Below are 56,711 nucleotides of genomic sequence, written 5' to 3'. Positions count from 1 at the left end.
GACGGGGCGGCTGCCCAGTTCCAGCGCGTCCTCCAGCCGCTCCTGCTCGACCGGCTCCAGGAGCCCTGCCTGCCGGGAGTCCTTGAGGAGCCGGCCCAGCTGGGCGGAGGTGTAGACGGCCTCGACCTCGTCCTTGGGCTCCACCTTGAAGAGCTTCAGGACGAGCTTGGCGCAGGCGCCGAGCGCGGTGGTGACCGGCCCGCACAGGCGGGCGAAGGCGACCAGGCCGGGGCTGAACCACAGGGCGGTCTTCTCCGGGGCGGCCATGGCCAGGTTCTTCGGCACCATCTCGCCGATCACCAGGTGCAGGAAGACCACGGCGGTGAGCGCGAACGCGTAGCCGAGGGGGTGGATCAGGCCCTGCGGTACGTGGACGGCGTGGAAGACGGGCTCCAGCAGCCGGGCCACGGTGGGCTCGGCGACCGCGCCGAGGGTGAGCGAGCAGATGGTGATGCCGAACTGCGCCGCGGCCATCATGCGGGGCAGGTTCTCCAGGCCGTGGAGCACCTGGCGGGCCCGCTTGGAGTCGGCCGCGAGGGGCTCGATCTGGCTGCGCCGTACGGAGACGAGCGCGAACTCGGCGCCGACGAAGAAGCCGTTGGCGAGGACCAGCAGCAGGGCGAAGAGGAGCTGGAGCGCGTTCATCGGGCGGCGCCTTCCAGCTCGGCCCGCTTCGGTTCGAGCACGGCCGCGCCGTCGGCCGCGGACGCGGACCGGTACGCGCCGGCCGCGGGCACCGCCGCCAGCCGGACCAGCCGGACCCGCTCGGCGCGGTTGCGGCCCACCCGGCGGACGGACAGCTTCCAGCCGGGGAGTTCCGCGCGGTCCCCGGGGGCGGGGATCCGGCCGAGCAGGTCGGCGACGAGACCGGCGACGGTCTCGTACGGGCCTTCGGGCACTTCCAGGCCTATGCGGCGCAGGGTCTGCACCCGGCAGCTGCCGTCGGCCTCCCAGGAGGGGCGGCCGTCCTCGGCCGGTACGGCGGCCAGTTCGGGGGTCTCGTCCTCGGCGAAGTCGTGCTCGTCGCGGACCTCGCCGACGAGTTCCTCCACGATGTCCTCCAAGGTGACGACGCCGGCGGTGCCGCCGTACTCGTCGACGACCACGGCCATCGGCTGCTCGCTGCGCAGCCGCTCCAGCAGCGGCTGCACCGGCAGGGAGCCGGGCACCAGCAGCGGGGCGACGCAGATCCGGCTCACGCTCGTGCGGTCGCGTTCCGACTCGGGCACGGCGAGGGCGTCCTTGAGGTGGACGACGCCGGTGATCTCGTCGATGCGGTCGCGGTAGACCGGGAAGCGGGACAGTCCCGTGGCGCGGGTCAGGTTGAGCACGTCGGCCGCGGTGGCCGTGTGCATCAGGGCGCTGACCTTCACCCGGGGGGTCATGACGTGCTGGGCCGTCAGCTCGCCCAGCGAGAGGGTGCGGACGAAGAGGTCGGCGGTGTCCTGTTCGAGGGCGCCGGCCTGGGCCGAATGGCGGACCAGGGAGAGCAGCTCGCCAGGGGTCCGGGCGGAGTCCATCTCCTCGGTCGGTTCCACGCCGAGCGCCCGCACGAGGCGGTTGGCCACGGCGTTGAGACCGGCGATGACCGGGCGGAAGGCACGGGAGAAGGCGTGCTGGGGGCCGGCGACGAAACGGGCCACCTGGAGCGGCCGGGAGACCGCCCAGTTCTTCGGGACGAGCTCGCCGACGACCATCTGGACGGCGGAGGCGAGCAGCATGCCGATGACGACGGCGACGCCGGGGACGGCTCCCTTCGGCAGGCCGGTCGCCGTGAGCGGCCCGGCCAGCAGTGCGGCGAGGGCGGGCTCGGCGAGCATGCCGACCACGAGGGAGGTGATGGTGATGCCGAGCTGGGTGCCGGAGAGCTGGAAGGACAGCTCCCGCAGGGCCTTGACCACCGTGCGGGCACGGCGGTCTCCGTCGGCCGCGGCGCGTTCGGCCTCGGCTCGCTCCACGGTGACGAGGCCGAACTCGGCGGCCACGAAGAAACCGTTGGCGAGGATGAGGGCGAAGGCCGCCGCGAGCAGAAGTAGCGGGATGGTCATGCCGCCGCCTCCGAGGGGAGGGCGGCGCGGATACTACCGGACGATCCGTCCATTGCTGGAGGGAGTCACTCCTCAAGTCGCAGGTGCCCACGGGCCACGAGGTCCCGGGGCCGATGGGAGGGCGCACAGCTGCGCCCCGCCACCAGGGTAGTCATTGAGATCCCGGCCGCAACGGTACGCAGCCGGGGGATCGGCCGACTCAGTGGTCGCCGGTGCCCGTTCCGTGGGTTTCGGCCAGGGCGCGCAGGGCGCGGGCGTCGCCGATCGCCTGCTGCTTGGCGATGCCCGGCTGGATGCCGAGGGCGGGCAGGCTGGTGCCGTCGCTGAGGTCGAGGAACACCCAGGGGTCGCCCGGGCGGAGGTTGACCCGCAGGATCTGGGCCCACTCCAGGCGGCGGGTGTTGGTCAGGTTGACGACCGTGACGCCGGACTCGTCCGCGACCACCTTGGGGCGGCTGAGCAGGACGAGTACGGAGCTCAGCAGGACGGCGGTGACGACGAAGCTGATCCGCTCGCCCGGGCTGAGGTTCTCCAGCAGCAGGGCGATCGCCGTGATGGTGGCGAACATGGCGAGGCCGACGCCCAGCAGGACGACCCGGGTGCGGGTCGGCCGGAAGGTGACCGGCAGGGTGGGTGGGGCGGGCTGGGCGGCGGACTCGGCCATGGTGGTGCCTTCTGGAGTGGCGTGCGGGGCGGGTGGTCGGCATGCCGGGGTGCGGCACGCCGGACCCCCTAGAGGCGGCAGGCGTGGATCGAGGTGGTGAGGATCGCGCGCGCGCCGAGCTCGTACAGGTCGTCCATGATCCGCTGCGCTTCCTTGGCGGGGACCATCGCGCGGACGGCGACCCAGCCCTCGTTGTGCAGCGGGGAGACGGTCGGCGACTCCAGGCCGGGGGTGAGGGCGACCGCGCGCTCCAGGTGCTCGGCGCGGCAGTCGTAGTCCATCATCACGTAGCTGCGGGCCACCAGGACGCCCTGCAGGCGGCGCAGGAACTGCTGGACCTGCGGGTCGCCGGCGTCGGCGCCGTTGCCGCGGATGACGACGGCCTCGGAGGTGAGGATCGGCTCGCCGATGACCTCCAGGCCGGCGTTGCGCAGGCTGGTGCCGGTCTCGACGACGTCCGCGATGATCTGGGCGACGCCGAGCTGGATGGCGGTCTCGACCGCGCCGTCGAGGTGCACGACGGAGGCGTCGATGCCCTTCTCGGCGAGGTGCTTGGCGACGATTCCCTCGTACGAGGTCGCGATCGTCATCCCGCTGAAGTCCTCGGGGCCCTTCGCCGTGCCGGGGGTGGTGGCGTAGCGGAAGGTGGAGCGGCCGAAGTTCAGCGGCAGGATCTCCTCGGCGCTGGCGCCGGAGTCGAGCAGCAGGTCGCGGCCGGTGATGCCGATGTCGAGCTTGCCCGAGGAGACGTAGATCGCGATGTCCTTGGGACGGAGGTAGAAGAACTCCACCTCGTTCTCGGGGTCGACGACCACGAGCTCCTTGGACTCCTTGCGCATCCGGTAGCCGGCCTCATGGAGCATCGCCGACGCCGGTCCGGAGAGTGAACCCTTGTTGGGGACGGCGATGCGCAGCATGGGGCTTCCTTTGGTGCGTGGATTACGGGATTACGGACGGGTGTGCGTGCCGGACTCAGAGGTGGGCGTAGACGTCGTCGAGGGAGATCCCGCGCGCCACCATCATCACCTGGACGTGGTAGAGCAGCTGGGAGATCTCCTCGGCGGCGGCTTCGTTGCCCTCGTACTCGGCGGCCATCCAGACCTCTGCGGCCTCCTCGACGACCTTCTTGCCGATGGCATGGACGCCCTTGTGGACGAGCTCGGCGGTGCGGGAGGTGCTGGGGTCGCCTTCGGCGGCCTTGCGCTGGAGCTCGGTGAAGAGCTCCTCGAAGGTCTTGGGGGTCTTGTCAGCCATGATGGTCCTCAGAATACGGGGTTCCCCGTCGCCACTCAGCGCCAGGGTTCGCTGACGGTCCGCAGGGTCATGGCGGTGGAGACGGCGGCGGTGACCGCTTCGTGCCCCTTGTCCTCGTTCGACCCCTCGAGCCCGGCGCGGTCCAGCGCCTGCTCGTCGTTGTCGCAGGTCAGTACTCCGAAGCCGACGGGGACTCCGGTGTCGATCGACACCTGTACCAGGCCCTGGGTGACGCCCTGGCAGACGTAGTCGAAGTGCGGGGTGCCGCCGCGGATGACCACTCCGAGGGCGACGATGGCATCGTAACCGCGACCGGCCAGTACCTTCGCCACGACCGGGAGCTCGAAGCTGCCGGGGACCCGGAGCAGGGTGGGCTCGTCGATGCCCAGCTCGTGCAGGGCCCGCAGGGCTCCGTCGACCAGTCCGTCCATGACCTTCTCGTGCCACTGGGCCGCGATCACGGCGACTCGGAGGTCTCCGCAGTTCTTCACGCTCAGTTCGGGTGCGCCCTTGCCGCTCACAGCTCTGCTCCTCGGTGGTTCGTGATGGGGTGGGGTGGGTGGTGGATGTGTGTACGGGTGGTGGTGCGCGCCTACTGGTTGCCGCAGGCGGAGGTGGTCACGGGCCCGTCCAGCCAGGGCAGGTCGTGACCCATCCGGTCCCGCTTGGTGCGCAGGTACCGCAGATTGTGCTCGCCGGCCTCCATCGGCATCGGCTCCCGGCTGGTCACCGTGATGCCGTGCCGGACGAGGGCGTCGGACTTCTCGGGGTTGTTGGTCATCAGCCGGACGTCGTGCACGCCGAGGTCGGCGAGGATCTGGGCGCCGGCGCCGTAGTCGCGGGCGTCGGCGGGCAGGCCGAGCTCCAGGTTGGCGTCGAGGGTGTCGCGGCCGCGCTCCTGGAGCTCGTACGCGCGCAGCTTGGACAGGAGTCCGATGCCGCGGCCCTCGTGGCCGCGCAGGTAGACGACGACGCCGCGGCCCTCGGTCTTGATGCGTTCCATGGAGGCATGCAGCTGGGGGCCGCAGTCGCAGCGCTGGGAGGCGAAGATGTCGCCGGTCAGGCACTCGGAGTGCATGCGGACCAGCATGTCGGTGCCGTCGCCGATCTCGCCGTGGACGAGGGCGACGTGCTCGACTCCGTCGACGGTGGAGCGGTAGCCGTAGGCGGTGAACTCGCCGAAGGCGGTCGGCAGGCTGACCTCGGCCTCGCGGCGCACGGTGGGCTCGGCGGAGCGGCGGTAGGCGATCAGGTCCTCGATGGAAATGATCGTCAGGCCGTGCTTGCGGGCGAAGGGGATCAGCTCGGGCAGGCGCAGCATGACGCCGTCCTCGCCGGCGATCTCCACGATGGCTCCGGCCGGGCGCAGGCCCGCGAGGCGGGCGAGGTCCACGGCGGCCTCGGTGTGGCCGTTGCGGACCAGGACGCCGCCGGGCTTGGCGCGCAGCGGGAAGATGTGGCCGGGGCGGACGAAGTCACCGGGCTCGGAGACCCCGTCGGCGAGCAGGCGCAGGGTGGTGGCCCGGTCGGCGGCCGAGATGCCGGTGGAGACGCCGTGGGCGGCGCTCGCGTCGACGGAGACGGTGAAGGCGGTCTTCATCGACTCGGTGTTGTTCTGGACCATCTGCGGGAGTTCGAGCCGGTCCAGCTCGGGGCCCTCCATGGGGGCGCAGATCAGGCCGCGGCACTCGCTCATCATGAAGGCGACGATCTCGGGGGTGGCCTTCTCGGCGGCGATGACGAGGTCGCCCTCGTTCTCGCGGTCCTCGTCGTCGACGACGACGACGGGGCGGCCCGCCGCGATGTCACGGATGGCCTGCTCGACGGGGTCGAGGCGGAAGGTCTCTTCGGGGATGTCGGGCACGGGCTTGAGGGTGGTCATGCCGTTGCTCCTTCCAGGGCCTGGGCGGGGTTGGTGCGAGAACGCTGGTACCAGTCGTAGGCGCCCCACAGCACGAGAGCGAAGTACACGACGTAGACGAGGCCGGAGAAGGCCAGTCCGTTGTTGAAGGCGAGGGGGACGCCGACCAGGTCGACGAGGAGCCAGGCGAACCAGAACTCGACGAGGCCGCGGGCCTGGGCGACCATCGCGACGATGGTGCCGACGAAGATGTACGCGTCGGCCCACGGGCTCCACGAGAGGTTCGGGAAGAGCGTGAAGAGGCCGCCGACGGCGAGGGTGCCGAGCGCCCCGCCGGCCAGGAGCAGTCCGCGCTCCTTCCAGGTGGCGGTGCGCACGGCGATGGAGCCGTCCTGGGCCTTCTGGCGCCCGAGCTGCCAGGCGCGCCAGCCCCACACGGCCACGCCGATGACGAGGAGCTGCTTGCCGACGCCGCCGGCGAGGTGGGCGGAGGCGTAGGCGGCGATGAGGATCAGGCCGGAGAGGAGCTGGGCGGGCCAGGTCCATATGGAGCGGCGCCAGCCGAGCGCGAGCGCGGCCAGGCCCATCAGGTTGCCGATCATGTCGGACCAGATGACCTTCTGGCCGAAGACGGTGAAGGCTTCTGCGTTGAGCCAGGTCAGGGCGCTCACCGGTCGTCTCCCGTCGCGTGGAGCGGGTTCACGCCGGCGGCCAGCAGGCGCTCGACGTACTTCGCGAGGACGTCGACCTCCAGGTTGACCGGGTCGCCGCTCTGCTTGATGCCGAGGGTGGTCAGCGCGAGCGTGGTGGGGATGAGGCTGATGGTGAACCAGTCGGCGGCGGCCTCGACCACGGTGAGGCTGACGCCGTCGACCGTGATGGAGCCCTTCTCGACGACGTAGCGGGAGAGGTTGGCGGGCAGGGCGACCTTGACGATCTCCCAGTGCTCGGAGGGGGTCCGGGAGATGATCTCGCCGGTGCCGTCCACGTGCCCCTGGACCAGGTGGCCGCCGAGCCGTCCGCCGAGGGCCATCGGGCGCTCCAGGTTGACCCGGGAGCCCTTGGTCAGGGCGCCGAGGCTGGAGCGGTTCAGGGTCTCCTGCATGACGTCGGCGGTGAACTCGCCGTCCGCGGTCTCCACGACGGTGAGGCAGACGCCGTTGACCGCGATGGAGTCACCGTGCTTGGCGCCTTCGGTGACGAGGGGGCCGCTCAGCCGGAAGCGGGAGGCTTCCTCAAGCTGCTCGACAGCGGCGACCTCGCCCAGTTCTTCGACGATTCCGGTGAACACTCAGTGCTCCTTGGTGGCGGTGGTGGCGGTGACGGGGACGGGAACTGCGGTGATGCGGAGATCGGGGCCGATGCGGACGGCCTCGGTGATGTCGAGGCGCTGCGCAGCGGAGATGTTCGTGATCCCGGCGTCGGCGAGGGCCGCGGGGCCGGCGCCGAGCAGGGCCGGGGCGATGTAGCCGATGACGCGGTCGACGGCGCCGTCCTCGAGGAAGGCGCCGGCCAGCGTGGGCCCGCCTTCCAGCAGGACGGAGCGCACGCCGCGCCGGAACAGGCGGGTGAGGAGGTCGTGGACGCCGATGCGGCCGTCGTGCAGGGGCAGCCGGAGCAGTTCGACGCCGGGCAGGTGCCGGGTGTCGGCGTCCTCGCCGACGACGAGCAGGGTGGGCGCGGCGTCGTCGAGGATGCGGGCGGTCGGCCGGAGCGCGGCGCGGGTGTCGAGGGCGATCCGCAGGGGCTGCGTGGCGCCCTCGACGCCGCGGACGGCGAGGTGCGGGTCGTCGGCGCGCAGGGTGCCGCCGCCGACGAGGACGGCGTCGCTCTCGGCGCGCAGCCGGTGGACGTCGGCCCGGGACTCGGCGGAGCTGATCCAGCGGCTGCTGCCGTCCGCGGCGGCGCTGCGGCCGTCGAGGGTGGCGGCGTACTTCCAGGTGACGTGCGGGCGGCCCAGGCGTACGGAGGTCAGCCAGGCGGCGTTGCCCGCCTCGGCCTCGTCCGCGAGGAGCCCGGCCGTGGTGTCGATCCCGGCCGCGCGCAGGGTGGCGGCACCGCCGCTGGCCTGCGGGTTCGGGTCGGAGACGGCGTAGACCACGCGGGTGATCCCGGCGCCTGCGAGGGCCTGGGCGCAGGGCCCCGTACGGCCGGTGTGGTTGCAGGGTTCGAGGGTGACGTAGGCGGTGCCGCCGCGGGCGGCCTCGCCTGCCGCGCGCAGGGCGTGGACCTCGGCGTGCGGGCCGCCGGCCCGTTCGTGCCAGCCCTCGCCGGCGATCTCGCCCGAGGCGTCGGTGATGACGCATCCGACGACCGGGTTGGGGCTGGTGGAACCGAGTCCGCGGGCCGCGAGCTCGACGGCTCGGCGCATGGCACGGGTGTCCGCGTCGGGTGCTGCGTGCGCGGCGTGTGTCGCCACCGGGTCCTCCTGCCTCATCGGGCACGGACTCCGGGGCCTGTCGGGATACGACAGATGAAGCGGTACAGCGCACAGGGGACGCCGAGGTCGGAAAAACGGTTCGACCAGGCACATCCGCAGGGATATGCCGACGAACCGCCGACGGCGGCGTACCGGTGACTGGCCCGCCGCGCACTGCCTCCCATCCGGACTTTAACCGTCGGTCCAGGAATCTCACCTGGTCAACCGGCCGCTGGCTGCGGACGGGTCGCGGACTATAACCGCCGGTTCGGAATTACACCGACCCCGGAGTGCGCTGCTACTGGTACTCCCGCCAGTCTGCCACGGGTGATCGGGTGCCATGCGGGTGATGTGGTGTGGCCTGGCTCACAGGGGGGTCACCGCCGATGCGGACTTTGTCAAGTCGGGCCGGTTGGTCCAGACCTATTGACGGGGTGGTCTAGTCCTCTTAACGTTCCCTTCATCTTCCCGGGAACGGCCCGTCAGATGTGCGCACGTCACGGGCCAACACGCTTCCGCACCACACCTGTTGCTTCATCCTGTGTCCAGTTGTGTCCTGCATCCTCCCCTCCCCAGGAGGCACAATGCCGTCCCCCACACGTACGAGAGCGATGGTCCTGGCATCCGGCGCAGCGATCGCCGGACTCCTGGTGGGCGGGCTCTCGGCGGGCGTCTCGCACGCGGCCGACAACGAGGGCTGTCGCCCCGACGGGCTGTACAAGACCGCCGGCGTCGACGTCCCCTACTGCTCGGTCTACGACACCGAAGGCCGGGAGAAGATGGGCGCCGACCACCAGCGCCGCGTCATCGGATATTTCACCGGCTGGCGCACCGGCAAGGACGGCGCCCCCGCCTACCTCGCCAACAGCATCCCGTGGTCCAAGGTCACCCACCTGAACTACGCCTTCGCCCACGTGGGCGCAGACAACAAGATCTCCGTCGGCTCGGACGGCGCGAACAACGCCGCCACCGGGATGACCTGGCCCGGCGTCGCCGGCGCCGAGATGGACCCGGCCCTCCCCTACAAGGGCCACTTCAACCAGCTGACGAAGTTCAAGAAGCAGTACCCGAACGTCAAGACGCTGATCTCGGTCGGCGGCTGGGCGGAGACCGGCGGCTACTTCGGTGACGACGGCAACCGGGTCGCCTCCGGCGGCTTCTACTCGATGGCCACGAACGCCGACGGCTCGGTCAACCAGGCCGGCATCGACACCTTCGCCGACTCCTCGGTCGAGTTCATCCGCACGTACGGGTTCAACGGCGTCGACATCGACTACGAGTACCCGACCACCATGAAGGACGCCGGCAACCCGCTGGACTGGCAGCTGGCCAACGCCCGCCGGGCCGGCCTCGTCCAGGGCTACGCGGCCCTGATGAAGTCCCTGCGTGAGAAGCTCGACCGCGCGGGCGCCGCCGACGGCAAGCACTACCTGCTCTCCGTCGCCGCCCCCTCCTCCGGCTACCTGCTGCGGGGCATGGAGACGTTCCAGGTCCAGAAGTACCTGGACTACGTCAACATCATGTCCTACGACCTGCACGGCGCCTGGAACGAGTACGTCGGCCCCAACGCCTCGCTCTTCGACGACGGCAAGGACGGCGAACTCGCCGCCGCCGGCGTCTACTCCACCTCCCAGTACGGCGGCATCGGCTACCTCAACACCGACTGGGCGTACCACTACTTCCGCGGCTCCATGCCGGGCGGCCGGATCAACATCGGCCTGCCCTACTACACCCGCGGCTTCAAGAACGTGCAGGGCGGCACCGACGGCCTGTGGGGCAAGGCCCCCGCGACCACCTGCCCGGCCGGAGCGGGCCTGGCCAAGTGCGGCGACGGCGCGGTCGGCATCGACAACCTGTGGCACGACAAGGACACCAACGGGGCCGAGTCCCCGGCGGGCTCCAACCCGATGTGGCACGCCAAGAACCTGGAGAAGGGCGTCGTAGGCGACTACGTCACCAAGTACGGCTTCCCGGCGAACACCACGCTGACCGGCGCCTACGTCCGCAAGTACGACTCCACCCTGGTGGCGCCGTGGCTGTGGAACGCGCAGAAGAAGGTCTTCCTCTCCACGGAGGACGAGCAGTCGGTGGCCGCCAAGGCCGACTACGTGATCGACAAGGGCATCGGCGGCACGATGGTCTGGGAGCTCGCGGGCGACTACGCGTACAACGCGGCCAAGGGCCAGTACGAGATGGGCGACACGCTCACCGACACGATGTACCAGAAGTTCAGGTCGGCCTCCCCCTACGGCGCGAAGAAGGCGGGCACCACCGCCCCGCCCACCCAGGCCGTGGACATCAGGACGGAGTTCACCGAGTTCAAGCTGGGCGACTCCAACTACCCGCTCACCCCGAAGCTGAAGATCACCAACAACACGAACACCACGCTGCCCGGCGGCACCGAGTTCCAGTTCGACTACGGCACCTCGGCCCCGAACAACGCCTCCGACCAGTCGGGCTTCGGCACGACCGTGATCAGCAGCGGCCACACCGGCACCAACATCGGCGGCCTGAAGGGCGACTTCCAGCGGGTCTCCCTGAAGCTCCCGGCCTGGCAGACCCTGGCCCCCGGCGCCTCCGTCGACCTGGCGTTCAACTACTACCTGCCGGTGTCCACGCCCTCCAACTGGACGGTGAAGATCTCCGGCACCACCTACGCCCTCACCGGCGACCTGGCCCGCGGTACGACGACGGTCCAGCCCGGCGGCGGCACCCAGCCCCCCACCACTCCCCCGACCACCCCGCCGACCACGCCCCCCACGACCCCGCCGACCACGCCGCCGGGCGGGACCTGCAGCAACCCGGCGTACGTGGCGGGCACGATCTACAACAGCGGCAACGTCGTCTCCCACAAGGGCCGCAACTGGAAGGCCCAGTGGTGGACGCAGAACGAAGAGCCCGGCACCACCGGTGAATGGGGTGTCTGGAAGGACCAGGGCGCCTGCTGACCCCTGCACCCTGACCCATGGGTGAACGTGAGGACCCGGTGGCCCGGCGGCCACCGGGTCCTCGCTCGTTCCGCGCGCACCCGGCCTCGTACGCTGCACCGGTGATCACACACATCACCGCGTCCGACGCGGACTTCGAGGAAAACCGTCCCCGGATGTTCGGCATCGCCTACCGCATGCTCGGGTCCGCCGCGGAGGCCGAGGACACCGTGCAGGAGGCGTACCTGCGCTGGGCGTCCGCGGACCGCGAGGAGATCGAGCACCCTGGCGCCTGGCTCGCCAAGGTCGTCACGAACCTGTGCCTCAACACCCTCACCTCGGCGCGGGTCCGGCGCGAGGCGTACGTCGGCCCCTGGCTCCCGGAGCCCGTCCTCACCGGGGACGGGACCCTGGGCCCGCTGGAGTCCGCGGAACAGCGGGACAGTGTGTCCATGGCCCTGCTGGTGCTGCTGGAACAGCTCACGCCGGTGGAACGGGCGGTCTACGTCCTGCGTGAGGCCTTCGCCTACAGCCACCGGGAGATCGCCGGACTCCTGGACCTCACCGAGGCCAACTGCCGGCAGCTCTACCGGCGGGCGGCCGCCCGGGTGGCCACGGACCGGCCGGCCGCGCCGGAGCCGCGCTTCGCACCGGACCCCGAACGGTGGCAGAGCCTCGTGGAAACCTTCATGACGGCGGCGCGCGGCGGGGACCTGGCCCGGCTGGAGGGGCTGCTGACGGCCGACGTCCGGTTCGTCTCCGACGGCGGCGGCGTGGTCAACGCGGCGCTGCGGCCGATCCTGGGGCGGGAGAAGGTGGCCCGGTTCGCGATCGGGGTGCTCAAGAAGTTCGCCGGGGACCTGCCGGTCAGCGTCGCAGAGGTCAACGGGGTACCGGCGCTGCTCTTCGGCGGGACGGCCGTTCTTCTGGTGGAATTCGAGAACGGGCTGGTCAGCGGGCTGAGCACGGTACTCAACCCGGAGAAGCTGGAATTCCTCCAGCGGCAGCTGTCACATTCCTGAGGGCCGTCCGGTCTCCGCTGCTGAAGGCTGAAGGAAGCACATCGGCGAAAGGCGGACCCCATGAGCACCATCCTCGTCACCGGCGGCACCGGCACCCTCGGCGCGCTGGTCGTGGACCGGCTCCGGCGCGCGGGCCACGAGGTCCGCGCGCTGAGCCGGCACGCCCCGGAGTACCCGGTCGACCTGCTGGACGGCAGCGGGCTGGACGCGGCGACGGCGGGCGCGGAGGTGATCGTGCACTGCGCGAGCAACACGCGCGCCGGAGGCAAGGACGACGACACCGCCACCCGTCACCTCATCGACGCGGCCCGGCGGGCGGGGACCGTCACCAACATCGTCTACATCTCGATCGTCGGGGTGGACGTGGTGCCGCTCGGCTACTACCGGACGAAGCTGAAGGTCGAGCGGCTGCTGGAGGCGTCCGGGCTGGGCCTGACCATCCTGCGCACGACGCAGTTCCACGACCTGGTCGCGCAGCTGGTGGACACGGCGGCGAAGCTGCCGCTCGTGCCGGTGCCCATGCCCGGCGGGGTACGGGTCCAGCCGATCGCAGTCGGGGAGGTCGCGGACCGCCTGGCGGACCTGGCCGCCCCGACTCCGTCGGGCCGGGTCCCGGACATGGGCGGCCCGGAGATCCACACCCTGCCGGACCTGGCCCGCACCTACCTGACCGCGACGGGCCGCCACCGCCGGGTGATCCCCGTCCCCCTGGCGGGCAAGGCCTACGCGGGCTTCAAGCGCGGCGGCCACCTGACCCCGTCCCACGCGGTGGGCCACCTCACGTTCGCGCAGTTCGCGGCGGGGCGGGGTCGGTAGGGGGCGGGGTCGGTAGGGGGCGGGGTCGGTAGGGGCGGGGCGGGGGTTCCGGGGGCGGGGGCGGTGGCCGGGCGGAATCGGAGAAGCGCGGCGGGGGTGTGGGTGGGCGGGAGCCACTCGGGCGGTATCAGGGATGTGTATGGGGGTTTCCCGTCAGTCCCATCGTCTCTCCGGTTCGGGCCGGTCCCTCAAGGGCGCTCGTTCCTCGCGTCGCTTCGCGATGTCGCTGCGCTCCACCCTTGACCGACCGTCCCGCCCCGGACATACGAAGACTGCCGGGAAACCCCCAAAGAACGGGCCGGGTGTTCAAGGACGAGGACGGGGCGGTCAGAGATGCCCAGGGAGATCCGGGTGGGCACGGCCGAGAGGCGGGGCCCATCACAGACCAGGGCCCGGGTCGGGGGAGCGCGTCCAATCGCTACGCGCTCCTGACGTCTCAGCGTCCGACGACCGTCCTGGGCTGGACATAGGCCGCCTCAGATCGCTACGCGCTTCTGCACGACCGCGACCGACGGCCGTCAGGGGCTGATGAGAGCCGCTGAGAGCGACGGACGGCCGACAGCTCGGCTATTCCGTCGTGGAGCCGGGTCAACGCGAGCATCACCCCACAAGCTCACACCCGAACAGGGGTAATTGGGGCAAACGGTCGGCCTTTCGGGCCACCCACGTGCGCTGACCCGCATCCACGACGAAATAGCCGCAGTTTCACGCCTTCCCACCCCGGTCAGCCGCCGGACGCCTCCCACGAGGAGCGCCTACGGGTCGTGGGCGGCCTATGCCCAGCCCAGGACGGTCGTCGGACGCTGAGAGATGAGAAGCGCGCAACGATCGGACGCGCCTCCCCCGACACGGGCCATGATCTGTGATGGGCCCCGCCTCTCGGTCGTGCTCGCCGGGATCTCCTCGCGCATCTCTGACCGGCCCGTCCTGATCCTTGAGTGCCCGGCCCGTTCCTTTGGGGGCTTCCCGACAGTCTTCGTATGTCCGGGGCGGGACGGTCGGTCAAGGGTGGCCGCAGGCCATCACGCAGTGACGCGACGAAGGAGCGCCCTTGAGGGACCGGCCCGAACCGGAGAGACGATGGGACTGACGGGAAACCCCCATACACATCCCTGATACCGCCCGAGTGGCTCCCGCCTACCCGAAGCCCCCGCCTCACCACCCAGACCCCGCCCGCCCCGCCCGCCCCCGAAGCCCCGCCCGCCCCGACCCCGACCCCGCCCCCTACCCCCCGAACAGCACCGCCTGCGCCGCCTCCCGCGCCGCCAGTTCGGCTCCCGCCAGGACCGCCGGGTCGCCCAGGGTCGTGGCGCGGATCTCCGTCGGCACCGGGGTCAGTTGCGCCACGCGGTCGGCGACCCGGGCGGCCAGGGCGGGGCCGCCTGCGCGGCCCAGTTCGCCCGCCAGGACCACGCAGCCCGGGTCCAGGATCGCCGCGGCCGCCGCCGCGCCCAGCGCGAGCCGTTCGGCCAGGACTTCGAGGAATGCCTCCCCCGCGGCTCCGGCCACGGCCTCCTCCGCCGGGCCCGCGAAGCCGTGGGCGCGCGCCAGCGCGGTCACGGCTTCGCGGCCCACCAGGGCATGGAATCCGCCCGCGCAGTCCTCGGCCGACGGCAGCCCGGCGGTGCCCGGGACCGGGAGGAAGCCGATCTCGCCCGCCCCGCCGGAAGCGCCCCGGCGCAGCCGGCCGTCCAGGACGACGGCCGCGCCCACACCCGCACCGAGCCACAGCAGGACGAAGGAGTCCAGGTCGCGGGCCACGCCCAGGCGCTGTTCGGCGAGTGCGGCCAGGTTGGTCTCGTTCTCGACGACGACCACGGCGGGCAGGCTGCGCTGCAGGGCGGCGACCAGGTCCCGGTGCCAGGCCGGGAGGCCGCTGGTGTCGCGGAGTTCGCCGGTGGCCGGGGCAACGAGGCCCGGGGCGCCTATGACGACGGTGTGCAGCTCGGCGGCGCCGGCTTCGCGTGCGGTGCGCAGCAGGGCGGCCACCGCGTCCTCGGGGGCGCCGACAGGCAGGGCGGCTTCGGCGAGGGGGCGGCCGAGGAGGTCGGTGACGACGGCGGTGACCCGGTCGGTGCGCACGTCGAGGGCGGCCAGGTGGGCGCGGTCGGCGACGATCCCGTACAGCTTGGCGTTGGGGCCGCGGCGCTGTTCGCCGGATTCGCCGGCGACCTCGATGAGTCCGGCTTCGGTGAGCCGGTCGACGAGGTCGGCGACCGAGGGGCGGGAGAGGCCGGTCATGGTTTTGAGCTGGGTGGCCGTCAGCGGCCCGGATTCCTGGAGGAGTTGCAGGGCGAGGCGGTCGTTGATGGCCCGGGCCGTGCTGGGCGAGGCGGGGGACGGTGCCGGGGTGGTGGTGGGGGCAGGAGTCACGGAGCCCATCCTAGGGAGTCGGGCCCATTATCTATCAGGCAGGGTCCCTGATAGTTTAATCGTCATGACCGGGGACACCGACCTCAGCCCGGCGCGCCTGCGCCATGCCCGCTATGCCATCGCCGCCGTCTTCTGCACCCACGGTGCCGTCACCGGCTCCTTCGCCACCCGTATCCCCTGGATCCAGGAGCACGCCCAGCTCAGCCCGGGCACCCTGGGCCTGGCCCTGGCCGCCCCCGCCGTGGGCGCGGCCCTCGCGATGCCGCTGGCGGGCCGGATCAACCACTGGCTCGGCGCACGCGCGGCGCTGCGGGCCCTGCTCTCGCTCTGGACCCTCTCGCTGATCCTGCCGAGCCTCGCCCCGAACCTGCCCGCCCTGTGCTTCGTGCTCTTCGTCTACGGGGCCACCGCCGGCATGTCGGACGTGGCGATGAACGCGCTGGGCGTGGAGACGGAGAACCGGCTGGGCCGCTCGATCATGTCCTCGCTGCACGGCATGTGGAGCGTGGGCGCGCTGCTCGGCTCGGCCGCGGGCACCCTCGCCGCGCACACCGGGGCCGACGCCCGGCTGCACCACCTGGCCGCCGCGCTGGTCCTGACGGCGGGCGGGCTGTTCGCCGTACAGGGGGTGCTGGACCTGAGGGCCGACCAGGAGGCGCAGGCGCCGCCGCACTTCGCGCTGCCGCCGAAGTCGGCGCTGCTGATCGGGGCCGTCGGGTTCTGCGCGGTCTTCGCGGAGGGCGCGAGCCTGGACTGGTCGGCGGTCTACCTGCGGGACGTCCTGCACACGGACGCGGGTCTGGCGGCGGCCTCCACCACCGCCTTCGCGCTCACCATGGCCCTGGCGCGGCTGGTCGGGGACCGGGTGGTGGACCGGTTCGGGGCGGTGCGCACGGTCCGGGCGGGCGGGGTGGTGGCCACCGCGGGCGGTCTGCTCGTGGTCGGGGTCCGGCATCCGGCGGGCGCGCTGGCCGGGTTCGGGCTGATCGGGCTCGGGATCGCGGTGGTGGTCCCGCTGGCCTTCGCGGCTGCGGGGCGCAGCGGCCCGGCCCCGGCGCAGGCCATCGCGGGTGTCGCGACGATCACGTACACCTCGGGGCTGATCGCCCCGTCGGCGATCGGCGCGGTGGCGGACGCGACCTCGCTGGTGGTGTCCTTCGGGCTGGTCACCCTGCTGGCGTTCGCGCTGATCGCCGGTGCCGCGGTGCTGCGCCAGGGGCCGCCGGTGGGGCAGGCTGGGGGCGATCTCGGCGGGGTGACGGCGAAGGCCTGCCCCACCGGACTCGACGAACCTGCCCAAACCCGGCCGTAACATGTCGACTGGCCGCAGCGGCACGTACCCGTGCGCTGCGGCCTCGATGTGTGAGCAACAGCCGGAGAAACGGAGTGGACCATGGGCCTCGGCGTGGGCTGGACCCTGCACGGAGACGGGCGGACCCCCGCCCCCGGGGCGGTGGTCCGGCCGGAGGAGCGGCTGTCGTGGCCGCGGACCGCCGGGCTGGGCGCGCAGCACGTCGTGGCGATGTTCGGCGCGAGTTTCGTCGCTCCGGTCCTGATGGGCCTGGATCCGAACCTGGCCATCATGATGTCCGGTGTCGCCACGGTGATCTTCCTCCTCGCGACGCGCGGCCGGGTCCCGTCGTACCTGGGCTGCTCGCTGTCCTTCGTCGGTGTCGCGGCGGCCATCCGGGCCGCGGGCGGGGACAGTGCGGTGGTCACGGGCGCCGTCTTCGTCGTGGGCGTGGCGCTGTTCCTGGCGGGCCTGGTGGTCCAGCGGTTCGGCGCCCGCGTGATCCACACGGCGATGCCGCCCATCGTGACGGGCGCGGTGGTGATGCTGATCGGCTTCAACCTGGCGCCGGTGACGGCGAGCACGTACTGGCCGCAGGACCAGTGGACGGCGCTGCTGACGATGCTGTTCACGGGGGCGGCCGTGGTGTGTCTGCGCGGTTTCTGGTCGCGCATCGCGATCTTCCTCGGTCTGCTCTTCGGGTACGGGATCTCCTGGCTCTCCGACCTGCTCTTCGGGAAGATCCACTCGACGCTAGGCGGGGAGGCGGCCGTCGACCACTGGCGGCTCGACCTCTCGGCGGTCGCCAAGGCCGACTGGATCGGGCTTCCGTCCTTCCACGCACCCGCCTTCGAGTGGTCGGCGATCCTGATCGCCCTGCCGGTGGTGATCGCGCTGATCGCCGAGAACGCGGGCCACATCAAGGCCGTGGGCGAGATGACCGGCGATCCGCTCGACGACGAGCTGGGCACGGCGATCGCGGCGGACGGTGCCGCGTCGATGCTGTCCACGGCGGTCGGCGGGCCGCCGAACACCACCTACTCCGAGAACATCGGGGTCATGGCGGCGACCCGGGTCTACTCCACGGCGGCCTACTGGGCGGCCGCGGGCTTCGCGCTGCTCTTCGGGCTGTGCCCCAAGTTCGGTGCGATCGTCGCCGCGATCCCGGGCGGTGTGCTCGGCGGCATCACGGTCATCCTCTACGGGATGATCGGTCTGCTCGGCGCGCAGATCTGGATCAACGGCGGGGTGGACCTGCGCAATCCGCTGAACCTGGTGCCGGCCGCGGCGGGCATCATCATCGGCATCGGCGGCGTGAAGCTGCAGATCACCGACACCTTCGAGCTGGGCGGCATCGCGCTGGGCACGATCGTGGTGATCACCGGCTACCACGCACTGCGCTACCTCGCCCCGGCGCACCTCAAGCAGGAGCCCCTGCTCGACGCGGGCACCTCCGCCTACGACGAGGGCTCCGGGGACGGCCAGGACAAGCCCCGTTGACGGGGTTTCGCCCGAACCGGGGAAGCGTACGGCCAAGTTCCCCGGATCCGCGTCGGCGCCTGCGACCCTGCCCCCATGGAAGCGGTGCTGGCGCGGATGCGCGCCCTGGAGGAGCGGCTCCCGCCGCAGGACGGTGTCGCCGTCTTCAACCGGGTCTACCTGACGGTGACGGAGACCCTGCACCGGCGGATCGAGCACGGCGCTTTCCCGGCGCCCCGGCGGGCGCAGACGCTCAGCGTGCGGTTCGCGGAGCGGTACCTGACGGCGGTGGAGGCGGAGCGGGCCCCGGCCTGCTGGCGCCCGCTGCTGCAGTACCGCCGCCACCCCGGAATCCGCCCGCTGCAGCACGCGCTGGCCGGGATCAACGCGCACATCGGCCATGACCTGGCGCTGGCGGTGGTGGCCACGTGCGGTGAGCTGGACTGTGAACCGCGGGCCCTGGAGGCGGACTTCGACCGGGTCGGCGACACGCTGGTCTCCCTGGAGGAGCACATCCGGGAGGACCTGATGCCCGGCCCGGACCTGTTGGAGATCGCCGACCCGCTGACCCATCTGGTCGGCTCGTGGAGCCTGGAGCGCGCCCGCGCCGGGGCCTGGTCGGCGGCCCGGCTGCTGTGGATGCTGCGCCGGGCGCCGGAACTGGCCGAGGAGTTCACGGACTCCCTCGACGCGGGCGTGGGCCTGGTCGGCCGCTGCCTGCTGACCCCGCGGGGCTGAGACGCCCGCCGCCCCCGGGTCGTCGCGGGCCGCCGGATAGGTTCGCCGTATGACGACGCTTCTCCTCGACGGCGGCCCGGTCGCCCCGGACGCCCTGGTCAGCCGGACCGGCGGGGTGCCGACGGCGCCCGCCGGGACCGTGTGGCCGGTGTGCCGCGTGTGTGCGGGACCGCTTCAGTTCCTCGCCCAGATCGTTCTCGGCGACGGGGCCCCGGCGGGGCCCGGCGTGCTGAGCCTGTTCATGTGCGCCCACCGGCCCGGGCGGTGCGAGCAGTGGAGCCCGGCCGCGGGCGGCAACCTGGCCTTGCTGCTGCCCGCCGGGGACCTGGTGCCCGTACCGGCGCCCGAGGGGGACGAGGACGTCCTCGGGCTGGGCGCCGTCCGCGCGGCCGTGCCCGTCCCGGCGGCGCCGGACGGCACCGCACCGGAGGGGCGGGCGGTCCTCGGCTCGCTCGGTGGCGAACCGGACTGGCTCCAGGACGACGAGACGCCCGGCTGCCCCGGCTGCGCGCGGCCGATGGACTTCGTGGCCGGCCTGCGGGAGGGGCCGGAGCCCACCACCGCCATGAACTTCGGCTCGGGACGGGCCTACGTCCACGTGTGCGCCCCCTGCGGGCGGGCGGCGCTGCTCTGGCAGTGCTGACCTGACCCCGGATATGAGAACGGGCCGTCCGCGCGCTGCTCACGCGGGGACGGCCCGTGGCCTGGGGACCCGGAGGATCAGTCCTCGGGGAGTTCGACCGGGGCGATGTCGTCGTAGACGTCGCCCGGGCCCGGGTTGGTGGAGTCCGTGGAGCCGCCCAGGTGGTGCATGACGCCCCAGACGGCGTTGAGGGCGGTCTGGACCGCGCCCTCGGCCCAGCCGGCCGTCCAGGAGATGTCGTCGCCCGCGAGGAAGATGCCGCGCTTGTCCTCGGGGAGGCGGTCCTGCATGAAGTGGGTGAACAGGCGGCGCTGGTAGCGGTAGTGGCCCGGGAGGTTGGCCTTGAACGCGCCCATGAAGTAGGGCTCGTCCTCCCAGGAGACGGTGACCGGGTTGCCGATGATGTGGCGGCGGATGTCGACCTTGGGGTAGATCTCGCCGAGGGACTTCAGCATGACCTCCATCCGCTCGTTCGCGGACAGCGGCAGCCACTTGAGGCTGTCGTCGCACCAGGTGTACGAGAGGCAGATGACGGCGGGCTTGTCCGGGCCGTTGTCCAGCAGGTACGTGCCGCGGGTCATCCGGTCGGTCAGCGTCATCGACATGACGTCGCGGCCGGTCTCCTCGTCCTTGTCCAGCCAGAACGGCCGGTCGACGGGGACGAACAGCTTGGACGACTCCATGTAGTGGGTGCGCTCGATCGCCGTCCAGTGGTCGATCGGGAACAGTGTGTCGTCGCACTCGATCTTCGACAGGAGCATCCAGGACTGGGCCGTGAAGATCGCGGCGCGGTACGTGCGGATGTCGCCGGAGGAGTCGGTGACCGTGATGCGGTTGCCGGCCGTGCGGTGCAGGCGGGTGACCGCCGGGCGCGGGGTGCCGCCGTGCAGGGAGGACAGCGAGGTGCCCTGGGCCCAGTGCACGATCTTCTCCGGCTCGCGCTCCCACAGGCGCAGCGGCAGCTGCTGCGAGCCGCCCACGATGCCGCGGTGGTGGTCGTCGGCCTCGGTGTAGACGACGCGCAGGATCTCCAGGATGGAGTTCGGGAAGTCGGTGTCCCAGCCGCCCGTGCCGAAGCCGACCTGGCCGAAGATCTCGCGCTTGCGGAAGGACTTGAAGGCCTCCGACTTGCAGAGGAAGCCGTAGAAGGTCTCGTCGTCGAGCTTCTCGACGAGCTTGGCCCAGATCTCGCGGATGCGCGGGACGTCCCGCTCGCGCATCGCGGTGTTCATGTCGGAGAAGTCGGCGCCCTCGTCGAGGCAGGCGTTCCACGCGGCGGACACGTCGCGGTAGATCTGCGGGAGGTCCGCGATCGTCTCGGCGTAGTGCGTCTCGCCCTTGAGGTCGACGACCGTGGAGGGGGTGGACTCGGCGAGCGGGTTCGGGAAGGGCTCCGTGACCAGGCCGACGAGGTCGATGTAGTGCTGCAGGGCCGTGGAGGAGGGCGGGAAGCGCATGGCGCCCATCTCCGCGGTGAGGCCCTCGGTCTCGGCGCCCTCGAAGCCGACGGTGCGCAGGCGGCCGCCGATCTGGTCGGCCTCGTAGACGACGGGCTTGAGGCCCATCTTCATCAGCTCGTACGCGGAGATGATGCCGGACAGTCCGCCGCCGATGACGGCGACCTCGGTGCCGAGCTCGGTCGCCGGTATCTGGCCGAGGCCCGCCGGGTGGGCGAGGAAGTCGTCGTACGCGTACGGGAAGTCCGGACCGAACATGGTGATCGGCGGCTGTCCGTCGCTGTGCGGGACGGCGGTGGTGGGCACCGTGGACGTCATGGGGGTACGTCTCCTTGCGGCAGGGCTGGGGGAAGAAGGGGACTCAGACGAGGGAGGCGTAGAGCCCGGGTCGGCGGTCGCGCAGGTACGGGTTGTTCTCGCGCGAGGCCGACAGCAGCTCGGGGTCGGCCACGCCGAACACCAGCTCCTCGCCGCGGCCGGCCCGGGTCCGGGTGACCCCGTCGGGGCTCGCCAGGCAGCTGAGTCCGACGAACTCGAACTCGCCTTCCGGGCCGGTGCGGTTGACGTACGCGATGTACATCTGGTTCTCGAAGGCCCTTACGGGGACGAGCTGTTCGGCGACGAACTGGAACGGGTGCATCTGTGCGGTCGGCACCAGGAGGAGGTCGGTGCCGGCGAGCGCGTGCGCCCGGACGTTCTCCGGGAACTCCACGTCGTAGCAGATCATGATGCCGATGCGGAGGCCGTTCAGGTCCGCCTGGACGACGGGGGTGTCGCCGGGGGTGAAGGCGTCCTGTTCGAAGCAGCCGAAGAGGTGGGTCTTGCGGTAGTTCGCCAGCGCCGTGCCGTCGGGGCCGATGAGCTGGGCGGCGTTGTAGACGACGCCGTCCGCGCCCTCCGGGTAGCCGTACAGGACGGCGATCCCGTGGCGGCGGGCGATCTCGCCGATGGCCTGGGCACAGGCGCCGTCGGCCGCTTCGGCGAGGCCGGGGATGTCCTGGAGGTCCAGCGCGTAGCCGGTCAGGAACATCTCCGAGGTCACGAGCAGCCCGGCCCCGCTCTGTGCGGCGCGCGCCGCTGCCTCGTCGAGCGCCTTGAGGTTCTCGGCGGTGTCGCCGAGAACGCCGGAGCTCTGGAGGAGGGCGGTGCGCAGCGGGGGCATGGGCTACCTCTGTGACAGGCGGGGAGGGGGTCATAAAACGGTACGTTCGCGCGTTCGATCCGGACAAGCCGTGAGCGTTGCGCTCCGCGCATCGATTCGTTGCGTGTTCCCCGACCGGCGCGGCGATTCGTTGCGCGGGGCACCGCCGGGCGCCCTGGTGGACCTCGTACGCCCCCTGCCGCGCGCCCTCCTAGGAGTCGGTGCGGAAGGCGGGGTGGGAGGCCAGGAAGCGCAGGTCGTCGAGGATGTCCGGGGTGTGGCCGGAGACGACGCGGCCGCTCCAGGTGTCGACGAGGGCCGGGACGGTCAGGGCGCCGTCGAAGTGGTGGCCGGTGGCCTCGTAGGCCAGGCGCAGTGCGGTGTACTCGGCCGCCCGGGCGTCCGTGCCGAGGACGGTGGCGGTGATCGAGCGGGTCAGGCCCAGCGCGGCGAGGGCGGCCGTGACCTGCTGCGAAGAAAGACAGCCGGCGCGGAGATAGAGGTGGTAGCGGTGCGGTACGGGGGAGAAACCGGCTCCGATGCGGCCGCGCGGGGCGGACGCCGGGCCGGTGCGGGGCAACGGGGTGCGGGGCAGGACGGTGTGCGACATGACTCTCCTGGGGTGGAGGACAACACTGCTGGGCCCCGGGCGGCGCCGTGCGCGCGCCCGGTCCGGGTCACTCGTCTCTGAGAGGGGTCAGCCGCGCGGGCCGAAAGCGCTGCACACCCGCAGGAGGTCGATGTGCAGGCGCCGGGTGAGCCACCAGCGCCGGAGGGTCCGGGATCGCGTGTCGGCGTGCGTGTCCGCCGTCCGGGCCGTGTCCACCGCCACCACCCCCGTCCTGTCCTCGGCCGCCCCCGTCCGGTGCTGGTTAGGCTTCCGGTGGCGGGCGTTGTCCGTCATGGCCGTCCCCCGCAGTCTCGTGGCGGCGCCGGGGGCCGTCAAGAAGGCGGTCACGACCCGGACGCCGTCACCTACGGAAGGAGTCCCGCACCCATGTCCCCCGAGAGCGGCACGCTGTGCGGCAGTGAAGTACTCGACAATCCGGTCTGGGCCGCGCTGACCGGGCCGCACCAAGGATTCGCCGAGTTCGCGCCGGCGGGTCTGGCGGCCCGCTACACGCCGGACACGTCCCCGTTCTCGGCGCTCGCCGATCCGCAGGACCCGCGGGCGTGGGCGGATCTGGCCGCGCTGGCCGGTCCCGGGGAGGAGCTCTGGGTGACCGGGTTGCTGACCCCGCCGCCGGGGTGGCAGACGCTGGTGACGGTTCCGGGTGTGCAGCTGGACGGGCGGGGGGTACGGGCGGGGGCGGCGCCGGAGGCGGTGCCGCTGGGGCCCGGGGACGTACCGGAGATGCTGGAGCTGGTGGGGCTGACCAAGCCGGGCCCGTTCCTGGACCGGACGGTCGAGCTGGGCACGTACCTCGGGATCCGTCACGAGGGCCGGCTGGTCGCGATGGCCGGGGAGCGGATGCGGCCGGAGGGCTGGTCGGAGATCAGCGCGGTGTGCACCCACCCGGACCACCGGGGCCGGGGGCTGGCGGCCCGGCTGATACGCGCGGTCGCGGCGGAGGTCCGTGAGCGCGGGGAGCGCCCGTTCCTGCACGCGGCGGCGGCGAACACCGGGGCCGTGCGGCTCTACGAGTCGATGGGCTTCACCCTGCGCCGCAGCCCCCTGTTCCTGGGGCTGCGTACGCCGCAGGCCTGACCGCCAGGAGACATCCCTAAGCGGGTGCGCCCGAGGTGAAGCGGCGCAGGAGCGGGGAGAGGACGAGGACCGACTTGGTGCGTTCCACGAAGGGCTCGCCCGCGATGCGTTCCAGGACCCGCTCGAAGTGGCGCATGTCGGAGGCGAAGACCTGGACGAGGGCGTCCGCGTCGCCGGTGACGGTCGACGCGGACACCACCTCGGGGTATCGCTCCAGTCCTCGCCGGATGTCGTCCGGCGAGGTGTTGTGCCGACAGTAGATCTCGATGAAGCCCTCGGTCTCCCAGCCCATGGCGGCCGGGTCCACGCGCACGGTGAAGCCGGTGATGGCACCTTCGGCGCGCAGCCGGTCCACGCGCCGCTTGACGGCGGGCGCGGAGAGCCCGACCTCGGAGCCGATGTCCGCGTAGGAGCGGCGGGCGTCCTCGGCGAGGGCGTGCACGATGCGTTCGTCGAGATCGTTCAGTCGCACGGGGGGTGAATCACTTCTGTTCAGCGGCCTCCTCGGCCGGGGCGGCCGGGGCGGCCACAGTGGCCAGGCTGGAGCGGCGCATGCCGTAGAAGAAGTAGATCACGAGCCCGACGGCCATCCAGCCACCGAAGACCAGCCAGGTGATTCCGGGCAGCTCCGTCATCAGGTAGGCGCAGAGCAGGAAGCCCACGATCGGGGTGACGGGGAAGAGCGCGACCTTGAAGGTGCGGTTCATCTCCGGACGGGTCTTGCGCAGGATGATGACGGCCACGTTGACCAGGGCGAACGCGAAGAGCGTGCCGATGCTGGTGGCGTTCGCCAGCTCACCCAGCGGGATGAAGGCGGCGAGCAGTCCGCAGAAGAGGCAGACGATGATCGTGTTGACGCGGGGGGTGCCGGACTTCGGGTCGACCTTGGCGAAGGCCTTGGGCATCAGGCCGTCGCGGGACATGGCGAAGAGGATGCGGGTCTGGCCGTAGAGGACGGCGAAGACGACGCTGGCGATGGCGACGACGGCGCCCGCGGCGAGGATGACGCTCCAGAAGGAGTGTCCGGTGACGTTCTCCATGATCTGGGCCAGGGCGGCCTCGCTGCCCTCGAACTCCTGCCACGGCATGGCGCCGACGGCGACCAGGGCGACGAGGCAGTAGATCGCGGTGACGATGGCGAGCGAGAGCATGATCGCGCGCGGCAGGTCCTTCTTCGGGTTCTTGGCTTCCTCACCGGCGGTGGAGGCGGCGTCGAAGCCGATGTACGAGAAGAACAGCATGGAGGCGGCGGTGCTGATCGCGGTGACGCCGAGCGGGGCCAGCGGGGTGTAGTTGCCGGCCTTGATGCCCATGAAGCCGATGACGCAGAAGAGCACCAGCGTCACGATCTTGACGCCGACCATGATCGAGTTGATCCGGGCGCTCTCCTTGGCGCCGCGGAGCAGGAAGACCATGCAGAGCAGGACCACGACCAGGGCGGGCATGTTGATGTAGCCGCCCTCGCCCAGCGGGGCGGAGAAGCCCTCGGGGATGGTGAAGCCGAGGGTGCCGTCGAGCAGCTCGTTGAGGTACTGGCCCCAGCCGACGGCGACGGCCGCGACGGAGACGCCGTACTCCAGGACGAGGCACCAGCCGCAGACCCAGGCTATGAGCTCACCCATGGTGGCGTAGGCGTAGGAGTACGAGGAGCCCGAGACGGGGATCGAGCCCGCGAGCTCGGCGTAGGAGAGCGCCGAGAAGAGCGCGGTCAGGCCCGCGACGATGAAGGCGATGAAAACGGCCGGGCCGGCGATCGGGGTGGCCTCGCCGAGGACGACGAAGATGCCGGTGCCCAGGGTCGCGCCGATGCTGATCATGGTCAGCTGCCACATGGTGAGCGACCGCTTGAGCGCGCCGCCCTCACCCTGGCCGCCCTCGGAGACCAACTGCTCCACCGGCTTGCGGCGGAGCAGCGGGTTGACGGGCCTGCGGGCCTCGGAAGCGAGCGGTGGCGCCTGGCCGTGGTCGAGCACGAGGGGACTCCTTGTCACTGCGGATCGGGGAGGTCAGGGGAGGCGTCGACCGCGACGATCCGGAGCAGGGCAGGGCCCGTCGTAAGAAGGGTCTGCTCATGGGGGACCGCCGAGCAGGCGATCCGCGCCACTCCACGTACAGCGAGTGAGCCTACGAGCTGAGTGATACCGCCCGTAATGGACCATCCTTGCACATTGACGCACGATCGTTGCGCGGATCGGTCACTGACAGTCGTTTGTTGCGTAGGGATGATCGATCGCTGCGCAGGCCACCCTGGACCCCTTTTCTTGACACTTCGTCAGATTTGCCGCAGCGTGCCGCCATGAACCCGCCCGGAGCACGTGCGGGGCCGCCGCGGCCGACCTGACGGCATTCGTCCGCTCCGCGGCGGTGGAACCGGGCCCGAGCGGGTACGGGTGAACGCGGTGGCACCCGGGGGTGGCGTGGACCCCGCGGGCCGCCGCCCCGCCGGGCACCAGGGGGCGGCGGCGCACCACGGAGAACGCCCCGCCGGGCCGGGGCAGGCGCTCGTGGTGGGCGGTGGGCCGGCCTGAACTTCCCGTATCCGACGATCGGAGGCGACCAGTGATACCAGCGGGACCAGCAGGGCCAGCGGGCCTGGACGGACCAGCCGGGCCGGCCGGACCAGGGCGGCCGATCGGGCCGGCGGAACCGCCATGGACGTCCGGGCTGCAGCTCCACCCCGACGAGCCCGAGCCCTGGCAGGACGCGCTGCCCTTCCTGCGCGGGGTCGCCTGGCTGGACCGGGGGCGGCCCGTCCGCGCTGATCCGGCCGACACCATGCGGCTGCCCTGGGACACCGGCGAGCGCTCCACCCTGCCCATCGGCGTCCGGCTGGAGTTCACCACCGAGACCGCGCGGGCGGTGGAGGTCCGCTACCGGGCGACCGTCCCCGGCCCCACCGACGCCCTGCGCGACCTCGCGCACGGCTTCGCGCTGTGGGACCGGCACGGGGTGGTCGAGGAGGTGTTCACCGACCCGGCCGCGGAGGCCGTCGTACGGATCGGCCTGAACGGCGGCACCGGCCCCTTCACCATCCACCCGCCCGAGACCCAGTCCCCGCTGATCCTCGGAGTGCGCGGGATCGGAGGCCCGCTCGCCCCGGCGCCGCCCGCCCCGCGCTGGGTGGTGCACGGCGACTCCATCACCGAGGGCTGGTGGTCCACCCGCCCCGCGCACGGCTGGCCCGCCGTCACCGGCCGGGCGCTCGGCTGGGACACCGTCAACCTCGGCTACGCGGGCGCAGCGCGCGGCGAGCTGACCACCGCCGAGCAGCTCGCGGGCCTGCCCGCCGATGTCCTGACGCTCGCCTTCGGCACCAACTGCTGGTCCCGGGTGCCCTTTTCGGCTCCCCTGCTGTACGAGACCACGCGGGCGTTCCTCGAACTGGTCCGCCAGGGGCACCCGCGGACCCCGATCCTGCTGGTCTCCCCCGTCCTGCGGCCCGACGCCGAGCGCACCCCGAACAAGCTCGGCGCCACCCTCGGCGCCCTGCGTGACGCGATGGAGCGCGCCACCCGGGACCGGATCGCCGCGGGGGACGACCGGCTCGCCGTGCTCCCGGGCCGGGACCTGCTCGGTCCCGAACACCTGGCGGACGGGCTGCACCCCAACGACAGCGGACACCAGGTACTCGGCCTCGCTGTGGCCACGGCTCTGCGGCGCAGCGGGTTCGGCACGGGCTGAGTGAAACAGCCCACACAGGACGAGGTGAACAGATCTCCCCCACCGCGGCGTGTCCTGGGCAGAGTTGACGCCATCACGGTGGCGGACACGAAGGACACCACAAGTGGGAGAGATCAAGATGGGCATCAAGCGCGGAACCACCCTGGCCGCGGCCGCGATCGTCGTCGTCCTCGCGGCGACGGCCTGCGGCCCCACGGACGACAAGGCCGCGGACACGACCAAGCCGGTCGGGGCCGCCGCCGCCCAGGACAACGGGAAGGTCCCGGCCGCCGCCGACGGCGCCTACGGCTCCGACGGCGCTGCGGGCGCCTCGGGCGCCAAGCCGGCCGGGCAGCTGGCCGTCGCCCCCAACGACCAGCTCGGCCCGGTCCTCACCGACAGCGCCGGGATGACCCTCTACCGCTTCGACAAGGACACGGCCAAGCCGCCGAAGTCGAACTGCGACGGCGACTGCGAGAAGACCTGGCCGGTGGTCGCCGCGGGCGATGCCACCGCCGCCTCCGGCATGGACCCGGCGCTGCTGGGCGAGGTGGTGCGCACCGACGGCAGCAAGCAGCTGACGGTGGCCGGCTGGCCCGCGTACCGCTACAGCAAGGACGCCAAGGCGGGCGACGTCAACGGCCAGGGCGTCGGCGGGGTGTGGTTCGCGCTCGCGGCGGACGGCAAGAAGGCCGCGAAGGGGGCGGCGACCGAGGGGGCACCGCCGGCCGCGGGCGGCGCCGCCGAGGCCGACGGGAAGCTGTCGGTGGCGAAGGACCCCAAGCTGGGCGACCACATCGTCGACGGCAAGGGCATGACCGTCTACCGGTTCAAGCCGGACACCCAGTGGCCGATGACCTCCAAGTGCGTGGGCGACTGCCTGGCCAAGTGGCCGGTCGTCGCGCCGGTGGAGAAGGCCAAGGACAAGGGGATCGCCGAGAAGAACTACACGGTGCTCAACCGCCCGGACGGCATGAAGCAGCAGAGCGTCGACTGCTGGCCGATCTACACCTTCACCGGTGACAAGAAGCCCGGCGACGTCAACGGCCAGGGCGTGGGCGGCACCTGGTACGCCGTGTCCCCCGACGGCAAGCTCATCACCGTCCAGTAGTCCCTGCCCCTCCCGCCCGTCCCCTCCCTCCCCCCACCCCGTTCGCGCGGCCCTCGCCCTCATCCCCCCTGGGCGGGGGCCGCGCCCTTGCCCGTTCCCCGTTCCGCCGCGGCCGAGTCCTCCCTAGACTCGGCCGCATGCTGCGCGTACTGGCCGTCGACGACGAGAAGCCGCTCCTGGAGGAACTCCTCTACCTGCTGCGCTCCGACCCCCGGGTGCGCAGTGCGGAGGGTGCCTCGGACGCCACCGAGGCCCTGCGCCGGGTCACCCGGGCGCTCGAGTCCGGCCCGGACGGGGCCGACGGCATCGACGTGGTGTTCCTGGACATCCACATGGCCGGACTGACCGGGCTGGACATCGCGCGGCTGCTGGCCGGGTTCGCGCGGCCGCCGCTGATCGTGTTCGTCACGGCCCACGAGGGTTTCGCCGTACAGGCCTTCGACCTGAAGGCCGTGGACTACGTGCTCAAGCCGGTGCGCCCGGAGCGGCTGGCCGAGGCCGTGCGGCGGGCCTGCGAGCAGCTCGGCCGGTCCGAAGAGGGACCGGCGGCCGCGGTGCCGGCCGCCGACGCCCCGTCGGCGGCCGCCCCGGCCGTGCCGGCGCCGCGCCGCCCGGTCCCCGAGGTCACCGTCGCCGAGCGCGCGCCGGACCAGATCGCCGTCGAACTGGGCGGGGTCACCCGCTTCGTGGCGATCGCGGACATCTCCTACGTCGAGGCGCAGGGCGACTACGCCCGCCTGCACACCGACGAGGGCAGCCACCTGGTCCGGATCCCGGTGTCCACGCTGGAGGAACGCTGGGCGGCGCGCGGGTTCGTCCGGATCCACCGCCGTCATCTGGTGGCGCTGGCGCGGATCGACGAGCTCCGGCTGGAGGCCGGGACCACCAGTGTCCGGGTGGGGGCGGCGGAGCTCCAGGTGAGCCGCAGGCACGCGCGGGAGCTGCGGGATCTGCTGATGCGGCACGCGACCGGCTGAAACCGGACGCGCCCAGGCCGCGCCCAGGCCGTTCCCCGGCCCGCTCCCCGGCCCGCTCCCCGCCGGCCGCCGGGCCGTTCGCGCCCGACCGTCCGGCGCTCGGGGGCGCCGTTCGTCGCGCCGCAAGGGGCGTACGGCGATCCGCCGGAGCCGTCGGCCGCACCGCCGACCGATCGGCCCTCGGTGCCGTCGCCCCTCTCGTATCGTGGATCTTCCGGCGCGGGAGGAGCGAGATGTCCGAGATCCAGGCGCTGGTCGAGGCCCTGAGCGGGCTGCCCCGGTCCCGGCCCGCCGGGCCCGCCGAGGCCGAGGTGCTGCTGGCCCGGCTGCGCAGCGCCGCCGCCCGCTGGGCCGACATCCTGTACGAGGCCCGTGAGGGGGTCCGCGAGCAGGTTCCGCCGCGCGCGGAGGCGGCCCTGACGCTGGCGTTCCGGCGCGCGGAGGAGTCGTACGTGGAGCTGGAGATCGCCCTGCGCGACTGCGCGGACCACCGCGACCCGGCCCTGTGACGCGGTCGTCCGGGCGGGCGGATCCGACGGCTCCGGTGGGTCCGAATCGAGCCTGTCGCCCGGTCAGGGGGCGTGCGTAGACTCCGGACACCCCCCCCTCCAGCCGAAGGACCGCCCGGTGAACCAGACGTACGCGCTGACCGCGGTCGCCGTCGTCGTCCTGGTCACGATCCTGGTCGGGGCGCTGGGCCTGCGGATGTCGCGGACCACGTCCGACTTCTACGTCGCCTCGCGCACGGTGGGGCCCCGCCTGAACGCGGCGGCCATCAGCGGCGAGTACCTGTCCGCCGCGTCCTTCCTCGGGGTGGCGGGGCTGGTACTGCTCCAGGGGCCCGAGATGCTCTGGTACCCGGTGGGCTACACCGCCGGGTACGTGGTGCTGCTCGTGCTGGTGGCGGCCCCGCTGCGCCGCTCGGGCGCGTACACGCTGCCGGACTTCGCGGAGGCGCGGCTGGAATCGCTGGTGGTGCGCCGGATCGCGGTGCTGTTCGTGGTCGGCGTCGGCTGGCTGTACCTGCTGCCGCAGTTGCAGGGGGCCGGGCTGACGCTGGAGATCCTGACCGGGGCCCCGCACTGGGTCGGCGGGCTGGTCGTCGCGTTCGTGGTGACGGTGGCGGTGGCGTGCGGCGGGATGCGTTCGGTCACCTTCGTCCAGGCCTTCCAGTACTGGCTGAAGCTCACGGCCCTGCTGGTGCCGGCCTTCTTCCTGATCGCGGCCTGGGCCGGGGACGGCGCGCCGCGGGCGGCCTTCGACGCACCGGCGGTCTTCCGGGAGCACACCTCGGTGACGGTCGCGGAGGACGTGCGGCTGTCGGTGGCGCATCCGCTGACGGTGACGGTGACCGGGCAGGTGGACGGGCGCGGCTACGTGTCGGTGCCGCTGACCCTGGCCGCCGGTGAGCATGCCGTACGGGCCCACGCGCGGCTGGAGTTCGCCGCGGACACGCCGGTCCCGGACACCCGGGCCGAGGCGCGGCCCGGTGTGTCCACCTGGTCGGTGCCGGCCTCCGGCGGGCTGCGCGAGTACCGGCTGTACGCCACGTACGGGCTGATCCTGGCGACCTTCCTCGGCACGATGGGCCTGCCGCACGTCGCGGTGCGGTTCTACACGAGCCCCGACGGGCGGACCGCGCGGCGCACCACGCTGGTCGTGCTCGCGCTGGTCGGCGTCTTCTACCTGCTGCCGCCGGTGTACGGGGCGCTGGGCCGGATCTACACCCCCGAGCTCGCCCTGTCCGGCGACGCGGACGCGGCGGTGCTGGTGCTGCCAGGGCGGATGCTCGGCGGGGTGCTCGGCGAGCTGCTGGGCGCGCTGCTGGCCGGGGGTGCCTTCGCGGCGTTCCTGTCGACGGCCTCGGGGCTGACCATGGCGGTGGCGGGGGTGCTGCACCAGGACGTGCTGCCGGCGCGGGGGGTCCGCAGCTTCCGCTCGGCGGCGGTCGTGGCGATCCTGGTGCCGCTGGCCGGGAGCGTGGCGGCGACGCAGGTGCCGGTGGCGGACGCGGTGGGCCTGGCCTTCGCCGTGTCGGCGTCCTCGTTCTGTCCGCTGCTGGTGCTGGGCATCTGGTGGCGCGGGCTGACCCCGCCGGGTGCGGTGGCGGGGCTGGTCACGGGCGGCGGGGCGGCGCTGGGCGCGGTGCTGGCGACCCGGGCCGATCTGGCGCCGCCGGGCTGGACGCACACGCTGCTGGCGTGGCCGGCGGCGTGGTCGGTGCCGCTCGGGTTCCTGACGATGGTGGCGGTGTCGCTGGCCACCCGGTCGCGGATCCCGGCGGGGACGGCGGCCACGCTGGCCCGGCTGCACCTGCCGGAGGCCGTGGCCGGGGCCGGGGAGCGGGCAGGAGGTCTGCGGTGACCGGGGTGGCACCGGCGGTCCTGGCGTTGCCGGCGGTGGCGGGTGCGGTGCTGCTGCTGGGTGCGGGCTGGGTGGCGGGCCGCTGGCACGCCCGCCACGGGGAGCGGGCGGCCGGGATGGATCTGGGGACCCCGGTCGAGCGGGCCACCTTCCACACTCTGCACACGGCGTCGCTGGCCGCTCCCCCGCTGCGCGCCGGGCTGACCGAGGACGCCGCCCGCAAGGCGGCCCGGCGGCTGCGGTCGCTGCTGGGCACGGAGGCACTGTGCCTCACCGATCGGGAGTCGGTGCTGGCCTGGGACGGTCCGGGGGCCGACCACCATCAGCGCCGGGCGATGGCCCGGGTCGCGGTGATGCTGGCGTCGGGGCGCAGCCAGAGCGTGCGGACCGAGTGCCAGCGGCCCGAGTGCCCGCTGAAGTGGGCGGTGGTGGCTCCGCTCACCGGCGAGGACGGGGTGCTGGGCGCGCTGGTGGCGTACGGCTCGCGCGAGTCGGCGGTGCTGGTGCGGGCCGCGACGGAGGTCGCCCGGTGGGTGTCCGTGCAGCTGGAGCTGTCCGAGCTGGACCGGTCGCGGACCCGGCTGATGGAGGCGGAGATCAAGGCGCTGCGGGCGCAGATCTCCCCGCATTTCATCTTCAACTCCCTGGCCGCGATCGCCTCGTTCGTCCGGACGGATCCGGAGCGGGCCCGGGAGCTGCTGCTGGAGTTCGCGGACTTCACCCGGTACTCCTTCCGGCGGCACGGTGATTTCACCACGCTGGCCGACGAGTTGCGCTCCGTGCAGCAGTATCTGGCGCTGGCCGGTGCCCGGTTCGGCGACCGGCTGAAGGTGACCCTGCAGGTGGCGCCGGAGGTGCTGCCGGTGGCGCTGCCCTTCCTGTGCCTGCAGCCGCTGGTGGAGAACGCCGTGAAGCACGGGCTGGAGGACTCCACCGAGGAGTGCCGGATCACGATCACGGCGCGGGACGCGGGCGCGGAGGCGGTGATCACGGTGGAGGACAACGGGGTCGGGATGGATCCGGCGCTGCTGCGCCGGATCCTGGCCGGGGAGCAGGGCGGTTCCTCCGGCATCGGGCTGCCGAATGTCGACGAGCGGATCCGGCAGGTGTACGGGGACGCGTACGGTCCGGTGATGGAGACGGGGGTCGGGGCCGGCATGAAGGTCACCCTGCGCATTCCCAAGTACCGTGTGGGCGTGCACAGTTCACCGTCAGGACACCAGCCTCCGCGGCTCTGAGGGCCCGTCGGCGTGGCATCCTGTGACCGGCGCGACGTGACCGGAGGGAATCGCCGACGTGCGGGTCGGGCGAGAGCAGCAGCGTGACGAGTTACGGGAATGGGTGCGCGGGGGTGCGGAGGGCCGCGGAGGCCTGCTGATCGTGGAGGGCGAGCCCGGCGCGGGCCGCACCGGCTTCGTGCGCGGCGCCCTGAGCGGGGCGGCGGCGCTCGGCTGCCGGGTGCGCTACGCGGCGGCCGACGCCCTCGGGGCGGAGCTGCCGCTGCGCGCCGCGCTGGACTGCCTGCACCCAGGGGGCCCGGACCGGGCGGCCGCCGTCGCGCTGCTGCGGGAGGCCGAGGAGGCGGCGCGGCCGGGCGGTGCGCTGCTGGCCGCCATGGACCTGCTGACGGCCCGGGTCGAGGAGTGGTGCGTGCGGCGGCCGCTGCTGCTGGTGCTGGACGACGCGCACTGGGCGGACCCGGCCAGCCTGCTGCTGTGGCAGCGCCTGGCGGGCTGGGCGGTGGCGGGCCGGCTGCCGCTGCTGCTGGTGGTGACCCGGTGGGCGCTGCCGGGCCGGCCGGAGCTGGAGCCGCTGTGCGCGACGCCGGGCGGGCGCACGCTCCGGCTGGAGCCGCTGTCCACGGCGGAGACGGACGAGCTGGTCCGGGACCTGCTGGGGGCGCAGCCGGGGCCCCGGCTGCGGGAGGCGGCGCGGCAGTCGGGGGGCAACCCGCGGCTGCTGCGGGAGCTGCTCGCGCAGTGGTCCGGGCTCGTGCGGGTCGAGGGCGGCCGGGCGGAACTGCTGGTCCCGGAGGAGGAGTTGCCGCCGCCGCCCGCCTCCGTGACGCGGGGACTTGCCTGGCTCCCGGAGTCCGCGCGCACCGCCCTGCGGCACGCGGCGCTGCTCGGTCCGGCCTTCACCGTCCGCGAGCTGGCCCTCGTACGGGGCAGGCCCGCCCGGGAGTTGCTCACGGAGCTGGCGGAGCCCCTGTCGGCCGGTCTGTTGGCGGACGCGGGCGGCGGGCGGCTGCGCTTTCGCCACCCGGCCCTGCGGCCGGCGCTGTACGCCGAGACCCCCGAGGCCCTGCGCGCGGCCCTGCACCAGGACGCCGCCCAGGCCTTCGCCGAGGCGGAACTGCCCGCGGCCCGGACGGCCGAACAGCTGCTCGGCGGCGGCCTGCTGACGCCCTGGGCGGTGCGCTGGCTGGCGGACTCGGCCCCGGCGCTGATCGCGGGCGCGCCGGGCGCGGCGGCCGAGCTGCTGGAGCGGGCCATCGCGCAGGTCGGCCCGCGGGAACGGGAGACCCGGGACGCGCTGGAGGAGCGGCTCGCGGACGCCGCGCTGCTGCTGCGCCGCCCCGAGTCGGTGGAGCTGCTGGCCGCCCTGCGGGCCCGGACCACCGACCCCGGCCGGCGGGCCGCGGTCGACTTCAAGCTGGTCTCCGCCCTGATGATCCAGGGGGACATGGCCGGCTCCCTGGCGGTGACGGAGCGGGCGCTGGCGGCGGAGTTCCCGTCCGTCGCCCTGCGGCTGCGGCTGGAGGCCTGCCGGGTACTGGCCCTGGCCGATCTGCACCGGGCGGCCGAGGCCCACGCGCTGGCGGGGCCGGTGGTGGCGGCCGCGCGGCGGCTGCGTGATCCGCTGTGCGGGGCGGAGGCCCACCACGCGGCGTCGTACGCGCTGTTCCACCTGGGGCGCGGCCGGGCCTCGCTGCGGCACGTCGCGGAGGGGATCGGGTGGGCGCGGCGGAGCCCGGAGGCCGACGACATGCGGTTGCTGCTGCTGGCGAACCAGGCGGAGGGGCACATGCGCTTCGACGAGCCGGAGGTCGTGGCCGCCGCGCTGGAGGAGGCGCGCGAGCTGGCTGCGGCGACCCGTTCGACCGGGCGGCTGGTGGTGACGGAGGCCCGGCTCGCCGAGTTCCACTACCGGCTCGGCGACTGGGACGGGGCCCTGGCCGGGGTGGCGCGGGCGGGCCGGCTGCCGGTCTCGGACGGCTGGCTGCCGGTGGTGGTGCACGGGCTGCGGGCGCTGGTGCTGGGTCACCGGGACGAGCGGGAGGCGGCGCGGGCCGAGCTCGCGGACCTGCCCGCGGACGCCTTCGCCACGCCCACGGCCCGCCGCTACGCCTCCCACGTACTGCTGGCGCGGTCGCTGCTGGCGGAGCGGGACGGCCGGCCGGCCGACGCGCTGGGCGCGCTGCTGCCCGCGCTGGCGGAGGGCGTGGAGGAGGAGGTGGTGTACGAGCGACCCTGGGTGCTGTCGGAGATCGTCCGGCTGGCGCTGGAGTGCGGGGAGAGTGCCACGGCCCGGGCGGCGGTGGAGTGCTGCGCGCGTTCGGCGCGGGCGCTGGCCGAGTATCCGGGGCCGGCGCTGGCCCTGCTGCGCTGCCGGGGCCTGTTCGCGCAGGATCCGGAGCTGCTGGAGCAGGCGGTGGTGCGCGGTGAGCGCGGCGGATGGCCGCTGGTGCTGGGCCAGACCCTGGAGGACCTCGCGGTGGCGCGGGCCTGGCACGGGGATCTGGCGGGGGCGCGGTCGGCGCTGACGCGTGCGGTGGCGGTGTACGAGGGTCCGGGCGCCCGGTGGGACATCGCCCGGGCCGATGCCCGGCTGCGGAGCCTGGGGGTGCGCCGGGGCAGCCGGTCGGCGCGGCGCAGACCGGCGAGCGGCTGGGAGGCGCTGACCCCGGCCGAGCTGAAGGTGGCGCTGCTCGTGGCGCAGGGCCGGTCGAATCCGGAGATCGCGAGCGCGCTGTTCCTCTCGCCGAGGACGGTGCAGACGCACGTGTCGCACATCCTGGCCAAGCTGCAGGTCCGTTCGCGGGCGGCGGTGGCGGCTCAGGCGGCGGCGCGGCCACCGGGCACGGCGGGTACGCCGGGTGCGACGGGTCCGTAGCCGGGCATGGCGGCGCGCAGGGCCCGTAAGGCGTAGTGGGTACGGGACTTCACGGTGCCGGCGGGCACCCCGAGCTCCGCGGCGGCTTCGCAGACGGAGGCGCCGCGGTAGTAGATCTGCACGAGCACGGCGCGGTGTTCGGGGCTCAGCAGTCGCAGGGCCCGGCGGACGTCGAGGGTGGCCACGGCCTGCTCGGTGTGGTCGTCTGCGGCCGGGGCCTGGTCGAGGGCGTCGGGCCCGACCTCGGCGGGCCGCACCAGGCGGGCCCGGCTGGCGTCGATGGCGAGGCGCCGGCCGACGGTGTAGAGCCAGGGCCGCATGGAGGCGTGGCCGCTCTCCAGGGCCTCGGGGTGGGTCCAGGCCCGGAAGAGGGTCTCCTGCAGGAGGTCCTCGGCGCGCTGGCGGTCGCCGAAGGTGAGGCCGAGGAGGAATCCGTAGAGGGCCTTGCCGTGCTCGCTGTGCAGCCGGGCGAGGGCGTGCGGGTCGGTTCTGGTCACGGGGTGCCCCTTCCAGGTCGGGTCACCTCAGCGTGACGGCCCGCCGCCCCGGAGTTATCCGCCGCTTGGCGTATCCGGCCGCCGCCTGCGCCGAACGGTCGCCCGGCGCGCCGAACGGTCGTGCGGGCTGCCGCTGCGCGGGGCCTTCCCCACCCCGCCCTTCCACCGTTCCCCGGGGCTCCGCCCCGGACCCCGCTCCTCGAACACCGGAGGGGCTGAAAGACAGCCTCGCCGGCGTTCGAGGCGCGGGGGTCTGGGGGCGGAGCCCCAGCAGCGGTGCCGCACGCGGGAACGCCCGTGGCCCTGGGCCGTCCACCAGGGGACGGCCCAGGGCCACGGGACGGAAGGAACTAGCTCCAGCTGGCGTGCAGCGGCTTGCCCTCGGCGTAACCGGCGGCGGACTGGATGCCGACCACGGCCTTCTCCTCGAACTCCGCGAGGGAGCCGGCACCGGCGTAGGTGCACGAGGAGCGGACGCCCGCGATGATCGAGTCGATCAGGTCCTCGACGCCCGGGCGGGCCGGGTCGAGGAACATGCGCGAGGTGGAGATGCCCTCCTCGAACAGGCCCTTGCGGGCCCGGTCGTAGGCCGACTCCTCGCTCGTGCGGTTCTGCACCGCGCGGGCGGAGGCCATGCCGAAGGACTCCTTGTAGAGGCGCCCGTCGGCGGACTGCTGGAGGTCGCCCGGGGACTCGTACGTACCCGCGAACCAGGAGCCGATCATCACGTTGGACGCGCCGGCGGCCAGCGCCATCGCCACGTCGCGCGGGTGACGGACGCCGCCGTCGGCCCACACGTGCTTGCCGTACTTCTTCGCCTCGGCCGCGCACTCCAGCACCGCGGAGAACTGCGGGCGGCCCACGCCGGTCATCATGCGGGTGGTGCACATGGCGCCGGGGCCCACACCGACCTTGATGATGTCCGCGCCGGCGTCGATGAGGTCCTTGACGCCCTCGGCGGCGACGATGTTGCCCGCCACGATCGGGACCTGCGGGTCCAGGCCGCGGATGGCCTTGATCGCGTTGATCATCGACTCCTGGTGGCCGTGCGCCGTGTCGATGACGAGCGTGTCCACGCCCGCGTCGAGCAGCTGCTTGGCCTTGGCCACGAAGTCACCGTTGATGCCGACGGCGGCGGCGATGCGCAGCTTGCCGTTCGCGTCGGTGGCCGGGGTGTAGAGCGTCGCGCGCAGGGCGCCCTTGCGGGTGAGGATGCCGACGAGCTTGCCGTCCTTGTCGACGGCCGGGGCCATCTTGCGGTGGCCGGCGTCGAGCTGGTTGAAGGCCTCGCGGGCGTCCATGTCGGCGTCGATGAGCAGCAGCTCCTTCGACATGACCTCGGAGAGCTGGGTGAAGCGGTCGACACCGGTCAGGTCGTGGTCGGTGACGACGCCGACCGGGCGGCCCTCGGCGTCGACGACGACTCCGGCGCCGTGGGCGCGCTTGGGCAGCAGGGACAGCGCGTCGGCGACCGTCTGGGTGGGCGCCAGCGTGATCGGGGTGTCGAGCACGAGGTGGCGGGTCTTCACCCAGGAGATGACGTCGGTGACGATCTCGATCGGGATGTCCTGCGGGATGACGACGATTCCGCCGCGGCGGGCGACCGTCTCGGCCATCCGGCGGCCCGCGATGGCGGTCATGTTGGCCACGACGAGGGGAATGGTGGTGCCGGTTCCGTCGGGCGAGGACAGGTCGACACCCTGACGGGAACCGACCGCGGAGCGGCTCGGCACCATGAACACATCGTCGTACGTCAGGTCGTACGGCGGCTTCAGGTCATTGAGGAAACGCACGTGCTGAACATCCCAGTCGATCGAAGGATCCGTCTACGCCCCGGCAGGACAGCCGAGGAAACGCACGTACTTCATTCTCCCACGACCTGGCGTTCACGCCGCCCCGGCTGATCGTCCAGGACGGACCGGGCCGGATGGTCGTTTCCTACGGGACCTTGGTCCCGGCGGGGCTGGTCCGGCGGTGGACCGGGCCGTGCCGCCGGGCCAGCGGGAGCACCGATCCGCCGTGCCGGACGGCCGTGAACTCGGCGGCGATCGCCAGCGCGGTCTCCTCCGGGGTGGCGCCGCCGAGGTCGAGTCCGATGGGTGAGCGCAGGCGGGCCAGGGCGGAGTCCGTGACGCCCTGGGCCCGCAACCGTCTCTCGCGTTCGGTGTGGGTGCGCCGCGATCCCATGGCCCCCACGTAGCCCAGGGGCAGCCGCAGGGCCAGTTCCAGCAGCGGTATGTCGAATTTGGCGTCGTGGGTGAGGACGCAGACCGCCGTACGGGAGTCCAGGCGGCCCGCGTCCCATTCGGCGGCCAGGTGCCGGTGCGGCCAGTCGACGACGACCTCGTCGGCGTCGGGGAAGCGGGCCGGGGTCGTGAAGACGGGCCGGGCGTCACAAACGGTGACCCGGTGGCCGAGGAAGGCGCCGATCCGGGCGAGGGCCGCGGCGAAGTCGATGGCCCCGTAGACGAGCAGCCGGGGCGGCTCGGCGGCCGATTCGACGAGGAGGGTCAGGGGCTGCCCGCAGAGCCCGCCGGCCGTGCCGAGCTCGGCGGTGCCGGTGCGCCCGGCCAGCAGCAGCGCCCGTACCTGCCGGGCGGCGGCCCGGTCCAGGTCGGGGCCGCCGGCGAGCCCGCCCTCGTAGGTGCCGTCGGCGTGCACGGCGAGGGCCCGGCCGAGCTGGGTCGGCGGTCCGGAGACCACCCGGGCGAGCGCGGCCCGGGTGCCCCCGGCGGCGGCGTCGAGCACCGAGCCGAGCACGGGCCGGACCGGGTCGAGCCCGCGCACCGGGGTGACCAGGACGTCGAGGAATCCGCCGCAGGTCAGGCCCACGGCGAAGGCGTCGTCGTCGCTGTAGCCGAAGCGGTGCAGGCCGCCTTCGCCGGAGGCGATGGCGTCCAGGCACAGCTCGTGCACGGCGGATTCCACGCAGCCTCCGGAGATGGAGCCGAGCGCGGTGCCCTTGTCGTCGACGGCGAGGGAGGCGCCGGGGCCGCGGGGAGCGCTCCCACTGACAGCGACGACGGTGGCGAGTGCGAACTCCCGCTGCGCGGCGCACCACGCGCGTAGCTCGTCGGCTATGTCGAGCATCAGCGGATGTACTCGCGGCGCGGGGTCTGTCCGGGCAGGTACGGGCGCGGCGGCAGGACGGCCGGGGTCGCCGGCCGGGCCGTGGCCGCTCTGGGCGGTGCGGCGGTCGCGGCGGCGGACCGGGTGGGTCCGGGGTATCCCTCGGGGATCGGCGGGCGCGCGCCGAGCAGTTTCGCGGCGTGGGCCACGCTGGCGAGGGTGGCGTGGTGGTGCCAGCCCCGGAAGGAGCGGCCCTCGAAGTCCCGGATGCCCACGGGTTCGCAGGTCTCGGCGAAGTCGAGGGAGACGCGGTCGGTGAGCTTGGCGAGCAGGAAGAGCTGGGCGAGCGGCCGGTCTCCGATGTTGGTGATCCAGAACTCGGAGGGCAGCAGGGCGGTTTCGGTCCAGGCTCCGACCAGCAGCAGCGGGGTGGGCGGCGCGGGCACGGGGCGGTCCTCGCAGGGGGTGGCGAAGATCGAGGCCGAGGTCAGCAGGGTCACCGCTCCCTCGGCGCGGCCGTGCCGGGTCCATTCGACGACGCGGCGCTGGGAGCGCAGGGAGTCGATGAGCTCGCGGGCGGGGGCGGTGTGCGGCCCGGGCTTGTACCGGCCGGCGCCGCCGAAGGAGACGGGCAGTGAGCCGTCGACCTTGAAGACGAAGGGGATGTCCTGGAGGGTGAAGGACTCGATGCTCTGGGGGAGATCGCTGTTGGCGACCTCCATCACCACGGGCCGGCGCTGGAGTTGCCAGCTGGCGGCCATCCGCTGGACCGCGTGTACGGCGTCCTGGGCGGGGGTGAGGGAGCGGGCCGTGTCGGGGATGCCGGCCCGGCGGCGGCGCAGGAGTTCGCTGGTCCAGGGCCCGGGGAGGGTGAGGGTCCATTCGACCGGGAAGCTGGCCTCGCTGGAGGCGAGCCAGATCCCGCTCGCCTGCTGACAGTTGGCGGTGCGGCCGAGCTGGGGGACGAACTGCCGGCCGACGCCGACGGAGCGGTCCCCCGCCTTCTCTATGACCATGGGCTGCAGCACCCAGGCCAGGGGGCGCTGTGCGGTGCGTTCGAGGTGCTGGGCGAGGGAGCGGCGGACCGGGGTCCAGTCCCAGGGGGACTTGCTGATGAACTGCTGGAGGCTCTGCTCGACGGAACTGGCCCCTGTTCCGGCGATGTTACGAATTGTTTTCTTCCCGGTCGTCCGCACCAGGCCGTTCAGATAAACGCGGGCCCAGTTTCGCTGGTCCCGCCGGGGTAATGATTCGAAGAGAAGAGAGATCAGGACGTCGATCAATTCGGAGATTTCCGTCGTGGAATCCTCCGGCAGGACTACGCGAGCCATCTGGGCCTCCCCCGCGACCAGCTAGATCCAATACCCTACTTGACCGCACAGAACGGCCGTAGGCCCCGGCGGCTACTTCCTGAGGTCGCTGGCAGATTCGAGCCGCTCTTCCTCTACCACGAGGGGGATGGGGATCTGGTTCGCCGCATAGTAGATCGCGACCAGGAAGTGGGCGACAAGTGTGAGTGGTGCGGAGTAGAAGGCCAGCAGGACGGTGAGGGGGTAGGCGATGGCCCCGAGGCCGAAGCGCACCCGAGTGGCGCGTGCGCCCTCCTTGTCCACCTGCTCGTGGAAGAGGTGGCCGACCCGGGTGACGTACCACCAGAAGGCCAGGAATGCCAGGGCGTAGGCCACGGTGACGCCGCTGTAGAGGACGGCGGCGGCATTGGCGGAGCCGCCTTCCTCCATGAGGTGCTCGGCGAGGACATTGGTGGTGTACGGGACCACCGATACCACCATCAGCACCAGGAGATTCAGGAACAACAGGGGGCGGTCCACCTTCCTGAGATGACTGAAGATGGTGTGGTGGTTCACCCACATCACGCCGATGATGAGGAAACTCACGACGTAGGCGGCGTAATGGGGCCACTGTTCCCGGACTCCGTGCCAGAAGTCCGAGCCGGTTTCTTCCGGAACCTTTAATTCCAGAACGAGGATCGTGATGATGACGGCGAATACACCGTCACTGAATGCCTCGATCCGCCCGGTTTCGCTTTCCATTGCCTCCCCTTTGCCGTCTCCTGCATATATGCGGCCCGCGCGCACGCGCTATGCCACACATACGGGGAGGGCGCTGCGGCGCCCTCCCCGCACACGCTACCCAGATTCCGGCCGTCAGCTGCCGAATCCGGCTGTCTGGCGCCAGATTCGGCCATCGCGGACGACAAGTGTCCCGAACGCGTGCTCCGGTTCACCGTTCAGGTTCATGATCGCCCGGTAGAAGATGGTGTCTTCGGTCTCGATGTACTCCTGGAGTTCCACGAGCGAGGGCTTCACCGTGAGATAGCCGGTGAACGTCTCGCGAACGGCTTCGATCCCCACCGAGGCCCCTTCGAAGCGCAGCAGCACGGCGTCGTCGGTGTAGTTCTTCATCACCGCCTCGATGTCCAGGGCGGCCAGCGCCTCCATCTGGCGGACGAACACCGGGTGCAGCTTGGAGATGTCGTACTTGGCCATGTCGACTCCGTTTCAACTGGGAGAGGTGCCCACGATGGGTGCCGTTTCGGGTGTTGTCGCAGGTGAGGCGCAGGACTGGGCGCTGCCGGCGAAGGGCAGCCGGACGACCATCCGGGTCTCACCGGGACGGGAGCGGGCGGTGATCGACCCGTGGTGGCGCTGGGTCACGATGCGGTAGCTGAGGTGCAGCCCCAGTCCGGTGCCCTTGCCCACGTCCTTGGTGGTGTAGAAGGGTTCGAAGATCCGCGGCAGGGATTCGGCCGGGATGCCGCGGCCGGTGTCGGCGATCTCGACGACCATGCAGACGCCTTCGGCGCGGGCGCGCAGGGTCAGTACGCCGGCGCCCTCCATGGCCTCGGCCGCGTTGTCGACCAGGTTGGTCCACACCTGGTTCAACTCGCTGGGATAGCCCGTCAGTTCGGGCAGGCCGGGCTCGTACTCACGCACGATGCTGATGCCGGCGAGCTTGGCACGCAGGACGACCAGCGTGTTCTCCAGTCCGTCGGTCACCGGGAAGCGCTGTTCGGGCGCCCGGTCGAGGTTGGCGTAATCCCGGGTGGCGGAGACGAGCTGGGAGATCCTGGGGCCCGCGGCCCGGAGCTCCGCCGCGAGCGAGCGGATCTCCAGCAGCGCCGCCAGGTGGTCCAGGGCCGGGGCGAGGGCCGGCTCCCCCACGCCCTCCAGCCGCTCCAGCAGCCAGCCCAGCTCCAGTCCGAGGTCCGCGACCCCGGATCCGAGCAGGCCGGGCCGTTCGGTGCCCGCCTCCTCGGCCCAGTCGGCGATCTCCTCCTCGGCGTCGGCCTGGGCGAACGGGTCGGTGGTCACCGGCGGCGGCAGCTTGTCCAGCTCGTCGGCGAGCCGGTCGAGGAGCGCGCGCTCCGCGCCCGAGGCGGCCGCTCCCCAGGCCTGGGCGGTACGGGTGAGCCGGTCCAGGGCCGGGGCCAGTTCCTGCGCGGCCCGGGCCACGGCCGCCGCCGGGTTGTTCAGCTCGTGGGCGAGCCCGGCGGCCAGGGTGCCGAGCGCCTCCACGGTGGCCCGCTTGCGGGCCTGTACCTCGGAGGACTTGATCCGCCAGGCCAGTACGGGGATCAGTACGGCGGCCACCCCGTGGCAGCGGGTCAGCATCTCGAAGAAGACCGGCTTCGGGTAGGCCACCACCGTGGTCGACGGGCCGCTGGCGGCCGCGGTGGCCACGTAGGAGCCCTCGGTCAGCAGGGGCAGTTCGCCGGTGAACCGGTGGGCGGCGGACGGCTTGCCGTCGTGCTCCTCGGCGGCGGCGCTCTCCTCCTCGGTGGAGTGCCGGGTGAGCACCTCCTCCCGGCCGTCGACGACCTTGGTGACGACCAGCCCGCCCGAGAGCAGGACGTGGAAGCCGGTGGCCTCCTCGCCGTCCCGGAAGAGGACGTCACCGTCGGCCAGGATCCGGGGCTCGGACACCGAGACCAGCCAGTCCAGCTGCTCCTCGGTGATCCCGGCGAAGATCTCCAGCCCGCGCAGGGCCGACCGCAGCTCCGGGCCCTTCATGTCCGCCGCGTTCACGCCGCACTCCCCTCTGCCCGGGTACGGGCGGCCAGTCGCAGGGTGGCCAGCAGGGCCAGCGCGCACACGCCGGCCACGGCGGCCATGAAGCCGACCGAGGTGCGGTGCAGCCCGTGGATGTTGGTGAGCATCCCGGCGAGGACCGCCGGCACGCTCATCGCGAGGTACGCGAAAACGTATACGGCGGCGGTCAGTTCACCGCGGTGCGCCGGCTGCGCGAGCGTACTCAGAGCGCGGAAGGAACCGAGGAACGCGGCGCCCCAGCCGCTGCCGAGGACGGCCGTGGCTACGAGGAACACGGCGGCCGAGCGGATCCCCAGCGCGACCAGCACCAGGCCGAGTCCGGCGAGGAGGCCGAACAGGCCGAGCACGGCGGTGCGCAGCGCCTCGGTGCGGCCGAGCATCAGCTGGGCGGCGGTGGCGGCGCCCGCGAGCAGGGCGACCGTGGCCCCGCCGGCCAGGTAGTTGGTGGATTCCAGCAGCGACAGCGCCAGGTGCGGGCCCAGCGAGAGGTAGAAGCCGCCCACCGACCAGACCGCGACGATGGTCAGGACGAGGACGGTGAAGCGGCCCCGGGCGTCCGCCGGTACGCGGATCCGGTGCGGGACCACCCGGAAGCGGCCGCCGGCGCCCGGTGCGCTCTCCCGCATCCGGACCACCCCCACCAGGGTCACGGCGAAGGCCCCGACCAGCAGCAGGTAGCTCAGCACGGTCGGGGCGGGCGCGAACTGGACGAGGAGTCCGGCCCCGATCCCGCCGAGCCCGATGCCCACCGTGGGCCCGGCGCTGTTGACCTGGGCGCCGAGCGCGGGCCTGGACGGCGGGCTGAGTTCCAGCAGGGCCGCGCCCATCGCCCCGGTGGCCAGGCCCACGGCGAGCCCCTGGACGGCGCGGGCGGCCAGCAGCAGTCCGAGCCCCTGGGCCCCTGCGAACAGGGCCATCGAGACCATGGCCAGGACCAGTGCGCCGCCCAGCACCGGGCGCCGGCCCAGGGTGTCGGAGAGGGAGCCGAAGAGCAGGAGCCCGGCCAGCACGGTGACCGCGTACAGGGCGAAGACCACCGTGATCGTGCCGGAGGAGAGCCCCCATCGCTGCTGGTAGAGCACGTAGAGGGCGGAGGGCACGGAGGAGGAGAGCATCAGCAGGACGAGGACCGCTCCCACCACCCAGAAGCCGGAGCCTCTGGGCGCACTGGCCGCGTGGGCGGCTGGGTGCACGGTTACCCCCGTGGTCGTCTCGGATGTGTCGGCCACTGCGTCACTCAACTCCCCCGTGATGGGCCCGGGACGGACCCCGTGATGGGCTAACGGGCGAGGGCCTGCTCGGCCCTCTGCAGGGCGCGGGCCGTGAGGACCCCCACGAGATGGCCGAGGTACTCGGCCGAGGTGCCGCGCCCGGGCACGAAGAGCTCCCGGGGCTCGGCGCGGAAGGCCGCGAGCACGGCCTCCGTGCCGTACGGGCCCCCGCGCAGCCGGTCCTCGACCCCGCGCAGCCGCAGTGCGCGGGAGGTGGCCCCGGTGACGGCGATGCGCGGCCCGCCGGGGGTGATCCGTACGGCGGTGGCGCACACCGGGTACCGGGTGGCGCGGTCGGCGGTCTTCTCGAAGGCGGCGGCCGGCCCGGCGGCGGGCACCAGCAGTGCGGTGAGGACCGAACCGGCGGGTGCCGGGCCGGCGGCGAGCTCCTCGGCCGGTACGGTGGACCGCCCGCCGGGACCGGCCAGTTCGACCACGGCGTCGGCGGCCATGGCGGCGACCGGCAGGTCGGTGGCGCGCCCGGCGGCGACGAGGTTGCCGCCGACGGTGCCGAGGTTGCGGACCTGGGGGTCGCCGTTGGCGCGGGCCGCGGCGGCCAGTTCCGGGGCCTCGGCGAGCACCAGCGGATCGGCGGCGAGCTCGGCGAGCGTGGTGAGGGCTCCGATCCGCAGCCGGGTCCCGTCGGGCGTGCGCGTAACGCCGCGCAGCTCCTCCAGCCGCCGGATGTCGACCAGGAGCGCGGCCCGGTCGGCTCCGGCGCGCAGGTCGGGCAGCAGGCTCTGGCCTCCGGCCAGGATCCGGGCGCCGCGCGTCCCGGACAGCAGGGCCAGCGCCTCGTCGAGGCCGGCGGGCCGGACGTAGTCGAACTCGGTGAGGATCACTGTGCTTCCCCTCTCAGGCGGCGCCAGACCTTCTCGGGGGTGAGGGGCATGTCGATGTGCTGGACGCCCAGGTCGGACAGGGCGTCGACGACGGCGTTGACGACGGCCGCGGCGGGCGGGACGGTGGCGATCTCGCCGGCGCCCTTGGCGCCGAGCGGGTTGTGCGGGCTGGGCGTGACGGTCTTGTCGAGCGTGAAGAGCGGCACGTCGGCGGCGCGCGGCAGGGCGTACGTGGTCAGGTCGGAGCTGATGAGCAGGCCCTGTTCGTCGTAGACGGCGGCCTCCATCAGGGCCTGGCCGAGGCCGTGCGTGATGCTGCCCTCGATCTGGCCGAGGACGATCTTGGGGTTGCCGATGTGGCCGGCGTCGTCGACGGCGGTGTAGGACACCACCTCGGTCTCGCCGGTCAGTTCGTCGATCTCGACGACCGCCACGTGCGTGCCGAAGGGGTAGTTGAAGTCCGGCGGGTCGAAGTGGGTGGTCTCGTCGAGGGCGGGTTCGATCTCCGCGGGCAGCCCCCAGCCGTACCACATGGACATCGCCAGCTCGGCGAAGGTCTTGGTGTTCTGCTCGTTGCCCTGTTCGTGGACGCGGCCGCCCTCGTAGACGACCTTGTCCTCGGGGACCCCGAGGAAGACGGCGCCGGCCCGGATCAGCTTGCTCTTGATCTTGCGGGCGGTGAGGGCGACGGCGGGCGCGGCCATGCTGTAGGAGCGGGAACCGTAGGTGCCCTGCCCGTACGGGGCCTTCTGGGTGTCGCCCTCCAGGACCTGGACGGTGTCCGGGTCGATGCCGAGTTCGTCGGCGGCGACCTGGGCGAAGACCGTGCCGTGGCTCTGGCCGGTGGAGGCGGACCCCACGATGACGGTGACCTCGCCGGTCGGGTGGACGCGGATGTTCGCGCTCTCCCAGGTGCCGCCGAGCATGCCCTCCTGGGACATCCGGGTGGAGGGGCCGACCCCGCAGATCGCCACGTAGGTGGCGAGGCCGACGCCGAGCCGCTTGCCCCGGGTGCGGGCCTCGGCCTTGCGGGCGGGCATGTCGGCGTAGCCCGACAGCTCGATGGCCTTGTCGAAGTTCAGCTGGTAGTTCCCGGAGTCGTAGGTCCAGCCGAGGCCGTTGTCGTAGGGGAACTTCTCCTTCGGCACCAGGTTCTTGCGGCGGACGGCCGCCGGGTCCATGCCGATCTCGGAGGCGTACCGGTCGACGAGGCGCTCCATGAGGAAGGCGGCCTCGGCGCGTCCGCTGCCGCGCTGGGCGCCGAGCGAGACGGTGTTGGTGAAGGCGGCGTAGACCTCGCAGAAGGCTGCGTCGATGTCGTACATGCCGCTGATGGAGCGGCCCATCAGGGCGGTGGCGACACCGGGGCCGATGGTGGAGGGGTACGCGCCGAGGTTGGCGTAGCTGGTGCAGCGCACGGCGGTGATCCGGCCGTCGCGGGTGCCGGCGAGCGTCACGTGCTGGCGGTGGTCGCGGCCCTGGACGGTGGAGTTCATCAGCCCGGTGCGGGTGTCCACCCACTTCACGGGCCGGCCGAGCGCCTTGGACAGCAGCAGCACCAGCGCCATGTCGGGGTAGAGGTACCCCTTGGTGCCGAAGCTGCCGCCGACGGTCGGGGCGATCACCCGGAGCTTGTTGAAGGGGATGCCGAGGACCAGCGCCGAGAGCAGGAAGCGGTGGTTGTGCGGGCCCTGGGTGGAGGCGTAGAGCGTGTACTCGCCGGTGGCCGCGTCGTAGTCGCCGACGGCGCCGCGCGGCTCGATGGGGCTGTTGATGGTGCGCTGGTTGACCAGGTCGAGCTCGACGGTGACCTCGGCCTCGGCGATGGCCGCGTCGGTGCGGTCCTTGTCGCCGCAGGTCCAGTACGCGTTCAGGTTGCCCGGGACGGCCTCGTGCAGCTGCGGCGCGCCCTCGGCGAGCGCCTCGTCGGCGCGGGTGACCACGGGCAGCGGCTCGTACTCGACGGCGATGGCGGCGAGCGCCGCGGTGGCCTGGCGCGGGGTCTCGGCGACGACCACGGCGATGGGGTCGCCCACGTGCCGCACGGTGTCGCCGGTGAGGACCGGGCGGGCGCCGGGAAGTCCGTAGGGGTGGGGCGGGAAGTGGCTCTCGACGCCGCCGGGGATCCAGATGCAGGGCAGCGGCATGACGTCGGTGAAGTCGGCGGCGGTGGCCACCTTGAGCACGCCGGGCAGCTGCTCGGCGGCCTTGGTCTCGATGGAGAGGATCTTCGCGTGCGCCACCGGGCTGCCCAGGATGGCCATGTGGGCGGTGCCCGGCAGGTCGATGTCCGCCACGTACGTGGCCTCGCCGCGCAGCAGCTGTGGATCCTCGCGGCTGTCCAGCGGCTGTCCGAGGACGCCGTTCCCCGTGGCCGGGGCCTCCCCCGTCACTGCGGTCATGTCCCTCACACCTCCTGTCCGGCAGCGGTGGACGCGGCGGCGGGCTCGGGAACCCCGGAGGGCGCCTCGGCGCGGGCGGCCGCGCAGGCGCGCTGCACGCCCCGTACGACGCTGTGGTAGCCGGTGCAGCGGCAGAGATTGCCGGTGAGCCACTCGCGGATCTCGGGTTCGGTGGGGGCTTCGCCGCCGGCGGTGGAGTCGACGAGTTCGCCGAGGGCCATGACCATGCCGGGGGTGCAGAAGCCGCACTGGGTGCCGTGCTCCTGGCGCAGGGCCTCCTGGAGGCCGGTCAGTTCACCGCCGCGGGTGGTCTCGCCCTCGATGGTGGCCACCTCGCCGCCGGCGGCCGAGACGGTCAGGACCAGGCAGCTCTTGACGGACCTGCCGTCGAGGCGGACGACGCAGGTGCCGCACTGGCCGGTGTCGCAGCCGACCTTGGTGCCGGTCAGCCCGAGGCCGTCGCGGAGCCGTTCCACGAGCAGTTCGTTCGGCGGCGCCGAGAACTGCTCGGGTCTTCCGTTCACATTCAGTGTGATATCCATGCCAGCGCCTGCGCTTCCGTGAGCGGCCGGTTGAAAAGGGGCCCGCCGGGCTGTTGGAGAATTCCTCCGGAGTGCAGCGGGCCGGTGTCCACGGGGGCGAATCCCAGATCCGTGATGATTCCCGCGACGATTTCCTTCGCTTTCGCGTCGTCGCCCGCGGTGAAATGCGCCAGGCGCTCTCCGGGGGCGGTGCCGGCTACGGCGAGGGTTTCGAAATGCATGGTGTTCAGGGATTTGACGATCTGGGCGTCGGGGTACCACTCGGCGACCAGGTCGCTGGAGCCGCGCCCGCCGAGGTCGGCGGGGGTGCCGGGGCCGCCGAACGCGTTCGTGGCGTCCACCAGCACCTTGTCCTGCACGGCGTACGGCGGGAGCAGCCCGCGGACGCGTTCGAAGGGCACCATCAGCACCAGGAGTTCGGCCCGGTCGGCGGCCTCGGCGGGGTGCGCCGCCGAGGCCGCCCGTCCCAGCTCGGCCACGAGCGGGCCGAGGGTCTGCGGGCCCCGGGCGTTGGCCAGGACGACCTGGTGGCCTGCCGCCACGAGGATCCTGGCCAGGGTCGAGCCGATCCGCCCGGTGCCGATGATGCCTGTCCGCATTGCCGCTCCTCGGGAAAGGGGGGGTCTCGGTCGCGCTCTCAGTCCATGCCGATCCAGACCGACTTGGTCTGGGTGTAGCTCTCCAGTGACTCGGGGCCGCACTCGCGGCCGTAGCCGGAGGCCTTGTAGCCGCCGTAGGGCACGGCGGGGTCGTACTGGTTGTAGCAATTGACCCAGACCGTGCCGGCCTTGATCTGCGAGGCGACCCGGTGGGCGCGCCGCAGGTCCTTGGTGTGGACGCCGGCGGCGAGGCCGTACGCGCTGTCGTTGGCGATGCGTACGGCGTCCTCCTCGGTGTCGAAGGGGATGATCGACAGGACCGGGCCGAAGATCTCCTCCTGGGCGATCCGCATGCCGTTGTCGACGCCGGTGAAGATGGTCGGCAGGAAGTACAGGCCCTGGCTGGAGGCGCCCTCGGGGGTCCAGCCGCTGCCGCCGGTGCGCAGGATGGCGCCTTCCTTCTCGCCGACCTCGATGTACGAGCTGACCTTGTCGAACTGTCCGCGGTGGGCCAGCGGTCCGAAGAGGGTGGCCGGGTCGCGCGGGTCGCCGGGCCTCAGGCCGGCGGCCCGGCGGACCAGGCGTTCGACCATCTCGTCGTGGATGGGGCGCTGCAGCAGCAGCCGGGAGCCGGCGGTGCAGATCTCGCCCTTGTTGTAGTAGATGCCGAAGAAGGCGAGTTCCTCGGCGGCGTCGAGGTCGGCGTCGGCGAAGACGATGTTGGCGGACTTGCCGCCGAGCTCCATCGTCACCTTCTTCAGGGTGCCGGCCGCCTTGCGGATGATCGTCTGGCCGACCGAGGTGGAACCGGTGAAGGCGATCTTGTCGATGTCGGGGTGGCCGGTGAGGGTCTCCCCCAGTTCCACGCCCGGACCGGTGATGACGTTCAGCACCCCGTCGGGGATCTCCGCCTCCTGGAAGAGCTCGGCGATCTTCAGGGCGGTCAGCGGGGTGGCCGGGGAGGGCTTGTGGACCACCGTGTTGCCCGCCGCGAGCGCCGGTGCGATCTTCGTCATCGACAGCAGCAGCGGGAAGTTGAACGGGGTGATGGCGCAGACCACGCCCAGGGGTTCGCGCAGGGTGTAGGCGAGCTGGCCGCCGGCCGGGGCGCGCGAGGAGCCGTCGACGCGGGTCACGGCGCCGGCGTAGTAGTGCATGAGCTGGGCGGCCATGGGGGCGTCGACCGTGCTGGAGAACGCGAACGGCTTGCCCATGTCCACGGTCTCCAGCAGGGCGATCTCCTCCAGGTCGCGCTCGATGAGCTCACCGACCCGGTTCAGCCGCAGCGCGCGCTCCTGGGCGGAGAGTCTGCTCCAGGGGCCTTCCTCGTACGCCGTGCGGGCGGCGGCGACGGCCGCGTCCGCGTCGGCGGCGGCGGCCTGGGCCACCGGTACGATCTCCTGCCCGTCCACGGGGCTGATGTCCGGTTCGGTACGGCCGTCCTGGGCCGGGACCCAGGCGCCGCCGATGAACAGTTTCCCGGGGTTGGCGAGGGGCTGGCCGCTCAGCTCACGCTTGGTCATGGCTGCCTTCCGGTTTCGGGTGCGGGGGGCGGTACTAGCCCTTCGCGAGCTGCCGTAAGAACGTCTCGGCGAGGGCCTTGGAGGAGTAGGGGTTCTGGCCGGTCGTCAGCTTGCGGTCGACGACCACGTGCGAGTCCCAGATGGCTTCGGCCTTCTCGTAGCGGGCGCCGAGCCGGGTGAGTTCCACCTCCAGGATCAGCGGGAGCCGGCCGGCCATGTTGGTGACCAGTTCCTCGCTGTGCGAGAAGGCGGTCATCCGGTAGCCCTCGAAGGGCCAGCGGCCTTCGCCGTCGCGCAGGGCGAGCAGCGAGGTGTGGCCGTGGCACACGGTGGCGAGCGGTTTGTCCTGCGCGATGACCCAGCGCAGGATCTGGGCGAGCTCGTCGGACTTGGGCAGGTCACCGATGGCGCCGTGACCGCCGCTGACGTACACCCCGTCGTAGTCCGTGATGTCCTTCTCGGTGAGGGTCTCCAGTGCGATGGGGGCTCTCAGCTGGGGGGTGTTCTCGATGACCCGGACGTATTCGGCGGCGTTGGCCGCGTCCTCGTCCGGCGAGCCCTGGGGGCGGACCCACTGGAGGAACTGGGGGTCGATGCTCGTCTGGTCGACCGTCGGCGCCCGGCCTCCGATCGTCGCCACGTCCACGTCGTGGCCGGCCGCTTTGAAGAGCGAGAAGGGCACGACGAATTCCTCGGCCCAGAATCCCGAGGGGTGCTGTTCACCGTCGAGCAGATGCAGTGTCGCTTTGGCCGTCATGACGACGAGAATCTTCATGATTCTCTCCTTGTTCTGGATTCGCTGCCGATTCAACACGCCACCCGCAGGGGGCGTAAGGGGGACGACGTCAGGCCCGCGATACTTCGTCACGTGCGTCCAACGCCGAGATGATGGTGCGGAATTCACCGACCAGGGGGTGGTCGGGGTGGGCTTCGGCAAATATGCGTTCCCCGTACAGCGCCGCCATTTCCGGCGAGTAGGGAAGGATTCCGGCCAGTGGCGCCCCGTAGACCGCCTCGGAGCGCCGGCGGGCCGCTTCGCGGTCGATGCCCTCGGGGGCCATGCTCAGTACCAGGGTCCGCCGGCAGGTCAGGCGCCCGGTGAGGGCGATGGTCTCCTCGACCCCGGAGAGATCGATCCGGTCGGCCCGCGCCATGATCATCAGTACGTCGGCGCTCGCCATGGCGGTCACCGACTCGTTGTTGAGTCCGGCGTGGGTGTCGAGCAGCAGCACGTCGAGGGCGTGGTGCGCGGCCAGCCGGTCGAAGCCCTCGGGCAGCAGCCCCACGTCGTAGCCCCCTGCCATGATCTCGCGCAGGGCGGCCGTCCCGGTCCGGGCCGGTACGACGTACAGGCTCCCCTGACCGGAAACGGGGCCCGTCCGCTGGGCGGTGGTCTCGATCTCGCAGCGGCCGAGCAGGTAGTCGGTCAGGGAGGGGCCGGGCCCCAGGCGGAACAGCAGGTCCAGGGTGGGTGACTGGATATCGGTGTCGACCACCCCCACCCGGCGTCCCTCGGCCGCGAGAAGCAGCGCGAGGTTCGCCAGTACCGAGGACTTGCCCGTCCCACCGCGGTGCGAGTGCACGACGATGGTGCGGGTCATCTAGGCCACCACCCGGGTGCCGGCAGGGTCCGCGCGCGGCCCCCGCGCCGCGCGTGGCCGGTGCAGGGCCAGCATGGTGACGTCGTCGTGCTGTTCCGCGGTGCCGGTGTGCTCGCGCACCGCCAGGTCCATCCGGTCGACCACGTCCTTGCCGCTGGCCGGTGGCCCGGCGAGCAGTTCCAGCATGCGGTCGTCGCCGAGGAAGCTGCCGTTCGGGCAGCGGGCCTCGGGGACCCCGTCGGTGAAGGCGAACAGGGTGTCGCCAGGGTCGAGCTGGGCGTAGCCGAGGGTGTAGACGCAGTCGGGCTGGATTCCGACGGCCGGTCCGGTGATGTGGAGGGCGACGGGCGGGCTGCCGTCGGCGGGCAGCAGCAGGGGCGGGTTGTGGCCGCCGTTGATGTAGACGAGGCTGCCGGTGAGCGGGTCGAGCACCCCGAAGAAGAGGGTGGCGAAGTAGCCCTGCCGCAGGTGGTTGCGGGTGAGGTAGCCGTTGGTGGCGGTGACCGCGTTGAGCAGCGGGGTGGCACCGACGACCGGGATCCGGCGGCTGCCGCCGGCGCGTCCGGCGGCGACCAGGTGCTGCAGGCCGCTGTTCTGGGCGGTGTGCCGCAGCAGGGAGCGGATGAGCGCCATGAACAGCGCGGCTCCGACCCCCTTGTCGCAGACGTCGGCGACGACGAAGGCGAGCCGGCGGCCTCGGGAGATCTCGAAGACGTCGTAGAAGTCTCCGGCGACCTGCCGGGCGGGACGGAACCGCACGTCGATCTCCCAGCCGTCGGGGACGGGCATCGATTCGGGCAGGAAGCCCGCCTGGATCTCCCGGCCGATCTCCAGTTCCTTCTCATAGCCCATGAGTTCGGCGCGGGCGTCGGCCTCGCGCAGGGTGCGGCCGAGTCCGGCGCGTTCCGAGCAGCTGTGCAGCCGGGCCCCGACGAGGGCGGGCAGGAAGGGCGGTACGAGGTAGTCGTGCCCGATCCGGACGTGCTCCTCCAGCGCGGCGAACTCCGTCACGGTCCAGACGACCACGATGGGGGCCCCGGCCCAGCGGCGCAGCCGGCGTACGGCCATCCGTACCGCCTCCCCGTCGGACTCGGCCGGGGCGAGCAGCACGTCCGCGACGGGCAGCAGTTCCAGCGCGCCTTCGCGCAGCTCCGTCAGGGAGCGGGTGACGAGTGCCGCGTCCATCGTCCGCAGAGCGTCGAGCAGCTCGGGCGGCGGTGGCGGGTACGCGTCGAGGATGATCACGGTCGTGGAGGGCATCGGTCCGTCCCCTCAGCCTTCACAGTCAGGGTGCTGATGTTGCGGCCGTCCCTGTGCGCGTAGCCGAACTCGTCCACGCTGGTCAGCGCCAGGTGGATGCCGAGGCCGCCGATCCGCCGCTCCTCGGGAGGGACCCCGGGGGCGGGCGGCAGGCGGCCTTCGACGGGGTCGAAGGGGGGTGCGGTGTCCTCGATGACGATCTGCACCCCGCCCGGGCCGGAGCGGCCGCGGACGGTGATCCGTCCGTCGCCGCCCCGGTACCCGTGCATCACGACGTTCGTGGCCAGTTCGTCCACGGCCAGCCGGAGCCGGTAGGTGGCGCCCTTGTCCAGGCGCGCCGTTCCGGCCAGCCGCAGGACGAACGTGGCGATTTCGCCCAGTGCCCCCACCGTTGCGGGCACTTCCAGTACGCAGGACGTCCTCGCCACTTCGACCATGTCAGTCACGGTGGTCACTCATCGGAGAGGACGATGCTGCGGTCGAGCCCGGCGGTCCGGATGGTCCGGGACACGGGCTCGATGGCGCCGACCACCTTGATGGTGACGTCGTTCGCGACCTTCTGCTGGGCGAAGACCAGGGAGCGCAGCCCGGCGCTGGCCATGTAGCCGACGCCGGCCATCCTGATCTCGACGGTCTGGGTGCCGTGGCCGGCGGCCTTCTCAATGGTCCGGTGGAAGTCCGGCGCGGTCTTGGCGTCCAGCTCGCCCGTCAGTTCGATCACGGTGGTGTCGCCCTCGATGCTCAGGGACACGGAAAGCGGCATGTCAGGTCTCCTTCGGTCAGGGCGTGTCGAGGTCGTCGCGATCATTCGTGCGGCCCACCAGGATCACGACCGAGCGCGGGCCGATCAGGTACTTCCCGGCGTTGTCCAGCTCCTGCTCGGCCCCGGGGGTGCGGATGTCGTACGGTGCTTCGGCCCCGGTGTCGGCGAACAGGTGCCAGCTCCGGCCTCCCGGCAGGGCGGGCAGTTCCAGGTCGTGCGACTCCCAGTGCGCGTTCATGGCCACGTACACCACGTCGTCGTCGCCGGTGCCGCAGCGAGCCACCGCCAGCAGCCGGCTCTCGGCCGACCAGTCGGGCTGCCAGGCCCGCTCCCCGTGCCAGCTGATGTCGGGCAGGCCCAGGTTCTCGCGGACCCGGCCGGTGGGGTGGGCGGTGGAGCGCAGTTCGCGGTGGTGCTTGCGGAACTCGATCATCTCCCGTGTGAACCGGAGCAGTTCGGCGTTGTCGTCGACCTGGTCCCAGTCGAACCACGAGAGCTCGTTGTCCTGGCAGTAGGTGTTGTTGTTGCCCTGCTGGGTGCGCGCGACCTCGTCGCCGGCCAGCAGCATCGGGATGCCCTGGCTGGTGAAGAGGATCGCGAGGGCGTTCTTCATCTGCCGGGTGCGCAGCGCGTTGATCTCCGGGTCGTCGGTGGGTCCCTCGGCGCCGCAGTTCCAGCTGTTGTTGTCGTTGGCACCGTCGTTGTTGTTCTCGCCGTTGGCCTCGTTGTGCTTGTCGTTGTAGGAGACCAGGTCGGCGAGGGTGAAACCGTCGTGCGCGGTCAGGAAGTTGACCGAGGCCGCGGTGCCGCGGGTGGCGTACAGGTCGGGCGAGCCGGCGATCCGGGTGGCCAGCTCGCCGGTGACGCCGGGGTCGCCCTTGAGGAAGCTGCGTGCGGTGTCGCGGTACTTGCCGTTCCACTCGGCCCAGCGGCCGTACGCCGGGAAGTTGCCGACCTCGTAGAGGCCGCCGGCGTCCCAGGCCTCGGCGATGAGCTTGGTGTGCCGCAGGACCGGGTCGTAGGCGAGCAGTTCCAGCAGCGGCGGGTTGGGCAGCGGGGTGCCGTCCAGGGCCCGGCCGAGGATGGCCGCCAGGTCGAAGCGGAAGCCGTCGATGTGGTAGTCGGCGACCCAGTGGCGCAGGCAGTCGAGCACGTAGTTGCGCACGACGGGATGGTTGCAGTTGACGGTGTTGCCGGTGCCGCTGAAGTTGAAGTAGTACCCCTCGGGCGTGAGCATGTAGTACGTGGCGTTGTCGAGCCCCTTGAAGGAGATCGTCGGGCCGTGCTCGTTGCCCTCGGCGGTGTGGTTGAAGACGACGTCGAGGATGACCTCGATGCCGGCCGCGTGCAGGTCCTTGATCAGGGTGCGGAACTCGTCGCCCTGCATGCCGTAGCGTCCGGTGGCCGCGTAGCCGGCCTTGGGCGCGAAGAACGAGACGGTGTTGTAGCCCCAGTAGTCGAAGAGCTGCTCGCCCGTCTCCGGGTTGGTGCGCGGGTTGTCGCTCTCGTCGAACTCGAACACCGGGAGCAGCTCTATGCAGTTGATCCCGAGTTCCTTCAGGTACGGGATCTTCTCGCGCAGCCCCGCGAACGTGCCGGGTGCGGTGACCTGCGAGGACGGGTGCCGGGTGAAGCCGCGCACATGGGTCTCGTACACGACGAGGTCCTCGGCGGGAATGCCCAGCGGGGTGTCGTCGCCCCAGTCGAAGTCCTGGAGGCAGACGCGGGAGCGGTACTGGTAGCCGCGGCTGCGGTCCGGCTCCACGCCCCACACGTCGCGGCCGGCGATCAGCCGGGCGTACGGGTCGGAGAGCACCTGCCGGGCGTCGAAGCGGTGGCCGGTGACCGGGTCGTAGGGGCCGTCGGCCCGATACCCGTACTCGATGTTCTCGTGGTCGAGGCCGAAGACGGTCATGGCGAAGACGCTGCCGGTGCGGAATTCCTCCGGGAACTCCAGTTCGGCCATCGGCTCGGGTTCTCCGCGCTTGAAGATGACCAGGGTCATGGAGGTGGCCTGGTCGGAGAAGACGGAGAAGCTGACCCCGCCGGGGACCACGTTGGCCCCGAAGGGGAACGGTTTGCCGGCGCGGACGCGGTACCCGCCCACCTCGTGGGTCGGGTACGCGTCGACGCGCAGCACCTGCTCGGACCGCGTCTCGGTCATCGCGCGGCCTTGGCCTTGGCCTTGGCGGCCGCGGCGACG

At 72.3% G+C, this 56,711-nt stretch carries 52 protein-coding genes and 1 riboswitch (2 of these 53 only partly in view); of the genes, 15 read left to right on the top strand and 37 right to left on the bottom strand.

What is annotated here, in order from left to right; translation table 11 throughout:
• The 10 genes from ACZ573_RS18425 to ribD form a co-directional block, all read right to left on the bottom strand.
• On the bottom strand, positions 1-645 hold the 5' portion of the coding sequence (locus ACZ573_RS18425) for a hemolysin family protein (protein ID WP_471305044.1). The gene continues 399 nt to the left of window position 1, outside the view; 645 of the gene's 1,044 nt are visible here — the first part of the coding sequence; its start codon is at positions 643-645; its stop codon lies beyond the left edge, outside the window.
• Positions 642-2,048 (bottom strand): hemolysin family protein, encoded by a 1,407-nt coding sequence (locus ACZ573_RS18420; RefSeq protein WP_471305041.1) that lies wholly within the window; start codon positions 2,046-2,048, stop codon positions 642-644. Before ACZ573_RS18420 ends, ACZ573_RS18425 begins: the two co-directional genes overlap by 4 nt.
• A gap of 199 nt (positions 2,049-2,247) precedes the next feature.
• Positions 2,248-2,712: a PH domain-containing protein gene (locus ACZ573_RS18415; protein ID WP_471305038.1), complete on the bottom strand. Its 465-nt coding sequence runs from the start codon at positions 2,710-2,712 to the stop codon at positions 2,248-2,250.
• 68 nt (positions 2,713-2,780) lie between these two features.
• On the bottom strand, positions 2,781-3,629 hold the full coding sequence (gene hisG, locus ACZ573_RS18410; protein WP_314253695.1) for an ATP phosphoribosyltransferase: 849 nt from the start codon (positions 3,627-3,629) through the stop codon (positions 2,781-2,783).
• Between the two features lie 55 nt (positions 3,630-3,684).
• On the bottom strand, positions 3,685-3,966 hold the full coding sequence (locus ACZ573_RS18405; protein ID WP_471305035.1) for a phosphoribosyl-ATP diphosphatase: 282 nt from the start codon (positions 3,964-3,966) through the stop codon (positions 3,685-3,687).
• A 35-nt stretch (positions 3,967-4,001) separates the two neighbouring features.
• Positions 4,002-4,487, bottom strand: a complete 486-nt coding sequence (gene ribH / locus ACZ573_RS18400; protein WP_007262951.1) for a 6,7-dimethyl-8-ribityllumazine synthase — start codon at positions 4,485-4,487, stop codon at positions 4,002-4,004.
• 71 nt (positions 4,488-4,558) lie between these two features.
• Positions 4,559-5,848, bottom strand: coding sequence for a bifunctional 3,4-dihydroxy-2-butanone-4-phosphate synthase/GTP cyclohydrolase II (locus tag ACZ573_RS18395; RefSeq protein ID WP_471305032.1), 1,290 nt, complete (start codon positions 5,846-5,848; stop codon positions 4,559-4,561).
• Positions 5,845-6,498, bottom strand: a complete 654-nt coding sequence (locus tag ACZ573_RS18390; RefSeq protein ID WP_471305029.1) for a nicotinamide mononucleotide transporter family protein — start codon at positions 6,496-6,498, stop codon at positions 5,845-5,847. The genes ACZ573_RS18395 and ACZ573_RS18390 overlap by 4 nt, the downstream gene beginning before the upstream one ends.
• Positions 6,495-7,118: a riboflavin synthase gene (locus ACZ573_RS18385; protein ID WP_471305026.1), complete on the bottom strand. Its 624-nt coding sequence runs from the start codon at positions 7,116-7,118 to the stop codon at positions 6,495-6,497. The genes ACZ573_RS18390 and ACZ573_RS18385 overlap by 4 nt, the downstream gene beginning before the upstream one ends.
• The gene (ribD, locus tag ACZ573_RS18380; protein WP_471305023.1) at positions 7,119-8,264 is read right to left on the bottom strand and encodes a bifunctional diaminohydroxyphosphoribosylaminopyrimidine deaminase/5-amino-6-(5-phosphoribosylamino)uracil reductase RibD; all 1,146 of its coding nucleotides are present in this window, start codon (positions 8,262-8,264) and stop codon (positions 7,119-7,121) included.
• 149 nt (positions 8,265-8,413) lie between these two features.
• A riboswitch (FMN riboswitch) is annotated at positions 8,414-8,544 on the bottom strand.
• Positions 8,545-8,830: 286 nt separating this feature from the next.
• Between ribD and ACZ573_RS18375 the strand changes: the two genes are divergently transcribed.
• From ACZ573_RS18375 to ACZ573_RS18365, 3 genes are all read left to right on the top strand, one after another.
• Positions 8,831-11,194: a chitinase C-terminal domain-containing protein gene (locus ACZ573_RS18375; protein ID WP_471305020.1), complete on the top strand. Its 2,364-nt coding sequence runs from the start codon at positions 8,831-8,833 to the stop codon at positions 11,192-11,194.
• 101 nt (positions 11,195-11,295) lie between these two features.
• Positions 11,296-12,195 carry an RNA polymerase sigma-70 factor gene (locus ACZ573_RS18370; protein ID WP_471305018.1) on the top strand — a complete coding sequence of 300 codons (900 nt, stop codon included), beginning with the start codon at positions 11,296-11,298 and terminating at the stop codon, positions 12,193-12,195.
• Positions 12,196-12,255: 60 nt separating this feature from the next.
• Positions 12,256-13,011, top strand: a complete 756-nt coding sequence (locus ACZ573_RS18365; protein ID WP_471305015.1) for an SDR family oxidoreductase — start codon at positions 12,256-12,258, stop codon at positions 13,009-13,011.
• Positions 13,012-14,235: 1,224 nt separating this feature from the next.
• Here ACZ573_RS18365 and ACZ573_RS18360 read toward each other — a convergent pair.
• Entirely contained in the window at positions 14,236-15,393 is a 1,158-nt protein-coding gene (locus tag ACZ573_RS18360; protein WP_471305012.1) for an ROK family transcriptional regulator, read from the bottom strand.
• 55 nt (positions 15,394-15,448) lie between these two features.
• Between ACZ573_RS18360 and ACZ573_RS18355 the strand changes: the two genes are divergently transcribed.
• The 4 genes from ACZ573_RS18355 to ACZ573_RS18340 all read left to right on the top strand — a co-directional run bounded on the left by ACZ573_RS18355 (position 15,449) and on the right by ACZ573_RS18340 (position 19,535).
• A complete protein-coding gene (locus ACZ573_RS18355; protein WP_471305009.1) occupies positions 15,449-16,696 on the top strand; it encodes an MFS transporter in 1,248 nt (415 codons plus the stop codon).
• An 81-nt stretch (positions 16,697-16,777) separates the two neighbouring features.
• Entirely contained in the window at positions 16,778-18,175 is a 1,398-nt protein-coding gene (locus ACZ573_RS18350; RefSeq protein ID WP_471305007.1) for a uracil-xanthine permease family protein, read from the top strand.
• 75 nt (positions 18,176-18,250) lie between these two features.
• The gene (locus ACZ573_RS18345; protein WP_471305004.1) at positions 18,251-18,892 is read left to right on the top strand and encodes a DUF5995 family protein; all 642 of its coding nucleotides are present in this window, start codon (positions 18,251-18,253) and stop codon (positions 18,890-18,892) included.
• A gap of 49 nt (positions 18,893-18,941) precedes the next feature.
• The gene (locus tag ACZ573_RS18340; RefSeq protein WP_471305002.1) at positions 18,942-19,535 is read left to right on the top strand and encodes a hypothetical protein; all 594 of its coding nucleotides are present in this window, start codon (positions 18,942-18,944) and stop codon (positions 19,533-19,535) included.
• 77 nt (positions 19,536-19,612) lie between these two features.
• Here ACZ573_RS18340 and ACZ573_RS18335 read toward each other — a convergent pair whose 3' ends face one another.
• The 4 genes from ACZ573_RS18335 to ACZ573_RS18320 form a co-directional block, all read right to left on the bottom strand.
• On the bottom strand, positions 19,613-21,310 hold the full coding sequence (locus ACZ573_RS18335) for a flavin monoamine oxidase family protein (RefSeq protein ID WP_301372440.1): 1,698 nt from the start codon (positions 21,308-21,310) through the stop codon (positions 19,613-19,615).
• 43 nt (positions 21,311-21,353) lie between these two features.
• Positions 21,354-22,154, bottom strand: a complete 801-nt coding sequence (locus ACZ573_RS18330; RefSeq protein ID WP_471305000.1) for a carbon-nitrogen hydrolase family protein — start codon at positions 22,152-22,154, stop codon at positions 21,354-21,356.
• 190 nt (positions 22,155-22,344) lie between these two features.
• The gene (locus tag ACZ573_RS18325) at positions 22,345-22,743 is read right to left on the bottom strand and encodes a hypothetical protein (protein ID WP_471304998.1); all 399 of its coding nucleotides are present in this window, start codon (positions 22,741-22,743) and stop codon (positions 22,345-22,347) included.
• 87 nt (positions 22,744-22,830) lie between these two features.
• Positions 22,831-23,037, bottom strand: a complete 207-nt coding sequence (locus tag ACZ573_RS18320; RefSeq protein ID WP_471304996.1) for a hypothetical protein — start codon at positions 23,035-23,037, stop codon at positions 22,831-22,833.
• Positions 23,038-23,130: 93 nt separating this feature from the next.
• On the opposite strand from ACZ573_RS18320, the gene ACZ573_RS18315 reads away from it, so the two are divergent.
• Positions 23,131-23,841, top strand: coding sequence for a GNAT family N-acetyltransferase (locus tag ACZ573_RS18315; protein WP_471304993.1), 711 nt, complete (start codon positions 23,131-23,133; stop codon positions 23,839-23,841).
• A gap of 16 nt (positions 23,842-23,857) precedes the next feature.
• Here ACZ573_RS18315 and ACZ573_RS18310 read toward each other — a convergent pair whose 3' ends face one another.
• Complete coding sequence (locus tag ACZ573_RS18310) at positions 23,858-24,313, bottom strand: Lrp/AsnC family transcriptional regulator (protein WP_007262967.1); 456 nt, start codon at positions 24,311-24,313, stop codon at positions 23,858-23,860.
• Between the two features lie 10 nt (positions 24,314-24,323).
• On the bottom strand, positions 24,324-25,814 hold the full coding sequence (locus tag ACZ573_RS18305; RefSeq protein ID WP_471304990.1) for an amino acid permease: 1,491 nt from the start codon (positions 25,812-25,814) through the stop codon (positions 24,324-24,326).
• Between the two features lie 691 nt (positions 25,815-26,505).
• Between ACZ573_RS18305 and ACZ573_RS18300 the strand changes: the two genes are divergently transcribed.
• The 7 genes from ACZ573_RS18300 to ACZ573_RS18270 all read left to right on the top strand — a co-directional run bounded on the left by ACZ573_RS18300 (position 26,506) and on the right by ACZ573_RS18270 (position 36,069).
• Positions 26,506-27,522, top strand: a complete 1,017-nt coding sequence (locus ACZ573_RS18300) for a GDSL-type esterase/lipase family protein (RefSeq protein WP_471305149.1) — start codon at positions 26,506-26,508, stop codon at positions 27,520-27,522.
• Between the two features lie 118 nt (positions 27,523-27,640).
• A complete protein-coding gene (locus tag ACZ573_RS18295; protein WP_471305146.1) occupies positions 27,641-28,612 on the top strand; it encodes an SCO0930 family lipoprotein in 972 nt (323 codons plus the stop codon).
• A gap of 137 nt (positions 28,613-28,749) precedes the next feature.
• Entirely contained in the window at positions 28,750-29,589 is an 840-nt protein-coding gene (locus ACZ573_RS18290; protein ID WP_471304987.1) for a LytR/AlgR family response regulator transcription factor, read from the top strand.
• 233 nt (positions 29,590-29,822) lie between these two features.
• Positions 29,823-30,098, top strand: a complete 276-nt coding sequence (locus tag ACZ573_RS18285) for a hypothetical protein (RefSeq protein WP_471304986.1) — start codon at positions 29,823-29,825, stop codon at positions 30,096-30,098.
• Positions 30,099-30,216: 118 nt separating this feature from the next.
• Positions 30,217-31,953, top strand: a complete 1,737-nt coding sequence (locus tag ACZ573_RS18280; RefSeq protein WP_471304984.1) for a sodium/solute symporter — start codon at positions 30,217-30,219, stop codon at positions 31,951-31,953.
• On the top strand, positions 31,950-33,191 hold the full coding sequence (locus tag ACZ573_RS18275) for a sensor histidine kinase (RefSeq protein WP_471304982.1): 1,242 nt from the start codon (positions 31,950-31,952) through the stop codon (positions 33,189-33,191). The genes ACZ573_RS18280 and ACZ573_RS18275 overlap by 4 nt, the downstream gene beginning before the upstream one ends.
• Positions 33,192-33,249: 58 nt before the next feature.
• Entirely contained in the window at positions 33,250-36,069 is a 2,820-nt protein-coding gene (locus ACZ573_RS18270; protein ID WP_471304979.1) for a LuxR C-terminal-related transcriptional regulator, read from the top strand.
• Here ACZ573_RS18270 and ACZ573_RS18265 read toward each other — a convergent pair.
• From ACZ573_RS18265 to ACZ573_RS18170, 20 genes are all read right to left on the bottom strand, one after another.
• Positions 36,012-36,566 (bottom strand): sigma-70 family RNA polymerase sigma factor, encoded by a 555-nt coding sequence (locus ACZ573_RS18265; RefSeq protein WP_471304976.1) that lies wholly within the window; start codon positions 36,564-36,566, stop codon positions 36,012-36,014. The genes ACZ573_RS18270 and ACZ573_RS18265 overlap by 58 nt on opposite strands.
• A gap of 350 nt (positions 36,567-36,916) precedes the next feature.
• The gene (locus ACZ573_RS18260; RefSeq protein ID WP_471304974.1) at positions 36,917-38,359 is read right to left on the bottom strand and encodes a GuaB1 family IMP dehydrogenase-related protein; all 1,443 of its coding nucleotides are present in this window, start codon (positions 38,357-38,359) and stop codon (positions 36,917-36,919) included.
• Positions 38,360-38,504: 145 nt separating this feature from the next.
• Positions 38,505-39,656: an XdhC family protein gene (locus ACZ573_RS18255; protein WP_471304972.1), complete on the bottom strand. Its 1,152-nt coding sequence runs from the start codon at positions 39,654-39,656 to the stop codon at positions 38,505-38,507.
• Positions 39,656-40,966, bottom strand: a complete 1,311-nt coding sequence (locus ACZ573_RS18250) for an IS701 family transposase (RefSeq protein ID WP_471304970.1) — start codon at positions 40,964-40,966, stop codon at positions 39,656-39,658. Before ACZ573_RS18250 ends, ACZ573_RS18255 begins: the two co-directional genes overlap by 1 nt.
• A 72-nt stretch (positions 40,967-41,038) precedes the next feature.
• A complete protein-coding gene (locus tag ACZ573_RS18245) occupies positions 41,039-41,686 on the bottom strand; it encodes a TMEM175 family protein (protein WP_471304967.1) in 648 nt (215 codons plus the stop codon).
• A gap of 114 nt (positions 41,687-41,800) precedes the next feature.
• A complete protein-coding gene (locus ACZ573_RS18240) occupies positions 41,801-42,142 on the bottom strand; it encodes a nuclear transport factor 2 family protein (protein WP_301372423.1) in 342 nt (113 codons plus the stop codon).
• A 12-nt stretch (positions 42,143-42,154) separates the two neighbouring features.
• Entirely contained in the window at positions 42,155-43,681 is a 1,527-nt protein-coding gene (locus tag ACZ573_RS18235) for an ATP-binding protein (protein ID WP_471304963.1), read from the bottom strand.
• Positions 43,678-44,934: an MFS transporter gene (locus tag ACZ573_RS18230; RefSeq protein ID WP_471304959.1), complete on the bottom strand. Its 1,257-nt coding sequence runs from the start codon at positions 44,932-44,934 to the stop codon at positions 43,678-43,680. The genes ACZ573_RS18235 and ACZ573_RS18230 overlap by 4 nt, the downstream gene beginning before the upstream one ends.
• 50 nt (positions 44,935-44,984) lie before the next feature.
• A complete protein-coding gene (locus tag ACZ573_RS18225; protein ID WP_471304956.1) occupies positions 44,985-45,818 on the bottom strand; it encodes an FAD binding domain-containing protein in 834 nt (277 codons plus the stop codon).
• Complete coding sequence (locus ACZ573_RS18220; RefSeq protein ID WP_471304953.1) at positions 45,815-48,220, bottom strand: xanthine dehydrogenase family protein molybdopterin-binding subunit; 2,406 nt, start codon at positions 48,218-48,220, stop codon at positions 45,815-45,817. The genes ACZ573_RS18225 and ACZ573_RS18220 overlap by 4 nt, the downstream gene beginning before the upstream one ends.
• Before the next feature lie 5 nt (positions 48,221-48,225).
• A complete protein-coding gene (locus ACZ573_RS18215; protein WP_471304950.1) occupies positions 48,226-48,744 on the bottom strand; it encodes a (2Fe-2S)-binding protein in 519 nt (172 codons plus the stop codon).
• A gap of 2 nt (positions 48,745-48,746) precedes the next feature.
• Positions 48,747-49,361 carry an NADPH-dependent F420 reductase gene (locus tag ACZ573_RS18210; RefSeq protein WP_471304948.1) on the bottom strand — a complete coding sequence of 205 codons (615 nt, stop codon included), beginning with the start codon at positions 49,359-49,361 and terminating at the stop codon, positions 48,747-48,749.
• A gap of 38 nt (positions 49,362-49,399) precedes the next feature.
• On the bottom strand, positions 49,400-50,884 hold the full coding sequence (locus ACZ573_RS18205) for an aldehyde dehydrogenase family protein (RefSeq protein ID WP_471304945.1): 1,485 nt from the start codon (positions 50,882-50,884) through the stop codon (positions 49,400-49,402).
• A 34-nt stretch (positions 50,885-50,918) separates the two neighbouring features.
• Positions 50,919-51,659, bottom strand: coding sequence for a type 1 glutamine amidotransferase domain-containing protein (locus ACZ573_RS18200; RefSeq protein WP_189740370.1), 741 nt, complete (start codon positions 51,657-51,659; stop codon positions 50,919-50,921).
• Positions 51,660-51,729: 70 nt separating this feature from the next.
• Positions 51,730-52,485, bottom strand: coding sequence for a MinD/ParA family ATP-binding protein (locus tag ACZ573_RS18195; RefSeq protein ID WP_471304942.1), 756 nt, complete (start codon positions 52,483-52,485; stop codon positions 51,730-51,732).
• Complete coding sequence (locus ACZ573_RS18190; RefSeq protein ID WP_471304939.1) at positions 52,486-53,745, bottom strand: PP2C family protein-serine/threonine phosphatase; 1,260 nt, start codon at positions 53,743-53,745, stop codon at positions 52,486-52,488.
• Positions 53,727-54,200: an ATP-binding protein gene (locus tag ACZ573_RS18185; protein ID WP_471304937.1), complete on the bottom strand. Its 474-nt coding sequence runs from the start codon at positions 54,198-54,200 to the stop codon at positions 53,727-53,729. The genes ACZ573_RS18190 and ACZ573_RS18185 overlap by 19 nt, the downstream gene beginning before the upstream one ends.
• The gene (locus tag ACZ573_RS18180) at positions 54,197-54,508 is read right to left on the bottom strand and encodes an STAS domain-containing protein (RefSeq protein ID WP_030008825.1); all 312 of its coding nucleotides are present in this window, start codon (positions 54,506-54,508) and stop codon (positions 54,197-54,199) included. Before ACZ573_RS18180 ends, ACZ573_RS18185 begins: the two co-directional genes overlap by 4 nt.
• 16 nt (positions 54,509-54,524) lie before the next feature.
• Positions 54,525-56,672, bottom strand: coding sequence for a glycogen debranching protein GlgX (gene glgX, locus ACZ573_RS18175; protein ID WP_471304934.1), 2,148 nt, complete (start codon positions 56,670-56,672; stop codon positions 54,525-54,527).
• Positions 56,669-56,711, bottom strand: the final stretch of a protein-coding gene (locus tag ACZ573_RS18170) for an STAS domain-containing protein (RefSeq protein ID WP_301372410.1). 308 nt of this gene lie beyond the right edge of the window; the window shows 43 of its 351 coding nt (coding positions 309-351); its start codon lies beyond the right edge, outside the window; its stop codon occupies positions 56,669-56,671. Before ACZ573_RS18170 ends, glgX begins: the two co-directional genes overlap by 4 nt.

The organism is Streptomyces sp. NPDC040545 (assembly GCF_055595065.1).
Note: the sequence above shows the minus strand (reverse complement) of the source record. Positions and strands in the feature narration are given on the sequence as shown.

What these genes read in the sequence shown, in the direction of transcription:
- ACZ573_RS18340 (WP_471305002.1), top strand. Translation starts at nt 18,942, where the DNA reads ATGACGACGCTTCTCCTCGACGGCGGCCCGGTCGCCCCGGACGCCCTG.
- ACZ573_RS18245 (WP_471304967.1), bottom strand. Translation starts at nt 41,686, where the DNA reads ATGGAAAGCGAAACCGGGCGGATCGAGGCATTCAGTGACGGTGTATTC.
- ACZ573_RS18240 (WP_301372423.1), bottom strand. Translation starts at nt 42,142, where the DNA reads ATGGCCAAGTACGACATCTCCAAGCTGCACCCGGTGTTCGTCCGCCAG.
- ACZ573_RS18365 (WP_471305015.1), top strand. Translation starts at nt 12,256, where the DNA reads ATGAGCACCATCCTCGTCACCGGCGGCACCGGCACCCTCGGCGCGCTG.
- ACZ573_RS18285 (WP_471304986.1), top strand. Translation starts at nt 29,823, where the DNA reads ATGTCCGAGATCCAGGCGCTGGTCGAGGCCCTGAGCGGGCTGCCCCGG.
- ACZ573_RS18195 (WP_471304942.1), bottom strand. Translation starts at nt 52,485, where the DNA reads ATGACCCGCACCATCGTCGTGCACTCGCACCGCGGTGGGACGGGCAAG.
- ACZ573_RS18415 (WP_471305038.1), bottom strand. Translation starts at nt 2,712, where the DNA reads ATGGCCGAGTCCGCCGCCCAGCCCGCCCCACCCACCCTGCCGGTCACC.
- ACZ573_RS18375 (WP_471305020.1), top strand. Translation starts at nt 8,831, where the DNA reads ATGCCGTCCCCCACACGTACGAGAGCGATGGTCCTGGCATCCGGCGCA.
- ACZ573_RS18405 (WP_471305035.1), bottom strand. Translation starts at nt 3,966, where the DNA reads ATGGCTGACAAGACCCCCAAGACCTTCGAGGAGCTCTTCACCGAGCTC.
- glgX (WP_471304934.1), bottom strand. Translation starts at nt 56,672, where the DNA reads ATGACCGAGACGCGGTCCGAGCAGGTGCTGCGCGTCGACGCGTACCCG.
- ACZ573_RS18395 (WP_471305032.1), bottom strand. Translation starts at nt 5,848, where the DNA reads ATGACCACCCTCAAGCCCGTGCCCGACATCCCCGAAGAGACCTTCCGC.
- ACZ573_RS18360 (WP_471305012.1), bottom strand. Translation starts at nt 15,393, where the DNA reads ATGGGCTCCGTGACTCCTGCCCCCACCACCACCCCGGCACCGTCCCCC.
- ACZ573_RS18290 (WP_471304987.1), top strand. Translation starts at nt 28,750, where the DNA reads ATGCTGCGCGTACTGGCCGTCGACGACGAGAAGCCGCTCCTGGAGGAA.
- ACZ573_RS18205 (WP_471304945.1), bottom strand. Translation starts at nt 50,884, where the DNA reads ATGACCAAGCGTGAGCTGAGCGGCCAGCCCCTCGCCAACCCCGGGAAA.
- hisG (WP_314253695.1), bottom strand. Translation starts at nt 3,629, where the DNA reads ATGCTGCGCATCGCCGTCCCCAACAAGGGTTCACTCTCCGGACCGGCG.
- ACZ573_RS18180 (WP_030008825.1), bottom strand. Translation starts at nt 54,508, where the DNA reads ATGCCGCTTTCCGTGTCCCTGAGCATCGAGGGCGACACCACCGTGATC.
- ACZ573_RS18315 (WP_471304993.1), top strand. Translation starts at nt 23,131, where the DNA reads ATGTCCCCCGAGAGCGGCACGCTGTGCGGCAGTGAAGTACTCGACAAT.
- ACZ573_RS18255 (WP_471304972.1), bottom strand. Translation starts at nt 39,656, where the DNA reads ATGCTCGACATAGCCGACGAGCTACGCGCGTGGTGCGCCGCGCAGCGG.
- ACZ573_RS18200 (WP_189740370.1), bottom strand. Translation starts at nt 51,659, where the DNA reads ATGAAGATTCTCGTCGTCATGACGGCCAAAGCGACACTGCATCTGCTC.
- ACZ573_RS18345 (WP_471305004.1), top strand. Translation starts at nt 18,251, where the DNA reads ATGGAAGCGGTGCTGGCGCGGATGCGCGCCCTGGAGGAGCGGCTCCCG.
- ACZ573_RS18355 (WP_471305009.1), top strand. Translation starts at nt 15,449, where the DNA reads ATGACCGGGGACACCGACCTCAGCCCGGCGCGCCTGCGCCATGCCCGC.
- ACZ573_RS18420 (WP_471305041.1), bottom strand. Translation starts at nt 2,048, where the DNA reads ATGACCATCCCGCTACTTCTGCTCGCGGCGGCCTTCGCCCTCATCCTC.
- ACZ573_RS18250 (WP_471304970.1), bottom strand. Translation starts at nt 40,966, where the DNA reads ATGGCTCGCGTAGTCCTGCCGGAGGATTCCACGACGGAAATCTCCGAA.
- ribD (WP_471305023.1), bottom strand. Translation starts at nt 8,264, where the DNA reads ATGAGGCAGGAGGACCCGGTGGCGACACACGCCGCGCACGCAGCACCC.
- ACZ573_RS18220 (WP_471304953.1), bottom strand. Translation starts at nt 48,220, where the DNA reads ATGACCGCAGTGACGGGGGAGGCCCCGGCCACGGGGAACGGCGTCCTC.
- ACZ573_RS18320 (WP_471304996.1), bottom strand. Translation starts at nt 23,037, where the DNA reads ATGACGGACAACGCCCGCCACCGGAAGCCTAACCAGCACCGGACGGGG.
- ACZ573_RS18335 (WP_301372440.1), bottom strand. Translation starts at nt 21,310, where the DNA reads ATGACGTCCACGGTGCCCACCACCGCCGTCCCGCACAGCGACGGACAG.
- ACZ573_RS18325 (WP_471304998.1), bottom strand. Translation starts at nt 22,743, where the DNA reads ATGTCGCACACCGTCCTGCCCCGCACCCCGTTGCCCCGCACCGGCCCG.
- ACZ573_RS18295 (WP_471305146.1), top strand. Translation starts at nt 27,641, where the DNA reads ATGGGCATCAAGCGCGGAACCACCCTGGCCGCGGCCGCGATCGTCGTC.
- ACZ573_RS18350 (WP_471305007.1), top strand. Translation starts at nt 16,778, where the DNA reads ATGGGCCTCGGCGTGGGCTGGACCCTGCACGGAGACGGGCGGACCCCC.
- ACZ573_RS18190 (WP_471304939.1), bottom strand. Translation starts at nt 53,745, where the DNA reads ATGCCCTCCACGACCGTGATCATCCTCGACGCGTACCCGCCACCGCCG.
- ACZ573_RS18210 (WP_471304948.1), bottom strand. Translation starts at nt 49,361, where the DNA reads ATGCGGACAGGCATCATCGGCACCGGGCGGATCGGCTCGACCCTGGCC.
- ACZ573_RS18330 (WP_471305000.1), bottom strand. Translation starts at nt 22,154, where the DNA reads ATGCCCCCGCTGCGCACCGCCCTCCTCCAGAGCTCCGGCGTTCTCGGC.